Source organism: Sinorhizobium sp. 7-81 (genome assembly GCF_030124405.1).
Lineage (GTDB): Bacteria > Pseudomonadota > Alphaproteobacteria > Rhizobiales > Rhizobiaceae > Sinorhizobium > Sinorhizobium psoraleae.
Genome location: NZ_JASKLT010000003.1, coordinates 279006 through 336676, shown reverse-complemented (window position 1 = coordinate 336676; position 57671 = coordinate 279006). Strand labels below are relative to the sequence as shown.

The window sequence follows — 57671 nt, the reverse complement described above, 5'->3', positions numbered from 1 at the left end:
GACGACCGGTGTCCGCCTGGTTGTCGGTTGCCGCCTCGACCTCACGGACGGCATGTCGATCCTTGTCTACCCCACTGACCGTCCAGCTTACTCGCGCCTGACGCGCCTGTTGTCGCTGGGGAAGAGCAGGGGCGGCAAGGCAAAGTGCATCCTCGATCTCACGGACGTAGAAGCGTATAGCGAAGGGCTAATCGGAGTCCTCGTTCCCGACGAGGCCGACGATGTCTATGCCCAGCAAGTCCGCAAGGTTGGGGCCATCTTCGGCGACAGGGCATACGTCAGCCTGTGCCTGCGCCGCCGGCCGAACGACAGGCTTCGGCTCCACAATCTCTCAAACATCGCCTTCCGGCACAAAGTGAAGACCGTCGTCACGAACGACGTCCTCTTTCACGATCCGAACCGACGACAGCTGCAGGACATCGTGACCTGCATTCGAAACCGGACGACGATCGACGATGTCGGCTATGACCGCGAGCGCCATGCCGACCGCTTCCTCAAGGCTCCCGAGGAGATGCACCGACTTTTTTCGGAATACCCCGAAGCGCTGGCTCGGTCGCGGGAGATCGTCAACCGATGCAAGTTCGACATGTCCGAGCTCCAGTATCAGTATCCGGAAGAAGCCATTGTCCCCGGCTTGGACGCGCAGCAGTCGTTGACCAAATTCACCTGGGAGGGGGCGGCGGATCGCTACCCCGAAGGCATTCCCGATAAGGTGCGCAAAGCTATCCTGCACGAACTCGAGCTAATCCGCATCATGAAATACGCCCCGTATTTCCTGACGGTCTACAGCATCGTCAGGTTCGCGAGGTCGAAGGATATCCTTTGTCAGGGGCGCGGCTCGGCCGCCAACTCGGCGGTGTGTTATTGCCTTGGCATCACCTCCATCAATCCCGAAACAAGCGATCTTCTGTTCGAGCGCTTCGTGTCCATGGAGCGAAATGAACCGCCCGATATCGACGTAGACTTCGAGCATTCCCGCCGCGAGGAAGTCATTCAGTGGATTTACGAGACCTACGGACGCTCGCGGTCGGCTCTCTGTTCCACGGTCACGCGTTATCGAGCCAAGGGCGCGCTCCGCGATGTCGGCAAAGCCCTCGGATTGCCGGAGGACCTCATTAGGCAGTTGTCGTCAGGCATCTGGGGATGGTCTGAGGAAGGCGTGGGCGAGAAGCAGCTCCGCGAAAACAATATGAATGCATCGGACTACCGCCTCCGGCTTGCGCTCGAGCTGGCAGGCCAGCTGATGGGCGCGCCGCGGCATCTTGGACAGCACCCTGGAGGCTTCGTGCTGACACAGGATCGCCTGGACGATCTCGTGCCGATCGAGCCAGCCGCCATGGAAGACCGTCAGGTTGTTGAATGGGACAAGGACGACATCGAAGCCTTGAAATTCATGAAGGTCGACGTTCTCGCCTTGGGCATGCTCTCGTGCATGGCAAGGTCCTTCGAGCTCCTTTCGGACCACAAGGCGCTTCCCATGGGACTGGCTGACATCCCCCAGGAAGACCAGCGCACCTACGCGATGATCCGCCGCGCCGACACTCTCGGGACGTTCCAAATCGAAAGCCGCGCGCAGATGGCCATGTTGCCGCGCCTGAAGCCGAGGACGTTTTATGACCTGGTCGTCCAGGTAGCAATTGTCCGTCCGGGGCCCATCCAGGGCGATATGGTGCATCCATATCTTCGCCGTCGCGAAGGCAAGGAGAAGGTGGAATACCCGACGCCCGAACTTGAAGCGGTCCTCGGCAAGACCCTGGGCGTTCCGCTTTTTCAGGAGAGCGCGATGAAGGTCGCGATGACCTGCGCGGGGTTCACGGCGGGCGAGGCAGACCAGCTCAGACGTGCCATGGCGACCTTCAAATTCACCGGCGGCGTCAGCAAGTTCAAGGACAAGCTCGTCGAAGGAATGGTCGCCAACAGTTACACCCGGGAATTCGCGGAGAAGACGTTCACGCAGCTGGAGGGTTTCGGAAGCTACGGTTTTCCGGAGAGCCATGCGGCATCGTTCGCGCTCATTGCCTACGCAAGCTCGTGGGTTAAGTGCCATCACCCTGACGTCTTCTGCACGGCACTGATCAATAGCCAGCCGATGGGGTTCTACTCGGTTGCCCAGATCGTAACCGATGCCCGCAATCACGGCGTCGAAGTAAGGCCTGTCTGCGTCAACGCCTCGCGGTGGGATTGCACGATGGAGAAAGTCGGAAACACCGACCGTTTCGCCGTCCGGCTTGGCATGCGCGTGGTCAAGGGGCTAGCGCAGAATGACGCCGCACGGATTGTCCTCGCGCGCGCTGATCAGCCGTTTGAAAGCGCGGACGACATGTGGCGACGGTCCGGGGTGTCGACTGCATCACTGGTGAAGCTCGCGGAGGCCGATGCTTTCCTGCGGTCGCTCAATTTGGAACGCCGTCAGGCCCTCTGGGACATCAAAGCGCTACGCGACGAACCGTTGGAACTATGGGCTGCGGCTGCCGAGCGCGAGGCTCGCCCGGTCTCCGAAATGCAGGAACCCGAGGTCGCGCTAAAATCCATGGCGGAGGGCAGGGAGGTTGTCGAAGACTATTCGCATACTGGGCTTACCCTGAGGGCGCATCCGATGTCCTTCCTCCGTCAGGACCTCAAGGCAAAGCGCATAGTCACGTGCGCGGAGGCCATGGGAGAGCGCGATGGTCGATGGCTTTGGACGGCAGGGTTGGTTCTCGTTCGTCAGCGTCCGGGATCGGCCAAAGGTGTCATGTTCCTGACCCTCGAAGATGAGACCGGGATCGTCAATGCAGTAGTCTGGCCTTCACTCTTCGAGCGTCAGCGGCGGGTACTGATGACGGCATCGATGATGGGCATTCACGGGAAGATTCAGCGCGAAGGAGAGGTCGTCCACCTTGTCGCCCAGCGCCTTTTTGACTTCTCCGGTGACTTGGCGAGTTTGGGTGAACGCGACGGCGCGTTCCCGATGCCGCATGGACGTGGCGACCAGGTAAAGCACGGAGGCGGCCCCGACCCGCGCGACAATCCCAAGCCTGCCGTGCAGGCGAGAGATATCTATATCCCAGACCTGCACATCGATACATTGAAAGTGAAATCGCGGAATTTCCATTGAATTCGGCTTGGCTTGCTCGTTCGAGAGCTGAGCGCGGTTGTCAAATTGGTTGGAACGAGATGACGACGAGAGCCACCGAACAATGGTGCCGCAACGCTGAAAAACGGTAAGCGGTGTGGCACTCACACCCTCGACTGAATTTCTATGATCGCTTTCGAGCCGGACGCGGTTGCCATGTGCCCGGCACGGCACTGCGTTTCTCGCCGAAGAAATCAATGAGGGCACGCAGCTTTGGAGCCATCTGCAAACGTGTCGGCAAGTAGAGGTCGAAACCATCGAATGGCGGACACCAGGCTTCCAGCACGCGTATCAGACCGCCGGTGGCGAGGTATTTTTGCACCGCTAAATCGAAGTGCATAATCATCCCTACACCCTGTAATGCTGCACTGAGCATTATTGAATCGCTGTTCGAAACGAGCGAGCCTGCCGGATCGACGGCGAAGTCGTCACCATTCACAGGATCGGTGAACTCCCACGGTGCAATGCCTCCAAGACCGGGTCGAAAGCGAATACAATTGTGACGTTCGAGATCAAACGGGTTTTCCGGAGGCGGATTGGTAGCAAAATAGTCTGGAGTTGCCACGACCGCCATGGAGAGAGGTGGGCTGATCGGTATGGCCACCATTGTGTCACGCACGGCTTCACGAAGCCGAATTCCTGCGTCGCACCCCTCGCTAATGATATCGCTAAACGTGTCCGACAGTACCATCTCAAGTCGAATCTGCGGATATCGGCGACTGAACTCCCCTACATGCGGCGCAAGGAATTGATGCGCTGCAAAGTGTGAGCTGTCGATCCGGACTTCTCCGGCGGGCTGGTCCTGGGGCGCTGCAAGCTTCGTGACGGCATCGGCGATGACTGCCAGCGCAGGTTCGACATTGCGGAGAAGATTGCGGCCTTCCTCGGTAACGGACAGTGAGCGGGTGGAGCGATTGAGCAGTCTTACCGACAACTTGTCCTCAAGCGCCCGGATCGACTGGGACAGGGCCGAGGGCGATATCCCAAGTCGTATAGCCGCGCGAGAAAAGCTGCCCTCGCGGACAACTTCTGCGAAGGCGGAAATGGCGGGAAGCAGGTTTCGATCCATCACACTATGAAGTCCAACTTCAAACTGATTGAAGGATACCCCGATTTGTCATCGCCAGACACAGGTATACCTTCGTTTTATTGAATGATCGGAGGCGACGATGACGAATATTCTCATTCTAGGCGCGAGTGGGCAGATTGCTCGCTGGGTCGTCAAGATGTTCGGCCAAGATACGTCGGTCAATCAGACCCTATTGGTAAGAGACGCGAGTAAGGTTGACGCGCCCGCCAACGCTCGCGTTGTCCAAGGTGATGTCCTCGACAAAAGATTGTTGGAGGACATCATGACCGGTCAGGACGTAATCTACGCCAACCTCGCCGGGGACGTGGACAAACAGGCTGAAGCGATCATCTCAGCAATGCGATCCGCAGGTGTGAACCACCTGATCTTCGTAACCTCGCTCGGCATCTATGACGAGGTTCCGGGCGAATTCGGCGCATGGAATCGTCGCGAAATCGGAAGCTACTTGCCGCCATATCGTCGGGCAGCCGATGCGATTGAAGCGTCCGGTCTCGACTATGCAATCTTGCGGCCTGCCTGGCTGATGGACACGGATGAGGTGAGCTACGAAACCACCGAGCGCCGGGAACCATTCAAAGGCACCGAGGTCTCACGCAAGAGCGTGGCGGCGCTGGTGACAAAGTTGATTGCGGATGGCACTCCCCTCGGCAACCGCAACCTCGGCGTCAGCAAGCCCGGAACCGACGGCAAGAAGCCCTCATTCATATGAAGCGAGATGAAAGCTCCCACAGCAATAGGGCAAAATCCCACAGAACAGGAGAGAGTCATGGAAAGCGTGAAAATCCGCAATTACGACATGTACTGGGATATCGCAGCAGATATTCACTTCCCGCCGAGCTTTGACAAATCGAGCAAGTACCCGGCAATCATCAGCGCCCACCCCATTGGCAGTTGCAAGGAGCAGACTTCCGGCAACGTCTATGCTCCCGCATTGGCAACGGAAGGCTTCGTCGTCATTGCTTTCGACGCCAGCTTCCAAGGAGCAAGTGGTGGCGAGCCGCGCTCCATCGAGGACCCGGTACAGCGCGTCGAGGACTTCCGGCATGTCACCGACTTCCTTGTGACCCTGCCTTACATCGACGAAGACCGGATAGGTGTCCTCGGAATTTGTGGCGGCGGAGGCTACTCCATTAATGCAGCCATGACTGAACGACGTATTAAGGCTGTTGGTACGGTTACGGGCGCTAACTACGGACGATTGATGCGCGGCAACTTCACCAATCTCGACCCGATTGGCGCTCTGGAAAAGATGGCGAAGCAGCGCACAGCCGAAGCGCGTGGTGGAGCGGTACATGTCGATGATTTGCTTGCAGGTTCAGTTGACGAGGCCCGCGCCGCCGGGGTTACAGACCGCGACCCATTGGAAGCGACCGATTACTATCGCACCTCGCGCGGACAGAAACCAAACGGGTTGAACCGTTCCGTGCTATCGCATCAGGCCGCCGCTGTTGGCTGGGATGCCTTCCACCTCGCCGAAGTGCTCTTGACACAACCGCTCTGCATTGTCGTCGGCGATCAGGTGGGGGCATTTGGGGCATACCGCGACGGCTGCGAGATCATCGAGCGTGCCGCCTCGAAGAAGAAGGAACTGATCGTGGCGGAAGGCTGGTCACACTATGACCTCTACGACAAGCCCGAACCCGTCGCCATCGCGCTTGGCAAGCTGATACCGTTCTACAAAGCGAACCTCTAAGAAATACGTTTGGCGTGGGCGCTTATCGCGCCCCGCCGGGCGGTTTAAATGGGGCAAATGATCCACCTCCGGAGAACATATCGGCCGATCAGGGTCGTTGGGCGCACGTCATGCCACCACATGATTCCACGGTAATAGCTCCTCAATCTGGTTCTGCTTGTGGCCTCTAACGATGGCAGTAAGCGTGCTGGCCAGATAAGCGAGCGGTTCGACGGCATTGAGTTTGCAGGTCTCAATCAGCGAGGCGATGGTCGCCCAGTTCTCTGCTCCGGCATCGTGTCCCGCGAAGAGAGCATTCTTGCGGTTCAGCGCGATTGGACGGATGGTTCGCTCGACCGCGTTGTTGTCGATCTCGATACGGCCGTCGGTCAGGAAGCTGCAAAGGCCGTCCCAGTATTTGACGATATAGGCGAGCGCTTCGCCAAGCGGCGACTTAACAGCGACGCGGGCACGATGCTGAGTGAGCCAGGTTCGCATGTCTGCGATCAACGGCGCGGATCGCTGCTGCCTTCCTACAAGCCGAGCTTCGGCGGGAAGGCAGCGCAGCTCCGCCTCGATCCGATAGAGTTCGCCGATCCGCCTCACGCCTTCCTCGGCAATCGGCGCAGACCCAGTGCGGGTGATCTCGACCAGCTTGCGCCGCGCGTGTGCCCAACAATAGGTGAGCCGGATGTCCGGTCCAACGCGATCCGGAGCAATCAGGCGATTATATCCGGCGTAGCCATCCACCTGAAGGATGCCCGTGAATCCTTGCAATATCCGCTCAGCATGTAGTCCGCTGCGGCCGGGAGCATAGGTGAAGGCGACACCTGATGGAGCACCACCGCACCAAGGTCGGTCATCGCGGGCCAGCGCCCAGAAGTATCCGTTTTTGGTTTTGCGGGAGCCGGGATCGAGGACCGGTGCGCGGGTCTCGTCCATGAACAGCTTCGAAGACCGTTTTAGATCGGCAATCAGAGCGGCGAGATCGGACGTAGTTCGAACGCTGCCCGACCGACCCAATCGGCGAGCGTGGAACGGTCAAGATCGATACCCTGTCGGCTCATTATCTGGGCTTGGCGGTAGAGCGGCAGGTGATCGGCGTACTTCGACACAAGCACATGCGCGATAGTCGCTTCGGTCGGCAACCCGGCGTGAATCAGTCGGGCAGGTGCTGGAGCCTGAATTACGCCGTCGGTGCAGGCACGGCAGGCGTATTTGGGACGACGCGTGACGATGACGCGGAACTGCGCTGGAATGACGTCCAATCGCTCGGATACGTCCTCGCCGATGCAATGCAGGCCGCCACCACAGGGCAGATTAAGCTTCCCGGCTCGATGATCTCCTCGATACGAGGAAGGTGGGCGGGAAGAGAGCCGCGATTGGCGGCGCGTGGTTTGGGGTGCGGTTTACCCAAAGGGCCATCGGCATTGTCTTCGGCGTGGACGGCCGCAATGGCCGTTTCCAGGTCTTCCAGCGCAAGATCGAATTGCTCGGGATCAGCCTTCTCGGATTTGCGGCCAAAGGCTGCCTGCTTGAAGGCGGCGACCAGCTTCTCCAGCCATTCGATCCGCTCATCCTTGCGGACTTCACGCGCCTGCGCCGCAATCAGCATCGCCTTCAGGGCAGCAATATCGTCCGGCAGATCGACCGCTTCCAACATGGTGGGAGGTTATCAAATTCCGTCTCGGTTAACCGTCGGAATTTGCCAACCGAGTCATCGTGTCGCACCTATTCGATTGCGGTCGGCGCTCTTGCCTCAACAGGACGAACCCGACGCCAGTCGAGCCCCGCAATCAGTGCCTCGAATTGGGCATGTCCCAAGGTCATCAGGCCGTCCCGGATACTTGGCCAAGTGAACGTGTGGTCCTCCAGCCGCTTGTAGGCCATCACCAGACCGCTGCCATCCCAGTAGATCAGCTTCGGCCGGTCTGCCTTCCGCGACCGGAATACGAAGACTGTCCCTGTAAATGGGTCCTTGTGCAGCTCGTTCTTTACCAGCGCTGCCAATCCATCATGGCCTTTGCGGAAGTCGACAGGCTTGGTCGCCACCATGATCCGCACGCGGTTCGATGGAACGATCATGCCGGAACTGCGCAGGCACGCGCTACAGCGGCGATCCGGGCGACGGACGCGCCTTCTTCCAGACGGATGGTGACAGAGCCGACGATGATCTCAGGACGGCTGGCCTTCTTGATCGGCGGTTCCGAAACTGTTGGATCAACGATCACGGCCGCGAATTCGACCGCATCCTCGGGTGCAGGTAGAACGAGCTTTCCCTGCCGCGCCTTGGTCCGCCAGGTGGAGAGATGGTTCGGCTTCAAGCCGTGGCGCTCTGCGACCTCATTCACCATCGCGCCTGGTCGAAGGCTCTCCGAAACGATCTGTGCCTTGACTTCATCGGGCCAATGCCGATGCGCCTCACGTCCAGACTTTCTGGTCGTGAGAACCTCCCATGTAGTCTCCATGGAGAAACTCCCGTTGCGCGTCCATGGATAGGCGATCACAGATCAGGGCCAAGACCACAACGTGGAGCCGGGACACCGGTTACGAAAAACGTGGTAAGCGCCCACCAAACATCAACAGGAGTACAGAGTGAGCGAACCGACGGTAGCAGAGGCAACAAACCGGATTTATGAGTCCCTCCACGCGGATAATGCCGACATCGACATGCATATCGAAACTCTCAAGGCAGCGTTGGCCCGAGCGGGTTTGAAAGAAGCCGTATTTGACCCGGCTAGGCTCGTGCAGAACAATCGTTCTGGTCGGAAGTTGCTGCAGGCCTACTTTCGGCAGCGCGGGGTGACGGTCAAATTCTCGGCTTCGTAACGCATTTCTCCGTGTCGTAAAGCCGCCCGCAGCAGGTTGGCGGCCTGATCGCCCTCGCTAAGGCAGAGAGTGCCGCGGCTCAACCGGCTGCACAAAGGACGGCAAGCTCTGACCTTTGCGCGACGAAGAACAGGGAAAAAGGAACCAATGTCTAGCTTTCCACCATCCGATCGGCGGCGACACTCTCGCTCTGTCGGCTATCTGCCAATCTTTCCATGATATCCGGTACGATCAGGACGTCGTACACCGCGCCTGTCTCCTTCGCGAAAACATCCAATTCACTATGGATCATGGACTTCGCATCCTGCCCTTCATTCTCGATCAGATACGTTTCCAAAATGGATGGCGGCCCCATGGTGATACGGCGCATCTTCCCGTCTAGCACGTCCCCCAGGATCGGCCTTTCGACGATAGCGGCAACAGTTGATGTCGCCAGTCCGGCGTATGCGGCATACATCACGGCGTCCAAGCGATTCGACTCGATCGCTATTTTTTCGATTTCCATCCGGAGGTTGCGCGGACTCACCAAGATGGCTGCATCGTAGATTGTAGGCAATGCCAGATTGATGTCAGCGAAACTGAACTGAAAGTTCGATAAATCAGCCTGAGCTGCGATGGTTTCCAATCCGATCACTATGTCCTCAAACGGAAGTGACTTGTTGGCTTTGCGGGGAAACATTCCTTGCCATACCAGCGCGCCACGTCGGCGCACCTGTATCTGGATCGATCCCGTCCTCATCCAACGAAGCAGCTTCGCGTGAAGTGCAAAGCGCGAGAGAGTGTCTCGTTGGTTTTCGTCCATCCTGAGAAGTAGCCGTCCGACAGATGGCGAAATGACGATTTCGATGGGCGGATGAGAAAAGCGAATTCTGCCGTCAGTTGGAGGAGCCAGCGGTGGCTTGAAACCATACACGGAACCGCCGACCACGACCGGGGGCTCATTCTTTGGGCCTTTGAGCTTTATCTGACAGGTGTCGATGGGGTCAGGCTTGACAGCTAAATGGCCCTTACCACCAAACTCTGGAATCGGCTCGGGCAAACCAAAGCGGTTGTCGTTGTAAACGAAGCGGTCGACCTGCAGGCCGTTTCCTAGTCCGAGGAAATTGTTGCTGAAATCCTCTACGCTGTTCGCGGTGATGGTAAGTTTGCCAGTGCCGTAACCTCGCTCATATCCTTTCGTCTCGAATTGCTTCTTCTTGGTCTCCGCGTAGTCGAGCCAAGAGGCCCCAAGTCGGGTTTCCATCCACGCGACGACGTCGCCTTCCATCCGATCGGTCGTTCCGAATTCCACCGAAATCGAGTGCTTATGTAGCTGTTTGCCGTCGAGGCGAGCGCGGCGCACCTCTTTCAACGCGCGATAGAGCAGATCGTCGATGATTTCTCGACCAAAGATCACGCCGTCTTTTCTGATAAGGAATATGAACCAAGGGTCCTGCGAATTACAGGCCTTCAGCATATTGCTGAGCTTGACGTTTGATCGTTGGCCCGAACCGGTCGTTGACTTGATTTGTGCAAACGCCTGCCGCCTGGCCGGCGATTTCTCCGAGACAACCGCCTCCGTCCTCTCCGGGAATTCTATGAAGTAGTCCCAGCCGTTTATGTCTTCATCTGGTTGCGACGCGACCGCGTCACCCAAAGAACACCTCGCTGAGAAGAGTTTTTCTGCCCATCGCGGAATCCTAGCCATCGCGCGCGCACTTCATGAAGAGACGCCAGGGGGTTGCGGGATACGAGGGCGGAGCATCTGCGATCGTTGCTGCATGCTGCGTAAAGATTTCGTCCATCGCCAGGTTCACTTGATCCTCCAATTAGAAGCAGGAAAGGTACGGACGCCCCGTGGAGGTGGCAAGTCCTATCCGGAGTTGCTCGCCACTGCCGCTGTAATCGCATTGAGAGGACGTGCGGCCGGAAGTCGAGAGCCGCGTGCCGGCCCAAATCTAAATGTGATCCGACCTCGATGTTCCTTCAATGTTTCGACCCCTTGTTCAAGAAAATTGACGTCAGATGGCAATTCTGACGGCGTTGGAGCGCTGCGCTGAGCTCGCTATGTCTCCTCCGAACGTGACCAGTCCGGTTTGCACGCGACCGACGATTGCTCAGGGCGGTCGTGCTGGCTGTCAAATAGGGAAGAAGGACGAATGGCCTACAACCTCAACATCAATGGTCGCAGCATGACCGTGGAAGCGGACGGCGACACGCCGCTGCTCTGGGCTCTGCGTGACATCCTCGGTTTCAAAGGCACCAAGTTCGGGTGCGGCGTGGGTCTTTGCGGTTGCTGCACCGTGCATATCGATGGTGTCGCGACGCGAGCTTGCCAGACGCCGATCGACAGCGTCGGGACATCCGAGATAGCAACGATCGAAGGACTGGCGACCTCAGACCCCGGACGTCGTATTCAGAAGGCGTGGCTCGATCTCGAGGTCGTCCAATGCGGTTATTGCCAGCCTGGTCAGATGATGTCGGCAGCCGCGCTGCTGACCGAGAACCCCGATCCGACGGATGAAGACATAGACGCAGCGATGTCCGGAAATCTGTGTCGTTGCGGAACCTACAACCGCATTCGCGACGCGATCAAGTATGCCGCTCACCTTGATGCGACGATGGAGAACGCACAATGAAACACGTCTCCGATCGGCCACAGGCCGGACTGTCGCGTCGTTCCTTTCTCCTGGCCGGTGCCGCGGCCGGAGGAGGTCTTCTAATTGGCGTTTCCTTCGATCCGGCTTCTGCTAAGGAGGCTGCTAAACAGACCTTCGTCCCCAATGCGTTCATCAGGATCGAGACGGACGGCACCATTATCCTCACGATGCCGTACGTCGAGATGGGGCAGGGCACGTACACCTCCGTTCCGATGTTGATCGCGGAAGAACTCGAGGTCGATCTGGACGGCATCCAACTGGAGCACGCTCCGGCCAACGACGCGCTGTATGGTCATCCGATTATGGGCGCGCAGGAAACGGACGGATCGCTTTCCATGCGGGCTGCTTGGGAGCCCATGCGTCAGGCGGGTGCGGCAGCTCGCATGATGCTCGTCTCCGCTGCGGCCGTCAGGTGGGGCGTGGAGGCCGCCGATTGTCATGCCGAAAGCGGATTCGTGGTGCATGGCAAGACGAACCGCCGCGTCGGTTATGGCGACATCGCCGCAGACGCCGCAACGATGTCCATCCCCGAGCAGGTCGTCCTCAAAGACCCGTCCTCGTTTAAGTTGATCGGCACTCCGCAGAAGCGGCTCGACGCACCGCAGAAGGTGGCCGGCGCGACGCAATACGGCATCGACGTCCGGCTACCTGGTATGAAGATCGCCGCGGTAGTCGCGTCGCCGGTACTTGGTGGGCAAGTCACGAGCGTCGACGACGGTGCCACGCGAAAGATCGCGGGCGTGCGCGATGTAATCCGCATCCATGACGCCGTTGCCGTCATCGCCGATCACTGGGCCGCGGCAAAGAAGGGGCTGGATGCCCTCGTCGTGACATGGGACGACGGGCCCAATGCCCAATTCTCGACAGCTCAGCACATGATCAATCTCGAAAACGCCGCGCACCGCGATGGTGTCGTCGCTGTGCAGAAGGGCGATGTCGCCGGCGTTTTTTCACGGGCCGAACGTCGCCTGGAGGCGGACTACCGGCTTCCGATTTTGGCCCACGCGCCTATGGAGCCGTTGAACTGCACCGCACACATTCACGATGGCAAGTGCGAGGTCTGGCTCGGAACCCAAGCCGCCTCGAGGGCGCAGAAAGCGGCGGCCGCCGCGGCGGGCCTGCCGTTGGATCGCGTCGAAGTCCATAACCAGTACCTCGGGGGTTCGTTCGGTCGACGGGCCGAGGCCGACAACGTTACACAGGCGGTCCTGATCGCACGGCAGGTGGATTACCCGGTCAAGGTTATCTGGAGCCGCGAAGAGGATACCCAGCACGACTTCTATCGCCCCGCCTACTTCAATAGACTCAAGGCCAGCCTCGACAGCGAGGGGCACATCACGAGCTGGTTCCACCGGGTCGTCGGTCCTTCGCCATTGGCGCGGTGGCTGCCGATCGCCGTGCAGAACGGTCTCGATCCCGACGCGGTCACCAGTGCGACCGGACCGTATGAACTGTCGGACATACACGTGGACTACGTTCGTCACGAGGATCACTCATTCCAATCCGGTTTCTGGCGAGGAGTGGGCACCACCCATAATGTCTTCATCGTCGAGGGCTTCGTCGATGAGCTTGCGGCCCTTTCCGGGAAGGACCCACTCGAGTTCCGGCGGGAGCACGTCAAGAACAATCCTCGCGCACTCGCAGTGCTGGATAAGGCGGTAGAAGAGTCCGGCTGGGGCACGCCGTTGCCGGAAGGCACGGGCCGGGGCATCTCCCTCCTGCAGGACTTTGGCGGCACAATTCTCGTCCACATCGCCGAAGCCACCGTAGACGATGCCGGCGCGGTGAGAGTTTCCAAGGTCACCTCGGTAGTCGACTGCGGAAAGATCATCAATCCCGACACAGTCAAAGCCCAGATACAGGGAGGAGCCATTTTCGGGCTCTCAGCTGCTCTGTACGGGGAGATAACCTTCAACAACGGACGCGTCGACCAGGGCAACTTCGACACCTACGCCGCCGTTAGGATGGACGAGGCCCCGCGTGTGACGGTTCATCTGATCGATAGTGGTGACAAGCCCTTCGGCGTCGGCGAATCCGGCACCTCTGGTATCGGGCCGGCTGTCGCGAACGCGGTCTACGCCGCAACCGGGAAGCGGGTCAGACAGCTTCCGGTCACGCCCGAACTTCTCAAGTCGTAATCAATTCCAAACATCGCCCAGCGCGCCCCATCGAGTGAACAATCGGCGCAGCAAAGGAGGCTACCTTGCATCGCTCTTTCAAAATTGCCCTGGCCACGGTCATGGTCATGTCGATCCACCTGTCTACCGCACTGGCGGAAGGCAGCCTGGAGCAGGGAGAGAAAGTCTTCAAACGTTGCGCTGCATGCCATGCGGCGACGGATCAGAACAAGACGGGGCCGGGACTTGCGGGGATCGTGGGGAGGACTGCCGGGAAAGCCGCCGGATACAACTATTCTCCGGGTTTGGCGTCCTCGTCGCTGGTTTGGGACGAGCAGACACTGGATAGTTTCCTTCAGAGTCCGCGAAAGCTCATACCAGGAACCAAGATGACCGTCAGCGTTCCAAAGCCGGACGACCGTCAGAGCGTCATCGTGTACCTCAAGTCCTTAGCCGCGGGGAACTGACGCGCATCGGCGCGGGCCTTGCATCAGCTTGGAAGCGCCGGCCCCTTTCCAGAGACTGGCGCGCGTAACCGAAGCGTCGACCATGACACTGGCCTTGCCTGCCGCCCGAGGCGAATGGGCCTCTACTGTACTTCCAGTCGGTAGTAGGTAGCAAAAGCCACCAACGGCCGCTTCTGCCCTAAGCGGACGTCGGACTTTGCGGCCGACGTCCCTTGCGGTTATCAGCGCCGTCGCGTGGTCCGCTGCTGTGGATCGCTTTTCGTCGACACGGGCACTGGATGACTCGGAATGCGGTCTCCACCAGGTCGGCTCCACGGAACGCGCAAGCTCTCCCATCATTCAGGGGATCGCTTTCCGGTTCAGAACTGGCACACGTCCGGATGCATCAGTGGACCGCGCTTTATCCAGACCCGGGCACCGGACTTGCCGACGCTTGCATGGAGCGGCACTCGGGCCGGGAGACGTCCCCATGCCTGGCGTTCCAAGAACTCACCGCCCACGACCACTTCGCCGGACAGGACCAGGAACTCGAGCCCGTCGGCATTCTCCACTTTGACGTCCTTGCCGGGCATCCATGTTTCGATGCCGACCTCCTCGTGGCCGTCTTCGAAGAGGATAAGCGCCTCTTTGACGCCTGGATGCGGCGCGCCCGCATCGCCTTCGCCGGGACGGCGGACGATTTGGTTGCGGTCCTCGGCCCGGAACTGCCAGAGGCGCACGAAGATCGTGCATCCGTCGGCCGAGGCCGGGACATGCGAAGTACCGGGCGGGTTGCGGATGTACGAACCCGCCGGGTAATCGCCATGCTCGTCCTGGAATACGCCCTCGAGAACGACGAACTCCTCGCCGCCGCCATGGGTGTGTTGCGGGAAGGCGCTGCCGGGCGCATAGCGCACGATCGACGTCGCCCGAGCCTTCTCGTCGCCGATCCGGAACAGCATCCGGCGGTCTACGCCCACTGCCGGGCTGGGAATCCATTCGAGTCTGCTACCGTGCACGATGACAGGTTTGGAAAGATCGTCGTTGATCAGCATGGTCAAAGCTCCGCCAGTCCGCCATCCATAACAATTTCGGCACCGAGCATAAAGCTGGTGTCGTCGCTTGCGAGGAATGCCACTGCGGCGGCGATCTCCTCTGGTTTGCCCATACGTCCCGCAGGGACGCGCGCGCCCACCTTTTCCGCGTAGGCGCGAAACTGGTCCTCCGTCTGTCCGGGGCTTCGGTGGATCGGCGTCTCGGTCGGGCCGGGGCTCACCGCGTTGACCCTGATGCGCCTGTCGGCCAGTTCCGCGGACATGGTTCTCGCGAACGACCTGACCGCGGCCTTGGATGCCGACAAGGCGGCTCGCCCGGTCGTGCCGACCTGGTTCAGCCAGGAGGTGTTGAGAACGATCGATCCGCCATCCGCCATGATCGGCAGTACGCTCTGCACCGTGAAGAAGACGCCTTTCACGTTGATGTCCATGAGGCGGTCGAAGGTTTCCTCGTCGGTGGTCGCGATCGGTGTGCCATAGGCGACGCCGGCGTTCGCGAACAGGATGTCGAGCTTCCCGAACCTCGCGCCCAATTCCCCAGCCATCGCCTTGAGGTCCGGAAGCGAGCGGACGTCGGCGCGGATCGCGAAGACATCGCCGCTGAGTTCGGCAACGGCCGCTTTGAGCTTGGCCTCGTCAGTTCCGGTTATCGCAACACGAGCGCCGTCGGCGGCGAGACGGCGTGCCGTCGCCAGGCCAATGCCGCTGGACCCACCCGTAATCAGCGCGGACTTTCCCTTCAGCATGCGATTGTCTCCTTTCGCTTTGTGAGATTCCGAATGATGTGCTCCACAGCGATCTCCGCCGCTTCGACGGCTCCTGCAAGATAGCCCGGATTCACCGGACTGGTTTCGCTTCCGGCTAGCGAGACGCGACCGATCCAGTCACCGCTGACCCATGGCTTACGGTCCGGGTGGGGATGTGCGCCGCCCAAGCGATCGTCCGCCGTCGCCGTGGCCGGATCGGTGCTCCAATCCTTCAACAGCACGGCGCGCGGCCGTAGCGCTTCGCCGCCAAACAGGCGTCCCAGCTGCTCGACGCAGGCCTTCTTGAGGACTTCCTCGCCGATACGGCCGCGGTCATCGGCCGCGATGCCAACGAAGCCGAAGAGGGCTGCCGCGCCCGTCGCGGTCGAGGCATCATGGACTTCGGCAAGGGGACCGACCATGCTTTGGGCCGTGCCCGAAAGGCCGGCTTCGCGCCAGAAAGCCTTATCGTAGATCGCGAAGAACTTCGCATGCGGTGCCATCCAGGTCGCCGCCGAACGCCAGCGCGCCGACATGGCTTGGTCCATTTCCGGCTGGAAAGTCACCACCGATTGAAGCAAGCGGGGCGGCAGGGCAAAGATCACATGGTCGAACCGAGCCTCATTGAAGCCGTCTTCCGAGATCACCTTCAGCGTGACTTCGTCGTTCTCCAGGGACGCTGCGACAATGCGATGTGACGTACGAATTCGCTCGGACGGGAGGCCCGAGGCGAGAGCTTTGATGAGAGCGTTGGTGCCGCCTGCGAACCGCATCGAACGGGGTTCGTGGGAGATGCCGGGGTATCTCTGCGGCGGCGCTCCGCGGGTGCGCTCGTAGACCGCCATCCCCTCGTTGGGCTGGGGGAAGGAGCCGACTCCGAGTTCGTCCACCAGCGCCGCGAGTGGCGGCTGCATTTCGGGCCAGTACCATGACGGACCAAGGTCGAAGCCGTCGTCGGAGGCGAGGCCGTCAGGGCCGACGGACAGTATGCGGCCTCCGAGGCGCTCGCGGGCCTCGAACAGCACGAAATGTATATTGGCCGCCTGCAGAAGGCGGGCGGCGTGGAGACCGGCGAGGCCGCCTCCTACTATCGCGACGGCTGTCTTCATGGTCGTTCCCTCGGGTTTGAGAGGGCCGGTCGCCCGGCCCCCGGCTGTCACTTCTGTGGAAGAACCGCCACCGCGTCGAGGACGCGCGCGGAGTATGTCAGGGCGGCACCCGCGTTGAGCGCCACCGCGACGCCAAGCGCTTCCGCGATCTCCTCGCGGGTGGCACCGTGTTCGAGCGCAGCCTTGCTGTGAACCGCGATGCAGCCGTCGCAACGCGTCGTCACCGCGACCGCGAGCGCGATCAGTTCGCGTGTCTTCGCGCCCAGCAGGTTTGCCTTGTCGCCAGCGGTGTCGAGCGCGACCACGCCGCGGATGGTGTCGGGCGACATCTTGCCGAATTCGCCGACGCGGCCGAGCAGTTCGCCACGGTATCCGTTCCAGTCCATCATCGCCGACGTCCTTACTGGCGACCGGCGGTCACGCCGCCGTCGACGGGAAGCACGGTGCCCGTGATCCAGGATGCCTGGTCGGAGGCGAGGAACATGATCGCCTCGGCCACGTCGCTTGGCTGGCCGTTGCGACCCAGCGGATGGAAGGCGTCGAACGTCGGCAGGACTTCCTTGACCTGCTCGTCCGACATGAAGGTGTTGTAGACCGGGGTCTCCACGACGGCCGGAGCCACGGCGTTGATGCGGATTTTGAGCGGGGCGAGTTCGATCGCGAGATTGCGCACCATCGCGTGAACGCCTGCGTTGGCGGCAGAATAGGCCGCCGACGGAGTAGCGCCGATCGCCTGAATCGCCCACATCGAACCCGTCTGGACGATCGCACCGCCGTGGTCCTTCATGGCCTTGGCGGCCGCCTGGGCGGTGAAGAACTTGCCTTTGAGGATCGTATCAAGATACCAGTCGTAATCGCCTTCCGTCAGTTCCAGGAACGGCTTCGGGTTAAAGACGCCCGCATTGTTGACCAGTACGTCGAGCCTGCCGAAGCGGGAAACCGCGGCGTCGACGAGCGCCACGCCGACGGCCGGATTTGCGATGTCACCAGCGGAAACCGCGACCTTCTTGCCTGACGGATCGATCTCGCGCGCGGCGGCTTCTAGCTTCGAAAGGTCCCGCCCATTGATGACGACCGAAGCGCCTTCCTTGACGAACCGGGCCGCCGTCTCTTTGCCTATACCAGAGCCGCCGCCGGTGACCGCTACTACCTTGCCTTCAAAGCGCATTGTATTCTCCTTGTTTATCTATCGGTAGATAGGTTGACTGCTCCTACTTAATCGTTGATAACGGTTTTGGCAACCTCTATCTATCACTAGATAGGTAAAAGGAGATTTTGGATGAGCGACATGGCGAACGCGATCATGGACGCGGCCGAGCGCCGCATCCGCGCAGCGGGCTACAACGGGTTCAGCTTCCGGGAGATCGCTGCCGACGTCGGCGTCAAGAGCGCAAGCGTCCACTACCACTTTCCGACCAAGGAGCGGCTCGCAGCTGCGGTCGCAAGCCGATACACGGACCGTTTCCTGAAGTCCGTAGAAAGCCGCGTCGCCACTGGAGCCGACACACTTGAAGCCTGGAAAGGAGAGTTCCGGCGGGCGCTCGCCGAGGATGGACAGATGTGTCTATGTGGCGCGCTGGGTGCGTCCGCTCGCAACCTGCCAGCGGAAGTCATCACCGAGGTTCGCGCATTCTTCAAGCGCGGTATCGACCTGCTGACGTCGTCTGGAATGTCCGTTGAGAAAGCCATGGGTCTCTTCGCAACGCTTGAGGGAGCGATGCTGATGGCCAATACGTTCGGCGACGCACGCGCCTTTGACCAGGCAACCTCGATCTACGGCTGACGTCTCCTATTGGCGCATCTGTGTCATGGCGGCAGTCGGCCCTAATCGGGCAGACTACGCGAGATTGTATTTGACTGCTCCTTAGGGTTTCATGCGGCAAGCATCCGTTTTCTGCCTGCAGCAAAATTCCGATGTCCCCTGCTGCAACAGCCATCGTATGGGAGGCTAGCCAGTATGAAAGATGTCGTCGCGTTGGTTACGGGGGCAAGCCGCGGTGTCGGCCGCGGGATTGCGCTGTCGCTGCTCGCCGAGGGAGCCACGGTCCACGTTACCGGCAGGACCCGTTCCGAGGCGGAAGCAAGCCTGGGAGGTAAACGCGCGGGATCGCTGGAGGGGCTTGCGCTTGAGGCTGCGGCATTATCCGGACGACTAGTCGTTCATCATTGCGACCACAGCAACGACGCCGAAACCGAGCGCGTGGCTGAAGAGATCAGGGCCGCCAACAGGCTGGACATTCTGGTGAACAATGCATGGCCCGGCTATGAAAACATGGTCGAGGATGGCGATTTTACCTGGCCGCGCCCTTTCTGGGAGCAGCCCGTCTGGCGGTGGGACGCAATGATCGGCACCGCGCTGAGGGCGGCTTTCATGATGTCGCGCGCAGTGGCACCGACGATGATCTCGACGCAGCGCGGTCTGATCGTCAATATTTCATTCTGGGCAGCTCAATTCTACGACGGCAACGCGATCTACGGCATCGCCAAAGCCGCCGCCGACAAGATGGCCACGGACTTCGCACATGAACTGCGTCCACATAAAGTCGCCGCCGTCGCACTCTATCCCGGGCTGGTGCGCACCGAAGCCGTCATGCAGAACGCCGAATATTTCGACTTGTCCAACTCCGAGTCCCCGAGGTTCATCGGCCATGTCATCGCCGGACTTTGGCGGGACCCTGCGCTGATGTCGAAATCCGGGCGTGTCCTGGTCGCGGCAGAGCTGGGTCGGGAGTATGACATTGCCGACGTCGACGGCTACAGACCTGTTCCCCTCAGCGCGGCGGACTTTGTGAAAAGCTGAATTCCTGTCGGTCTTTTCAACGACCCGGTTGGTCGGCTGATCCTTCAAACAGTTCGTGGAAAACCTTGGCGCTCCGCCGAGGCGATCTTGCACGTCAATTTTCTCTTGGCTCCGTCTGCCGCGGCATGGAGCGACGCTCTTTGGTTTGTCCGCTTGTCGGTCGCCGCGCACGACCACCGGCTGGTGGCATTTGCTACATAACTCCGCTTTCAGTTGCCTGACCGCTCCCGTCCAGGCCGCAACATGACAGGAATGCGCGATCTCGCCAGTCGCGTATCATCTGGTTATCAATGGACATGGTCGTGAATGATCGTTCCGGTCGGAGAGACGCCGAAGAAGTCCTTCAACGGCGTCCCGCTTGCCAGAATGACCTTGTCGCCGGCCATGGTCACTCGGCGGACTTCGCACTTGAGGTCGGGGATTGTCTCGCCCCGGGTGAAAGATCAATTGTTCGCGGTTCAGGCGTGAGCCTTCTTCCCCACAAGTGATCCAACGTGGGTGGACACCTCGCGAGCAACACCCCCATGCCTTCCGAGCAGGCTGATTTTGGGCGTCGTAGAACAGCGCGACAAGCTTCTTCGCCCTGTCGGACGGTGGCTGCGACAGAACCCGTTCCGCCTTCAACGATCTCTGATGCCATACAAGACAGACGAGGTCGGCGTCAGGAAATCTCGAAGCTCCTTGTGAAGGAGCAAACCGCCGATGACCAACGACCCAGAAAAGAAACTGCTCACCACCGCCTCCGGAACTCCGGTCGTAGATAACCTCAATATCCAGACCGCGGGTCCGCGGGGACCCGCGCTGCTACAGAACGTCTGGCTGATCGAAAAGCTTGCGCACTTTGACCGCGAGGTAATCCCGGAACGCCGCATGCATGCCAAGGGAGCGGGTGCTTACGGGACGTTCACCGTCACACACGACATCACCAGGTACACCCGCGCGAAGCTCTTCTCGGAAGTCGGCAAGAAGACGCCGATGTTTGTCCGCTTCTCGACCGTCGCCGGAGAGCGCGGTGCTGCAGATGCAGAACGCGACATCCGTGGATTCGCAATGAAGTTTTACACAGAGCAGGGCAATTGGGACCTCGTCGGGAACAACACGCCCGTGTTCTTTTTCCGCGACCCGCTGCGCTTCCCCGACCTAAACCACGCCATTAAGCGCGATCCGCGAACTGGCATGCGCAGCGCGCACAACAACTGGGATTTCTGGTCGTTGCTCCCGGAAGCGCTTCACCAGGTGACCATCGTGATGAGCGACCGCGGTATCCCGCGAAGCTTCAGGCACATGCACGGTTTCGGGAGCCACACTTTCAGCTTCATCAACGCCGAAAATCAGCGGTTCTGGGTAAAATTCACCTTCAAGACGCAGCAGGGCATCGAAAATCTGACGGACGCGGAGGCGGAGGCGGTCGTCGCGAAGGACAGGGAAAGCAACCAGCGAGACCTCTTCTATAGCATCGAAAGCGGCGACTTCCCGCGGTGGACGATGTATGTGCAGATAATGCCGGAGGCCGACTCGGCGAGCTATCGTCTAAACCCATTCGATCTCACCAAGGTTTGGCCTCACGCAGACTACCCGTTGATCGAAGTCGGCGTCATGGAGTTGAACCGGAACCCCGAAAACTTCTTTGCGGAAGTCGAACAGGCAGCGTTCTCTCCAGCGAATGTCGTGCCCGGGATCGGCTTCTCCCCCGACAAGATGTTGCAGGCCCGCCTGTTCTCGTATGCCGACGCCCAGCGCTATCGGCTCGGTGTGAACTTCAACCATATTCCCGTCAACACTGCGCAATGCCCCGTCCATAGCTACCATCGCGATGGCAAGATGAGGGTAGACGGCAACCTTGGCCGAACCCCGTCATATTTTCCGAACAGCGCGGCGGAGTGGCAGGATCAGCCGGACTTTTCGGAACCGCCGCTTGCTGTCGATGGTGCTGCCGCGCATTGGGATCACCGCGTGGACGAGGATTACTACTCTCAGCCGGGCAATCTCTTTCGAATGATGACGCCTTCGCAGAAACAGGTCCTGTTCGAAAACACGGCCCGCGCGATCGACGGAGCGAGCGCCGAGGTCATACGGCGGCACATCGAGAATTGCCGGCGCGCCGATCCGGCGTACGGGGACGGGGTGGCGAAGGCAGTCGGGCTATCCCTCTAGCAGACGGCAGGCCTGGGCCGCCGGCTCACTGCAATCGCTCCAGGCTTCACGTCTCGGCGTGTGCTCCCGACGCAATATTCAATGTTCGCCGCTGCCGCGGGATACTCCCGCGCAAGCGCCCAAAGGAACCAATCCATGACCAACGTAGAAAAGTATGACCTCATCGTCTTCGGAGGCGGCAAGGCGGGTAAAACCCTTGCCATGGACGAAGCCCGCGCAGGAAAGAAAGTGGCAATGATCGAAGCCGGGATGATTGGCGGCTCGTGTATCAACGTCGCCTGTATTCCAAGCAAGACATTTATCCGCAGCGCCGAGGTTGCCCATACGCTCGGGCAGGCGGCGCAGTTCGGCCTCACCGAAGCAACCGCCGAGCCGGATATGGGAATTGTCGCCGCTCGAACCGCGAACGTGGTGGGCGAGATGGTCAAGACAAACCAATCGGGTTTCGATGCCAGCGGTCTCGAGCTGTTGTTGGGATGGGGCGCGTTCGTGGCCCCAAGGATCATTGCGGTGGCGGGGACCGCTGAGCCGCGGCACGTGACCGCCGACAGTATATTCATCAACCTCGGCACGGTCGCCGACATCCCGGACCTCCCCGGACTGAAAGATGCCAACCCCCTCACGCACGTTGAAGCGTTGCGTATTGGAGAACCTGTACGCAAGCTGCTGATCCTCGGCGGTGGTTTCATCGCCCTTGAGCTTGGTCAGGCCTTTAGAAGATTGGGTGCCGAGGTGACGATCATCGAGCGTGGCCAACGCCTCTTGCCGCGAGAGGACGCGGACGTCGCCGAAAACATCCTGGCGGCGATGAAGAACGAGGGCCTGGAAGTCGTACTTGGCTGCGAGGTGGCCTCTGTTACCGGGATGTCGAGCGAGGCCGTTACAGTGACGGCCGCGGATGGGGCAAGCTTTGAAGGAACGCACCTGCTTGTCGCCACCGGCCGTCAGCCGCGAACCAATAACATCGGCCTGGAGGTCGCTGGCGTCACGACCGACCAACGCGGCTTCATTGAGGTCGACGATCATCTCAGAACAACGGCGAGTGGCATTTGGGCGATGGGCGAGGTCGCCGGAACGCCGATGTTTACCCACGCGTCGCTCGATGACTACCGGATCGTCAAAAGTGACCTTAACGGCGGGACCCGACGCACGACCGACAGAACCATACCGTACTGCGTTTTCATTGACCCGGAATATGCCCGTATTGGGTTGAACGAAGAGGACGCTCGTCGCGGAGGCTCGACCTACCGTGTTGCAAAGCTGCCGATGGACGTCATCCCCCGCGCTCGAACGTTATCCCGCCGGGAAGGATTCATGAAAGCGATCGTCGCAGCACACACCGATGAGATACTCGGATTCAGCATGCTCGGCGAAAACGCTGGCGAGGTGATGAGTGTCGTCCAAATGGCGATGCTCGGGAAACTTCCATATACGGCGCTTCGAGACTGCATCTTTGCGCACCCGACGATTTCGGAAGGGCTGAATATGCTTTTCGCGAACGTCCGCACCCCGAGCTGAGAACGTACTTCCACGGTGAATAACGGCGGTGTCTGCGTTTCTCAGACACCGCCGGCAGGTCAACGCTTGAGGGCGACCTCGATAAAATGGACAAGGCAGTCGACTTCTACGGGCTTGGCGAGGAACGCCAAAGCGCCGCCATCCATAGCTGAGGTGCGGGTTTTCTCGTCGCGATACGATGTCATGAAAATGATAGGCGGTTTGGGAGGTTGGTCATTCAGGTGGTCCTGAAGTTCCAGCCCGCTGAGACCCGGCATTTTGACGTCCAGAAGGATGCAGCCGATCGCTTCCCTGTCCCCATGAGCCAAAAAGTCCTCTGCGGATGCAAAGACCTGGCTCGTGTACCCGCAAGACTTCACAAGGCTGTCGAGAGCTTCTCGGATGGCGTCATCGTCGTCAACGATGGCTACAGTCAGGGACGAGGACACGGTGTAGAGCTCTCATGAGTTGGTTCAGGGGGCGACGATACCCCGTAACCGGAAGACGGCGGTATCATACGTCGGTGTGAGGCCGATTGGCTTCCAGCATTTCAAACTTCTTGACGAGGTCGGTGACGGACTTCGCCTCCATCTTCCTCATGCCGTTCCCGCGATGAATCTTCACCGTGATTTCGCTAATGCCGAGGTTGAACGCGATCTGCTTGTTCATGAGCCCTTTGACGACCTCCTGCATTACCTCTCGTTCGCGCTGCGTGAGGCTCCTGTATCTTGCCATCAGCGCGCCAACCGCTTCGGATTGCTGTTGTCGCGTTGAGCTTACTTCGAAGGCCGCGCGGACGGCGTCGAGCACATCCTGGTCTTTGAACGGCTTCGCAAGGAAATCCAGAGCACCCGCTTTCATCGCTCTCACGCTCATCGGAATGTCTCCATAGCCCGTCATGAAGATTACCGGCAGGCGGTTTCCGGTTCGTTCGAGTTCACTTTGAAAGTCGAGGCCATTCACGCCAGGCAGGCGGACGTCCAACAGCAGGCAGCCAAGGCCCCCAGGTCCTGCATAGTTCAGGAATTCCGCTGTGTTCGGGTAGGTTACAACGTCGATATCGGCGGAGCGGAAAAGGTCGATCAGAGATTCCCGGAACGACTCATCGTCCTCGATGATGTGGACGGTTGGCATTGCTTTGGGTGATGCCGGCTGCGGGTTCACTGCGTTGCCCTGAGAGGAACCGTCATTTCGAACACTGCTCCAGTGGTTGCATTCATTCCGGTCAGACTTCCTCCCATCCCCTCCATCGTGGCGCGGCTGATAGAAAGACCGATTCCCATCCCGTCAGGTTTGGTGGTGAAAAAGGGCGCAAAGAGCTTTTCCCTTATGCCGTCGCTCATCCCCGGACCGAAATCTCTCACTTTCAACGACAGCGCTTCATGGCTCTTTCGCGACAGAGACAGCTGGATGAGGCGGTCGCTCTCAGGGATGCCCGCGACCGCGTGGATGCTATTTGAGATCAAATTGATCAGAACCTGTTGCAGCTCGATCCGGACCGCGTGCACGGTCGGCAGGCTGTCCTCGACGTCCAATGTCAACTGGACTGCATCACGCTGCAGCTCATGATCCATGAGGGCACGAGTTTCCTCGACAAGGTCCGGTACCGACACATCCTCGAACTTCCGCCTTTCCTGCTTGATGAAATTGCGGGTGTTCAGGATTATGTCGCTCGCCCTTTGGCTGTCTCGGATCATACGCTCGGCAGAACCTCTCACCGCGACCAAGTCGGGCGGGTCCTTGTCGAGCCATCGCACCAAGGTCTGTGCATTTACCACGAGCGCTCCCAGAGGCTGGTTCAACTCATGAGCAAGCGAGGCCGACATCGCCCCCATGGTGGCAGCACGGGCGGCGTTTGTGAGCTCCGCCTGCGCGTCACGAAGCGCCCGGTGGGTCTTTTCACGGTGTGTGATGTCAAACATGGCGACGGCTACCCGCCTGAAAGCAGCAGGATCGTCCGGGAACCTCAGGCTCAAGAGGACCTCGCGTTCGCTGCCGTCGTACCTCACAATCCTGCATTTGCCCTCGAACCGGTTGCGACCACGGAAGACGCAATCGAGAATCTCGGCCATCGACTCCATGTTGGCCGGGACAAGCGACTGCAGCGAAGCTGGAATCTGTTCTCCGGGAGGGAGACCGATGAGCTCTCTAGCCGCGTCGTTGGCCGCGATCGTTCGAATTCTTGAAACGGCTTCTGCCATGACGTCCGGGTGCGCCGAGGCGTGGGTGCGGAAATCACGAACACCTGCCGCCTTGAGCGAGACGAGGAACTCCCGGACCAATGAGTAGTCACGTTCCCACAGTGCGACCCGGCTTTCTTCAAAGATCGAGCGATAGCGACTCTCGCTCTCCGACAGCGCGCTGTTGGCTTGGATCAGCTGGTTGTGGGCCGTATCGTTGCGGAGGATCAGGGCGCATGTGATAGAAAGCGCCGCCAGCGAAACGACCAGTCGTAATGAACTGGCGAAATCAATGCTGTTGCTATGACCGATGGCAAAGGCGAGAAAAGCCAGCAAGCCACATATACTGGCTGCCGCGATCGTTCCGGCTCGCGACAGAACGGGAGCCGCGAGAAGAAGAGCGACCACGTAGAGCACCGCGATTGCACTTTCAATCGTAGTGAAGGCGTCAATGTAGAAGACAACGCCCGAGAGCGGGAGCGCAAATAACGCAGTGCGGAGTTCCTGAGCTAGTTCTTGGCCCGCGAGTCCATTTTTCATCCATCCACTCGTCGTCACCCGAGCACTCCCGCATTCGACGAAGTCGACGGTTACATTGAGGGCTCTCCGACACACGACAGCGGACTTTGGCAAATCCCGTCGCGCTCTATCGAGCTTCCCATGAATACGGGTCGAAGCTACCACAGGGCATCAGGGGAATAGATTATACTCGAGCATAGTCCCTCTGCGGGACGACGCCTTGTAGTGGAGATTGCTGAAATGGAGGCCGCCCCCGGCGGCGTGGGGGCGGCCTCGGCGGACCAGTTGTCCGCGCTGCCTCGGCGGGAGGGGGAGACCGAAGCAGGCAACGCGCCAAAGCGCGTGGTCCGCTCTGTTAGAGGAGGGGCTCTTTCGCTGCGGACAAGAAAAGAACTACCATCGACAGCTGTGCTTTTAAATTATACTCAGGTTTGATCATGGATACTTTCCTGTGTTCGAAGTGCCATCGGATATTGTCTCCAAGACTTCTCGAATTGAATAATCCAGTTTCACCGCATACATCAGCCTTCTTTCCAAAGACGAAGGAGGTCGATCACCGTGGATCGTTTGAAAACCATGGAGGTTTTTGTGAGGGTGGTAGAGGCTGGCAGCCTTTCCAAAGCAGCCGCAACGCTCGCCGCACCTCGTTCGTCAGTAACAATGGCGATGAACCGCCTTGAAAAGCACCTCGGCGTTCGGTTGCTGCAGCGGACAACGAGAAACCTCAGTCTTACCGCCGACGGCGAAGCATACTACGCGGAATGCCGCCGAATTTTGCACGACATCGACGCCGTCGAGGCTAGCCTTCGAAGGGACCTCAAGTCTCTTGAGGGACGGCTCCGTGTCGATATGCCAGTGTCGATCGCGACGTCCGTTGTCATACCTAAGCTGGACGTCTTCAGACGCCGTCATCCAGGAATTCGGATCGCGATCGGAGCAAACGACCGGCGGCTCGACCTGGTTCAGGAGGGCATCGATTGCGCAATCAGAACCGGCGCATTGGCCGACTCTGCCTTGGTCGGCAAGCGTGTCGGCGGGTTCAACTGGATCACCTGCGCAACTCCGGAATATCTCTCCGCCAATCCTGCGCCGAAAACTCCGGCTGACCTAAAAGCACATAAGCTGGTTGGTTACTTTCACGGCGACGGTACCGGCGAGAAATGGACCTATATGAACGACGGCGGCTCGGAAACCGTCCAGGTCGATAGCGAGGTGTCGGTCAACGAGACGTCCGCTTATCTTTCGTTGGGACTAGGTCATCATGGGGTTGTGAGACTGGCGGACTACATCGTCCAGCCTTATCTCGAAAAAGGCCTGCTGGTGGAGCTACTGCCTGAATACCGACCTCCATCCACGCCTGTCTCGATCTTGTATCCGACATCCAGGCATCTATCACCGCTGGTCCGCGCTTTCGTAGATTGGGCTGCCACCTTGTTCGCACCGGCTCTACCGAACTTGGACGACAAAGTTGCAGCAGGGGAGGCCTGAACGGCGATGGGGCAGGAGGAGTGACCGCTTCGGGCGCTACCCCTTTCAAGCCCGCTCTGTCAGCACATCTTGGTACTGGGCGGCACTGTTGTGTCGGGACATTTGGGATCGGTAGGTTCCCGGCGTCGTTCCGTAAACCCGGGTGAAGATGCGTGTCAGATGCGCCTGGTCGGTAAACCCGCATTCGTACGCGATGCTAGCGATCGCTTCCTTCGTTTCCGAAAGGAGTTGTGCAGCCCTCTCGGCGCGCTTGCTGCGCAACCACTGATGGACCGCAAGGCCCGTTGTCTGCTTGAACGCCTTGCTGAACGTACTAACCGGCATGTTACAGACAGCGGCGATTGATTCGAGCGACTGGTCTCTCGTCAGATCGCCGAGCAGGTACTCTTCGATTTTCTTCATTTGCAATCGCGTGAGGCTGCTGGACCTCACCAACGGCCTGGCACCGCCTCGGTAGTTGTCCAGCAGATAGGCGGCGAAGGCGATACCGACGTGATCGAAGAACAGTCTGCCCGCCGCGGCAGGGTTCTCCAGCGCCGGAAGCAGTGAGCGGCACAGATGCGCAGCGACCGGATCGACTCGCGCTTTGTGCCCTTCAAGACCGTGGAACGCCGGCATGTCTTCTTGTGCGCAGAGTTCCCGCAACACAAGATCGGGAATGTGAAACATCAGGCAGTCATAATCCGTGGGTAGATGCGCCCTCGGTTGCTCCTCCAGGTGGACCATGCTGATCGTATCCTTGGCAAACCCACCGGAGTAGAACAGTCGGTCGAACTTCCAAAGCTCGTGGTGGCGAAGCGTTTTCAGCTGAAAGCTGACCACGGATGCCTTTTCGACGGGTATGTCCGCCGTCATTTCTTTCGATCCTTCGTCAGTCCACAATCTGGTGACCGTCATCTGAGATGATCTGAGCGACGACGTCTTGAGCGTCTGGTAGTCTGATACCCCGAACAGGTGGGCGATTTGAGCGCCCGTAGCGGATCGCGGGCTGTGTCTTTCTCTGTTCATCTGTTCCGTCTCCAGACGCTGGGCGTCATTCCAACGCCCGCGACAAATGCTCTTGAAAGGTGGGCTTGGTCGGCGAACCCGCATCTCGCGGCGATGTCCCTCAGGGCGAGTTCGGTTGTCAGAAGCAGTTCCTGTGCCAGGTCGAGGCGGTAGCGGCGCACCCACTGGTTGGGAGTCATTCCAGTTGCCGCGCGGAAGGCGGCCGTGAAACTGGATAGCGGAATTTCGAATTCACGCGCCAGGTCGACCAATCCGATCTGGTTCCCCTGTTCGGAAACCAACATTTCTTGGGCGGCCCGGATTTGTGCCGGCGACAAGTCTACCTCATCACTCCGGCGCGGTCCGCGGTCCCCGTAACGCGCCGTCAGTTCGTTTAGCATCCCGAAAATAAGCTGATCGACGTAAAGGCCGGACGCCGTATTTGAACCGGCGAGAGCCGGAAGCAGAGCCCGGCCGAGGTTCGCGATTACTTCGTTGATTTCACCTGGCGTCACATCGAAGCCGGTGACATGGCGATCATGATTGTCTTCGGCAAAGGATTTGAGCGCATCCCCCGTCAGGTGGAGTTGAAGACAGTCGAATGGGTCTGGAAGGAGGATACGCGGCTCCTCGGCCAAGTGGACGATATTTATCGAGTTCTGTTCATAGGGCAGGGCATTGGAGAGTTTGCCGCCTTTCCACAGTTCGTGGCGGCCAATGCGCTCGATTTGCAGACTTACGATATAGGTGTCTTCGACGGGAATAGGTGCGGTCATCTCGCTACCAAGTCCACTCGAGATCAGGCGCACGGCCGTGAAGCCTGTTGACTTGGGGTGACCTGCGAGGCGCTGCGATGCTCTCGTGGCACCAACATACCTCTCCATTTGCAGGCCGTGATCGTGCGACATTGTTCTCCTACGCCTCTTTGAAACGCCGACGCAGCAGGACGATACATTACGGTCCCCATCTGAAACTATTGGACCGGAAGTATGGATACCCCCTACGATCGGAGGGGGTATTTGCCAATGGTGTGGGCAAATACTGCTCTTTTCGACGCTCCCGAACTTCGAGTTCGAACGTTCCGCTTAGGCTGCGACGGTCGCCATTGACACGTGCTCCAATTAGAACATAATAGGAACATCGGCGATGCGGCCGCCATCTGAAAACTCAACCGGAAGCGCTCCAGTTCGATCTGGAGAAGGAGCCGTCATGTCCGCAGCGCATCGGCAGCCCGCAAGGGATGGAAATGAACCGGTCGACGAGGTCGTCGCGGCGCTAGCCTGGCACGACGGCGACATGCTGGCGACAATTCGCACGCTGTTGGAGGACTGCAAGCACCTTCGCGGCCAACTAGCATTGGTCGAGGCCACTATGAGCATCGGCTTTGCGCGCGGCTGGCGTCCCTCCGCCGACCGGACGGAGCACGGACAATGAGCGACGAACAGGGGGCGGCAACCACGAGGACAGCCCCGGGGCCTTTCGTTCACTATTGCCAGGAGCCTGGCTGCCGGGAATGGGGCAGCTTCGGCTTTGCACTCGGCAAGGGTAAACCCAAGTGGTACTGCTTGGTGCACCGCCCCGAGGTGTGGCCGCCAGCAAAGCTGGCAGTGGCCTTGGGCCAAACCACTGATTCACAACAGCCCGTAATCGCGTAAGCACGTTCAGTGTCGTCGCGGTGGCTCTCTACTGGCGGTCCGTTAATCCTCCCTACAATATGCGGTTGAAATCGGCCCTGCATGTGCTCTACCTCTATCTTCGATTGAGGGGGCGGGAATGATAGTCACGGGGCGCGCGTTCTTGGCGGCTCTTCTTATGTCGGCGGCGGCAACGCACTCACTTGCAGAAGAGCCTAAGTCATCCGGCACGGGTTTCAGCGTTACAGGTGACGGGTGGCTCATGACCAACGCCCACGTCGTCGAAGGATGCGAGCGTGTCGAGGTCAAGGGTAGGGGGATCGCCACCGATCCGCGGATCGACTCCACCAATGACCTCGCGCTTATCAAGGTGTCATCGGACAAAACATGGACGCCCTTGACGTTTCGCCGCGCACCGACTCGGCTCGGTGAGGACATCGTCGCCATCGGTTATCCCCTGGCTGACCTCCTGTCGGACTCGGTCAAGATAACCACGGGCAACGTGAACGCGCTGGCGGGCTTGAAGAACGACACCCGATACATCCAGATTTCTACGCCGATCCAGCCTGGCAACTCTGGTGGGCCCGTCGTGGATCGTGACGGCTTTCTGCTGGGCATAACAAGCGCCACCTTTTCGAAGAAGGCTGCTGACGAAATCGGTATCACTGCTCAGAACGTGAACTTCGCCATCAGGGCGTCGGTAGCCGACCTGTTCATGCAGTCGCAGAACATCGCCAGCCTTTCGGGCGACAAAGCTACCGGGCAACCCGTCCTAACGACCGCCGACCTGGCAGACAAGATCGCACCCTCGGTTCACCAGGTCCTGTGTTATGGGAAGCTGGAGCCCCAGGCATCTGTACAGCGCCAGGAGACGGTAACGAGCCTGCCGCGCCCGGCGGTACCTGCGACACTCCTGGACGCCGCGGGTTACGACGCCATCGGCTTTGATTATGCGACCCTCAAGGACGTGAGCTATCAAGACTGTCGGAACGCGTGCGACAGCGACGGTCAGTGCAAGGCGATCACGTACAACGCCAAGCACCGCTTCTGCTTCCTGAAGAACGACGTAGTCGCCCTCATAAGAAACCGGGACGCCATGGCCGCATATTCGTCGTCGAAGGCCGGCGATATCATGATGTCCGACTTCACCAGCTACTCGGGCATGGACATTCCCGGCGGCGATTACAAGCGGATCAGGCAGACGAACTACCTGGAATGCTTCGTATCCTGCATCGGCGAGACCGCGTGCAAGGCCTTCGCATACGTCGCGAAGAAAAGAGAATGCTGGCTGAAGGACGCCTTGGGACGGCCGAAAGCAGCGAAGGGCATCGAGCTGGGTGTGAAGTGATCTGCGGCCCGCCGCTCTGGATGGCTCTGCCACTACCTCGCTTACAGGGCTAAGTCTTACTCGAGCCTTCGACATCGAGTTCGCGGGCGAAACGAACGAGATCGGGTAGCGACTGCATATTGAGCTTCTTCATCACTTGGCCCCGGTGCGCTTTGACGGTGGGCTCGCTGATGCCGAGCAGAATGGCCGTTTGCTTGTTTCCATGGCCAGCCACGATGAGTGACATGACGTCCTTTTCCCTTGGCGTGAGACCATCGTAGAGCCTCTGCGAGGCATTCGTCGCGGCGAACCGTGCCCGCCGTTGCGAATCGCTCTCCAAGGCAGCATGGATCGCATCGATCAGGTCTTGCGGCCGTACCGGCTTGGTCAGGAACTCCGCAGCGCCGGCTTTGATGGCATTGACCGCCATAGGGATGTCGCCGTGTCCGCTGATGAAGATGATGGGTATCTCGTTCCCCATCCTATTCAGATGGTTCTGAAGAGCTATCCCGCTTTGTCCCGTCAACCTGACATCCAGTACAAGGCATCCGGGTTTGTCGAGATCGACGCGGGACAGGAACTCCTCCGCAGAACTGAAAGTCGTGACCTGAAAACCAATCGAGTCGAGGAGGGCTTCCAGAGCTATCCGGATATCCTCGTCGTCATCAACGATGTAGACGGACCGCGAATGAGACATGGCGCTACTTTGCAAGGTTCCCATTGGCTAGCGGGAGGCTGAAGCGGAAGGTGGCTCCCGGTTCGAACTGAGGGATATCCGCTTTGATCGTGCCGCCATGAGCTTCGATGATCGAGCGGCATATTGAGAGCCCGAGACCCATGCCCTCTCTCTTCGTCGTGAACATCGCATCGAACACTCGCTCCCCGTCGACCGGTCCGAGACCAGGTCCAGTATCCGAGACGAAAAGTTCGATTTCGCTCTCCTCCGGGCGATGCGATCCGATTGAGATTGTCCTGGTGGATACCGCTGCCGCTGACATTGCCTCGAGGGCATTCATGACGAGGTTCAAAACTACCTGCTGAAGCTGGACGCGGTCCCCCTGAACGAGTGGAGGTACAGGCGTCAGCGACGTTTCCACGCTCGCGCCGTGCCTTTTTATCTCGCCCCGCAGCAGACCGACCACCTCCATCACCACGTCGTTCAGGTTGATCTCCGTGAATTTGTCCGGAGCATTGCCCGCGAGGCTGCGGATACTCCTGACAACCTCGCCAGCCCGGTGGCTATTCTGCGACATCCGCTCGGCGGCGGCCTTTGCCTGCTCGAGATAACGCAGGCAGGTCTCTGCATTCGAAACGATCGCTGTGAGCGGCTGGTTGACTTCATGTGCGATAGAGGCAGCGAGTTCTCCAAGTCTGGTCAGGCGGCCGACAAGCGCGAGGTCCGCCTGTGCCTGGCGCAAAGCGTCGTCCATCTGCTTTCGATGGCCAATGTCGCGGAAGACGAGCACCGCCCCCGAGATTTCGCCGTGGTCGTCGATAATCGGCGCACCACTGTCATCAATGTGGATTTCGGTGCCGTCCTTAGCGATGAGCAGCGTATGGTTGGCGAGCCCGACAATCGTCCCGAGGCGGAGGACCTTGGCCACCGGGTCTTCCACTGTTTGCCGGCTGTCCTCGTTGATGATCCGAAAAATATTAACGACAGGTTGCCCAAGGGCCTCTGCCATCTTCCATTTGGTCAGACCTTCCGCCACTGGGTTCATGAACGTGATCAGGCCGGCGGAATCCGTCGCGATGACGGCGTCGCCAATGCTGGAGAGGGTGGTTGCATAGCGACGCTCGCTCTCATGAAGGCGTTTCTCGGCGGCGTGCTTGTAGAGCGCCATCTCGATGGCCGCTCTCAGCTGGGTTTCTTCAAAAGGCTTGAGAAGATAGCCGAAGGGCTCGGATTCTCCGGCCCTGCGAACAGTTTCATCGTCCGCGTAGGCGGTGAGATAGACGATCGGCACCCGCATCCGCTCGCGGATCGTTGTTGCCGCCTGAATGCCGTCCATATCGCCCTCCAGCCTGATGTCCATAAGGACCAGATCGGGTTTCTGGCTTGCAGCCATGGCGATCGCCTCTTCACCGGATACTCCCGCGCCCGCGACGTCGTACCCGATATTTCGAAGCTGGAGTTGTATGTCGCGGGATACGACACGATCGTCTTCCACGACGAGAATTAACTTGCGGCTCACTCGTTGTCCTCAGGCTTGTGCTATCTTGAAGGTGATAAGAAATCTCGTTCCGACACCTGTCTCGACTGTCATGCTACCGCGCAACTGATCGACAAGGTCCTTTACGAGCTGCAAACCAAGGGTTTCAGCGCTTTCCCAACCCTCTCTGAGTCCCGCACCGTCATCCTCGACGACCAATTCATAATGCGTCGGCTGCCGCACTGACAATGCCACGCTGACCTGACCGCGGGAAACGGCTGGATAGGCATGCTTGAGAGCGTTAGACACCAGCTCGTTGACGATGAGCCCGCATGAGACGGCGCTATCGAGATCGAGATCGACTTCATCGACATCGACGTTCAGGGCGACTGACTTTTCCCGGGTACCGTAGGCCCGAGCGAGATGGGCGCACAGCGTTTTCAGGTGGTTCGCCATCGAGATGCGTGCAAAGTTGCCGGCGCGATAGAGGTTTTCGTGAACCAGGGCCATCGAGCGCACCCTGTTCCGACTATCCTGAAAGAGTTCGGCCATCTTGCTGTCGTTCACCCGAGAAGCCTGAAGGTTCAACAGACTGCTTATGAGCTGCAGGTTGTTCTTTACTCGATGATGTACTTCCCTGAGCAGGGATTCCTTCTCGTCGAGTGATGCGTTTTCAAGCGAGATTGCCGCCTGGGCGGCGATCAGTTTGAGAACGGCAATCCGAGCCGGCGAGAATGCATTTTCGTTGAGTCGGTTTTCGAGAAGGAGGATGCCAACTGACTTACCTCGAGCCACCAAGGGGACGGCGAGCCCGGTTGAAATGCCGTTTTCGTCCATGTTGAGATCGTGCCGAAGCTCGTTGTCGTCCAGAACGACCGGTTCTTGGTGTCGGAAGGCATCACGCAGCTTCCTTGCCGGCGCGTCGCTCTCCCTGAGCGGCTCGCGCCGGAATCTCACGTCGATCTCCTCGCCGTTGGCCACGGCCTCCGCCTCTTTCCAGAAGCTTTGCTGCTTGGGCAATACCAGCAGCGCCCGCTGCGCTCCCGCGTTCTCAAGCGCAACCGTCAGCAGCGTCCTGACCATCTTGGATTGGACGACCTCGCCGGCGACGCTCGCCGACGAGCGCACGACGGACTGTAGGTCCAGCTCTTTGGGAAGAGCCCCGCTCGAGTTGGAGAACGACAGGGCGTAGGTGGTAGGAAGGTGAGGGTACTTGACCTCCAGGTCTCTCAGCTTGCCGCTTGCGCCCCAACGTCGGTAAGCCGCGTAGGCCCTCTCGCGGTGGGCAAGCGCCATCGTCGCCAGACCTATGCTTTGTGCGAAGCTGGCTGCAAACTCATGCGTCAGGGCTTCGATATGAGGAAACTGGCTTTCGTCCGAAGCGGAGATCGCCTCTTCATAGTGCCTCAGGGCGTCGATCGGGCGGGCTTCGAGACGGGCGAGTTCGGCCAACGCGATGGAGGAATACGCTGCGAAGTTGTCCGGATTGTTCGTGCTCCAGGTCTGTAGTCGCTCTGCGTGCTCCCGAATCTCCTGCATCCCTGGCTTGTCGGAAGTTGCAACCGTTCGGGTCAGTGCGAGGCACTTGTAGAACGTATATTCAACCCACTCGAGGTGGCCCGCTGTCGTCCATAGCAGCGGCTCGGCCCTTTTTCCGAGGCTGACCGCCGCCTCAAAGTCCCCGGCGAAGATCGCCGACTGCATTTTTCTGATCCAATGCCAGCAAGCGGCGATTTCGAGACCAGGAGTGCTGTCCAACCGACTCTCGAAGGCGACTTCGTCGAAATCGCCGTCGTCGAACGTCTCCAGCGAAAACGTCAACCCCTGCAGGCTACGGACGAGCATGGCCTGGCTGGTTATGATGTCTGCGATCAGGCCGAAATTGATCTGCTTCGCGAAGTCGAGCGCGGAGCTCGCGCGGCGCTCGATAACTCCAAGCTGATCGCCGGCAAGGAGCATGTTACTGATCGTCGTACAGCTGCAAAACCCGGCATAGGTCAGGTCGCCTGATTCCTGGGAGATTGTCAGCGCCTGACGGTGGAGCTCTCGGCCCGCTCTTATCGGCTCCGAATAGGGAAGCACGTGATACGCAAACGTCATCGAAACTCGGCCGCGGAAGCGGGCGAAGGCCGGGTCCTGAACCATCTGGAGCGCTAGCCTGCCGAACCGGTAGCCAGCTGCATATTCCCCGAACATGGGACCGAGCACCATGCCAAGATAAGCATAGCCGAGTGGAGACGCCGGCGAGTTCCCGTTTGCGCGGCTGACGTTGGCCATCCGGCAGAGGACGAGGCAGACGAGCTTTTGGTCGGTGAAGAAGGCGGGTGGCAGGACGGCCCCGAGAACGTCAAGGATGGGCGCTTCCGTCGACGAGCGAGCTGGCAGCTCCAGTCGGGTCTCGATGGCACTCGCGCGTATCTCCTCCTCGATCTCCCGGTACTCCTCCCTCACCATGTCCCAGGTGGGGTTCGCCGGCCAGTCGATGCCTTCGTGGCGTAGGTAGTCGAGGCAAAGGTCAATCGCCAGGCGAAGCTGCCCCAGCGCCGTATATAGAGTTATCTGCGACCAGGTCACGCGAGCGAGCTTTCCGCGGTCTAGCGTTTGCTGTCGGAGCGCACTGAGCCGCCGCTCCGCGCTTATAGACTGACCTAGAACGAATTCGCAGTCGGCCATTCCGATCTCGAAATCGACCGTCAATTCGGTTGCCTCGTCGCCGAGCTGCCGCGCTATCCGTGCTCCAGCTTCGAAATACGACAGCGCGGATGCAAAGGCGGATGTTTGCTCGGCTTTGCGTCCCGCGGCTAAATTCAACTGGGCGATCCGAACGCGTTCTTCATGCCCGGCAACGAGATCGATCGCCCTGTTATACTGCTCCGCCACCGTGAAGATGCGGTCGTGGATTTCTTCAGGCGACATTGAAGAGATCATGCGTCGCGCGATACTGAGGTGCAGAGTTCTGCGTGTTTCATCTGACGGCGCGAGGTAGGCCGCCTCTTGGACCCGGTCATGAACGAACACCAAGCCTTCTTCGCGCGCGAATATGAGACCGGCCTCGATGGCCTCGTCGACGCATGATTCGTATGTGTCCTGAGGAAGGTCGATCACCAGGCAAAGCAGACGGCGGCACACGATATTGCCGAGCAACGCCATGCTGGAGATCACGTCCCGGGTCGTCGGGGTCAGCTTAGCCAACCTCATCGCGATCAAATCCGAAACGTCCTTGGACGAACTCTGCTCTATCTCCTCGCGCTTCCATGTCCACTGTCGCGCCCGCGTGTCAAAAGCCACCCTGCCGTCTTGCACCAAGGCGGCGAGGAGCTGCGTCGTGAAGAGAGGATTTCCTTCGGCTTGTTCAACAACCATTTCGGCGAGCGGATGCACCTCGCCGTGATGCACCCCAAGACTGTCGGAAACGAGGTGCAGCACTTCAGCCTTGGACAAAGGCGACAGCTCAATCGTCGAAACCGACGTTTCGGGCTGGTTGATTTCGTCAAGCCACTCACGCAAGGGGTGGCCGGGTGGAACCTCGTTTTCACGGAAGGCCCCGATGACGAGTGTGTTCCGTATCGACTGGGTTCGGATCGTCCTTTTAAGGAAATCTAGCGTAGCGTGGTCGATCCACTGGAGGTCATCAAGAAACAGTACCAGGGGATGACCAACCCGCGAGAAAGCGCCGGCGAAACGGGAGAGTACGTATTGGAATCGGTGCTGCGCCTCGTTGGGCGGGAGTTTCGGCACCTCGGATTGCGGGCCGACCAGCGGATCAAGCTCGGGGATGAGCGATGTGATCAGGCGGCCGTTTGGTCCAATCGCCGCCTTGACGAGGTCTCCTATCCCATCCTGCCCGAGACGATAGTGAGGCGGTAGATGAGAGATCAGGCCCCGAAAAGCCTGCACGATCGTGGAGAGCGGAACGTGATGGTTGATCTGGTCAAACTTCCCTTCGGCATAAAGGGCAACCTGGGGATCAAGCCGGCGCTGGAAAGCCCTCACGAGGGCCGATTTGCCGATGCCCGACGAACCCGACACGAGAACCAGCTCGGTCTTTCCTGAGACAGCGATGCGATCCAAAATCTCCGTCAGCCGGAGGATTTCTGCCTCCCGACCATAGAGCTGGTCCGGGATCACCAGTGTTCCGCGAGCGTCCTGAGCGCCGAGTTCGAAAAGTTCGATCCTGCCGTGGCTGGTGAACGCCGACAGACAATGTTCGAGGTCGACCCTGAGCCCTTCGACAGTCTGATATCTCTCCTCGGCCGCCTTCGAAAGAAGTTTGAGGAGGATCGACGCGACGGCGCTGGGAATCTTTGTGGCCCATCTACCCGGAGGCAGAGGAGGCCTTGCGAGGTGGCTGTGAAGCCACTCCGCCGGTGTATGCGCCGCAAAAGGAAGCCTCCCCGTCAGCAACTGATAGAGCGTGACCCCGAGGGAGTACAGGTCGCTCCGGGTGTCGGCCCGGCGGTCAAGCCTACCCGTGAGTTCCGGGGAAATGTAGGGCAGGCGGTCAACGGTCAAGGCATCGCCATCCCGTACCGCCGGAGCGCGGGACGCCGGAAAAGCCCAGCCGAACCCGATGAAGTAGACCTTTCCCGGATCGACGACCATGATGTTGGCCGGCCGGATATCTCCATGGACGAGGCCAATCTCGTGGATACGCGCTACAGCATCGCAAATCGAGACCGAAAGTTGAAGGAACTCCTTGAGGGGGCGTCCGGAAGCCCATGCGCTATCCAGCGAACTCCCACCATGGTCTTCGAGAAGAATCCCTTGGCGACCTCCGACCGCCAACCCGCGCAGCGCCTTTGCTCCGCCCGCACTCGCTACCAGATCGGTCAGACGGAGTTCGGTTTCGAGCTTGATCTGTTGCGCGGGCGCAAGATCGTCTGGCTTTGCCACGAGTACCGCGAGATTGGTTTGACCGCCGGGAAGCGTAAGCCGGACGAGACTGGAAACGCCGTCGGCCCTTAATACCTCCAGGTCGTAACCAGGCTCTAGGTCGAAACTCTTCATAAACAGGACCTTGATGCGTCCGCGACGGCCAAGATGTCGCCCGCGCACATAGATATTCAGTCCGTCCGCCCTTGGCAACGCGTCTGGTCTCGATCAGCCCTTTCGACCGTCAGGCGGACCAACTCCGCAGGCATGGGCAGCCCCGGTTAGCTCCGCTCGAGCGGCATTGACGAGCGCTTGGACCTCGCCGGGCATCTTGCGGCAGTACTCCGCCGCCTCCTGCAAGGTAAACCCGGCAACTTCCACCAACGTGTACGCGAGACGGCGGTCAAAGGGGAGGCGGCTCAAAAGCTGAAACCCTTGCGCGGCATCGTCGTCATCGTTCCATAGCGCACAGCCCCGGATACTTGACGCGTACATGCTTTCGGATACGCCCCTTGCCTGGTCGAGCATACACAAAAGGAAGTTCCGAGGGTTCTTTAGAAGCGCAGGTCCTCGCATTGAAAGGGCGGTCGAGAGAAGCGCGTCCGCTTCCTCGGGCCCGCCCAGCAGTAGCGCGATGATTGCCCTGGCCGAACGAAAGACGTCGACCAACTGCGGAGCTTGGCAATCAAACGCAGGCATGGGAGACCTCGCCAGATTGTCGCGGCGATATGGCGGGTTTCCAGCATGATCGGTACTTATGATTGCGGACCAACATAGAACCCCAGCCTCTTCTCGATATCGCTCGGCTGCTGTAGGCCGAGTTTGACGAATTTCGAAAGCCGGTCCTGCGCGAACGGTTGGCCGACCGACGTAACAAAAGCGTCCCACGCGGGCTGCATCTCGGAGTCGGCTGGTAAGCTGGCATCGTCTACGAACCGCTTCGTGGCGGCGATCGCGTCGCGGTTGAAGGAAGCGATGCGCAGGGCGAATTCGTCCACGAACCTGTCAAGTTCGTCGTCGGGAAGGGCGCGGTTCACGTAGCCGTAGAGCTCTGCCAGGTCGCCGGGGATATCGTCCGCCCCAAGAAGCACCTCCAGAGCGCGACCGCGCCCCATTAGGCGCGGCATTCTTGCCATCGGCCCACCGCCAGGAACAAAGCCTGCTCCGACCTCCCAGTGAGAGAGAACCGCTTTTTCCCGGCTGGCGAACCGGATGTCACATGCGAGCGCTATCTCGCTACCCGAGCCGGTCGCCCTGCCGCGGATCGACGCGATCGACACGACGGGCAGCCGACTAAGCCGTACGAAGGCATCCGGCACGGGATGCATACCAGTAGGTCCCGGAGCCATATTGATGGACTCCGATGGGTCGCGAAGGACATCGTAATGCGCCATGAAGTAGTCGGGGTTGGTGCTGCCGATGACCACGACCTTCAATTCAAGGGCGTTCTCCATCTCGGTCACAAGGTCCGAGAACTCCTGGACCATCTGTGGCCCCATAATGTTCAACGGCGGATTGTCGAGATTGACCCGCCAATAATGCGGGGAACGCCGGATAATCTCGATTTGGCGGCGCTGCACATCAGCTGCCGGTGTGCTGGTTGCGTCCATGTGTCGGTCCTTTCAGAGGGGTGACTGGGGGCAGGACGTGTCGACAATATTTCCGCCATCTCAACGTTCTTGAACCGCGGCTCAATTCGTAGAAGCCGGGCGTCGCGAGGGCAATGCATTATTCCGGGTCGCGCAATGGTGACTTTCGGATGAGATCAATTCCGTCGATCTCCGAAACTCTCTAACTCTTCTGCATCGGAGTGAGGCTTCCGAACGTCAACGACAGGAGACAACAATGACGACTGCCCGCCACACCTTCCCCGCGATCCATCACAGAACGATCGACATCGACGGCCTAGAAATTTTCTACCGCGAGGCAGGCCGTGCCGACGCACCGACCGTGCTCTTGCTTCACGGTTTCCCAACGTCTTCGCACATGTTCCGGAATCTGATCCCGGCGCTCGCGGATCGCTATCATGTAGTCGCCCCGGACTATCCCGGTTTCGGACTTAGTTCCATGCCGGCCAGGGAAGAGTTCGCCTACACCTTTGAGCGCTATGCCGAAATCGTCGACGCGCTGGTCACAAAGCTCGGCATCGGTTCCTACACCATCTACGTCATGGACTACGGCGCTCCGACCGGGTTCCGCCTCGCTCTTCGGCATCCCGAGCGGATCACGGGCATGATCGTACAGAACGGCAACGCCTACGAGGAAGGCCTTTCGCCGTTCTGGGATCAGCTCAAGGCCTACTGGGCGACCAATTCGCAGGAAGCGCGCGACGCTCTGCGTCCGCTGATGTCGCTGGATGTCACGAAGTTCCAGTATCTGGACGGCGTCCGTGATGCGACGCGCATCGACCCAGCGAACTGGCTTTACGACCAGCAATTCCTCGACCGTCCCGGGAACATCGAGATTCAGCTCGATCTCTTCTACGACTACCGCAACAATGTGGCCCTCTATCCGCAATTCCAACAGTTCTTCCGCGACCGCCAACCGCCGACCCTGATCGTCTGGGGCAAGAACGATACGATCTTTCCTGCCCCAGGTGCGGAAGCGTTCAAGCGCGATCTACCCGATGCAGAGTTCCACCTGATCGACAGCGGTCATTTCGCGCTTGAGGATCGGGCCGATGAGATCATCCCGCTGATTCAGGACTTCCTTGGCCGGACACTATCGCATTGAAAGGTGAGGGGACCCCGGCCTTTCTGGGTTCCCGTCATCGGCCAGACTGTGCTGACGTAATAGGGGAGGCGGGTGCATCTTTCCCGCCCCCCCGGTTGAGGTGCGTGCCATTGCGAGATCAAAACCTTTCCTTCAGAGGATGGCCCCTCAAAAAGACATTGCGGGGGCGTCTGCAGCAGTGATCGCTGGGGCATGCAGGTTGGAAACCTATAAGTCGAAGAGGCTCAGTTGCCGCCCTTCGATTTCGGCAATGATGCGCGCCTTCGTTTTAGAACTCCGGAACAACTGATACTGCGCAGCGCTCTTCACATTCGCACACGCATTGGAGACAAGCGTCAAAGCTTCAAGAACAAGCCTTTGCGCATCGTCGCCTGTAGGCAGGGGACGGTCCTTTTGCGTGAGTATCAAACGTGCGGCGTACAGCACAAACCAATGGCCATAAACGAGGTACTGGTGCTCGCCTGTGGGCTCGATAGCATCTCGCTGTTTGGAGAGGTGCGCCTCGCGCATTTCCTCGATAAGCCGATAAACTTCCACGAGGCGGCAGAGGTCCTCGACGACGTAGGACTCGTGGAAAATCGCATTGAAGCGTTCGCCAAAAATCGTGTCAGAATCCGCTTTTGCACGGTCCGGCTCTCCGAGGTGAAAGGAAAGCAGTATCTGCCCGAGTTTCAATGCATCGATTCTCTTCCTTGGATCGCGATCGACATGCATATTGCGCTTGCGCTCGAAGAAATAGCCTTGGTCATGGAATGCGATCTCGAGCTTCTTCAGAATGGGATGGTTGGCCATCAAATCGCGGGCCTGAATGCGAGCTTGGCTATTCGTCGCGACGGCGACCCGTTCAGTAATATCGCTGCGGGCTGTGGCATAGACCCTGACCATCAACACCACGTTTTCGAATGCCTCGGGTGACCGCTTGTACGCCTCCAGCAGGGAATGAGAGGTTTGCGCTCCGTTGACGATCTGAAAGTCTTCGATCCTGATCACCGGGTTAGCGTGACTTTTGTTGTACGCGTATTCCTTGCAGGTGATCGTTATCCCGTTATTTAAATACCAAAAGAGATGGCTGTCGTCCGACACCGCCGTCTGTATGATGTTGCTGTTGTATCCACCGTTTGCACCTAGAAAGATTCGCAAGTTCTCGTCAAAGAGGTGTCGCTTAATCGATCTCTTGTCGGGCGTCTGGATCATCTCAACGAACGACCGCGCGTCTACAGAAGCTATTACGCCCCGGATGTCGCCATCGGTTCTTTCAAACGCCTCTCGGCCTATGACCTGGAGCTTTCCTGTTTCGCGTTCTCGACCGGTCGCCCCGATGTCACGCATCATCTCCGCCGGACCGTACACCTCGTAGTCCACATTGAACATCGACCTGAGCGTACTCTCCAAGATGGTCTTGGCAGACGGTGACAAACCCTTCCCGTTACTGCACAGGATGACCCGGTAACGGCATATTACTCCGTTACGGTGAAGCTGCCATATCCGCGATACGGCCTCGGTCAGTTGCAGGTTGCCCGTCTTGGATAGTCGGTCCTCCTTGTCAAATAGCGCATGCAAGAAAGAACCGATTTTCAAGACCTCGTTGTCGTTGATCGTTCGATCCGTCGAATTCAGCGACGTCCGATGCTTCGACTGGAATATCAGAACTTCCGCCCTGTCTTCGCGCTCCAGAATTTCGATGGCGTCAACGCCAAGATCGTTGCCGCCGTCGACGATCATTTCCGGATAGTCAGACGAGCGGTCGGGAAAATACTGCTCCAACACGAGATACAGGAAGGCAAGCGATAGACCTGATAGCTGATATCGATCCTTCGCCGCGGAAACGCGGGCGTCTATAATATCCCATTCAAGTGCTGAAACGGCGGGCATCCAAGTTCAACCTCGATTGAAGCAAACTTAGGTCTACCCGTTATACTCGTACGGTGCACCGGGCAGGTTAATGTTATTCACTGCGATTTTGGTGACATCGGAGTCCCCAAGCACGTCAGCGCCCATCTGCTCGCCGATCTCTTCTACGGCGTCTAACTCTCGAAGTGGGACTCATCAATTTTGCAAATCCTTGATAGCTCAGCGAACTCCTTTCGCAGTCGGGGCACCGCGAAATCCACGAACGCTCTGACCTTCGGCACAGAGAGCCGACCTTCAGGCGCAACGATATGTACGGGTAGAGGAGGTGGCTCGTCGGCCGCGAGGACAATTCTCAGCTCACCTCTCTTCACGTATTCCGCAATTTGGTAGGAAAACACCCGAGTCACGCCATTTCCCTCGAGCGCCGATGCGACCACGCCTGCCACACCGTTTATCGTCAATCTTGGCTTGATGTGCACCAGCCGTTGGCTTCCACCTCCTTCTCGAGGGGGAAAACTCCAACTCTCATGACCGAACTGAGCCAGCGCAATACACGTGTGGTGGGCAAGATCGGATGGACTCTCGATCGCGTCGGCGTTGTCCAGATAGGATGGGGCAGCACACAAAACCCGGCGTACTTCCCCGACCCGAATTCCGATCATGGTCGAGTCGGTGAGGTGCGCGATGCGAAGCCCTACGTCTATTCCTTCGTCGATCAGGCTGACAGTGCGGTCCAGCAGCAGAAGTTTCGCGTTCACCTCCGGGTGTTCGCGAAGGTACGCATCAAGGATTGGACGTAAGATCGAAACGCCGCTTACAAGTGGCGCGGTGACGGTCAGGGTTCCCCTGGGCGCTTTTGTTTCGCCGGCGGCCAGGAGGTCCGCTTCTTCGAGATCGGTCAGCACTCGGCGGCAGGCGGACGCGTATCGCTCGCCTGCCTCACTTAGCCTGATGGTTCTTGTGGTCCGGTGGAGCAGCTGTACGCCCACGTGACTTTCGAGGAAGCTGATGGCCCTCGTCACCGCAGCCGGAGAGCGGTTCAGCTTCCGGCCGGCGGCCGCTAGGCTTCCTTCGTCCAGAGCGCAGACGAAAACCTTCATCGCATCTATGCGGTCCATATTCTTCCTCTTCGCGGAATAGTGAGTTGCTGCCGGCGAGCATTCCGACGCCGCGAGGAAGCTACTAGATGTTTCACAGGCAAGGCAACGCTGCCCTGCCGGTAAAACTTCAACAACGATCGCTGCGGACTAGGGATGGGCCGGAATTGCCCATGCGCTCCCGTGTGCCCGCGCGCAACGGAAAGAGTGGAAAATGAGCCAGGAAACGAAAGTAGCTGTCGTCACCGGCGCGTCACAGGGCATTGGTGCCGCCATAGTAAGCGCCTACCGGGCCCGCGGGTACGCTGTCGTCGCCAACTCCCGCAACATCGCTGAGTCCGGCGACCGCGGCATCGTGGCGGTGGGTGGTGATATCGGTGAGCGGGCCGTCGCCGAAAAAGTGGTAGCAACTGCAGTAGAACGCTTCGGCCGCATCGACACGTTGGTCAACAACGCCGGCATATTTATCGCGAAGGACTTCACCGAATACACCGAGGAAGACTTCCGCAACGTCTTGAACGTCAACGTCGCGGGCTTCTTCTATGTGAGCCAGCTTGCTGCGAAGCAGATGCTAAAGCGCGGTGACGGGCACATCGTCCAGATCACCACGTCCCTCGTCAACCAGCCGATGGCCGGCGTTCCGTCCGTCCTCGCCTCGCTGTCGAAGGGGGGCCTGGACGCCGCCACCCGCTCGCTGGCCATCGAGTACGCGCCCAAGGGTATCCGCGTGAACGCCGTGTCGCCTGGTATCATCAAGACCCCGATGCATCCCCAGGAGAACCACGCGTTTCTCGCCGATCTGCACCCCGTGCGCCGTATGGGCGAAGTCAGCGAGATCGCCGAAGCCGTCTTGTATCTCGAGGACGCCAAGTTCGTCACCGGCGAGACCCTGCATGTCGACGGCGGGCAGCACGCCGGACGCTGGTGAGTTCCCAACGACCATCTTTTAGGAGGCTGATATGCCGTACGTAAATATCCGGGTCACACGAGAGGGAACCTCGCCAGGAGCGGTGAAGACCACCGCTGAACAAAAAGCCAGGTTGATTCAGGGCGTCAGCGACCTTCTGTTTGAAGTGCTCGGGAAACCGCAGTCGGCAACCTTTGTGGTCATCGAGGAAGTGGAGATGGAAAACTGGGGTGTCGGTGGCCTACCGGTCGCCGAGTATCGGAACCAACTGACTGAAAAGGCAAAATGAGACGATGGAGCCACTACGGATTCTGATGGTGGCTACGTCGCACGATGAACTCGGAGCCACAGGCCGCAAAACCGGTCTGTGGCTCGAGGGGTTCGCAGCGCCGTACTATGTCTTCATGGAAGCGGGGGCGATCGTGACGGTGGCATCGGTAGAAGGCGGAATGCCGCCGATCGACCCTGCCAGCCTCGGCGAGGAGATCGGCCCCGCAACCCACCGCTTCCGCACCGATCCGGCGGCGCAGACCATTTTGAACCACACCATGGAGATTTCTCACGCCCGGGCGGAGGAATTCCACGGTGTCTTCTATCCCGGCGGTCATGGCCCGATGTGGGACCTCGCCACCGACAGGTCTTCTTCGTATCTCCTGAGTGCCTTCGCGGAACAGGGAAAGTGCATCGGTGCGGTTTGCCACGCTCCGGCTGCGCTTCTTCACGTTCGCGTCCACGGCATATCCTTCCTAGAAGGGCGGACGGTGACCGCGTTCTCCAATGAGGAGGAGAAAGCCCTCGGGCTGATGGAGGAAATGCCCTTTCTGCTCGAGGATGTACTCAGGGATTCCGGCGCTGTATACCGGAAAGGCCGAGCTTTTGAGCCGTTCGTCGCTGTCGACCGCAGGCTCGTAACTGGGCAAAATCCAGCTTCCTCAAAACCTGCTGCTTTGGCATTCCTCGAGAGTACACAAAAGAGAGCCGTGTTTGACTGATGGTCGGCATAGAAGGTGGGCAAGGCCTCGCTCGGGGCGAAAATGGGGCGCATACGGAACTATGTAGCAAATGCCGGTAGCCGGCGGTCCTGCGCGCGACCGCTTTGCGCCCTAAGCGGCCCTCACACCTTCGCGTGCGCCAATCTATTCAATAAATATTGCCCTGAAATCGTTGACATTCGTCCCGGTTGGCCCGGGAACGAAGAGCGCGTCAGCGGCCTCGAATGCGGTCCAGGCGTCGTTGCCTTCAAGCAATGCTTGAGCCGTTCTTCCAGCGCCGTTCATCTGAGCAACCGATTTACCGTCCGCGAAGGCCCCCGCGTTGTCCTCGCTTCCATCAATGCCATCGGTGTCTGCCGCGAGTGCGGTGACGCCATCGAGTCCTTCAATTCCGATGGCGAATGCCAGAAGGAACTCGGTGTTCCGTCCGCCTTTGCCTTTGCCACGCAACGTCACGGTCGTCTCACCTCCCGATAGGATCACCACTGGCTTTCGGAACGGACGGTTCCGCAATGCGACTTCCCGCGCGATCGAGGCATGGACCCCGCCCACCAGGCTTGCTTCGCCCTCGATGGAGTCCGAAAGGATCGCGGCTTCCACACTCTGGGCGCGCGCGTGTTCAGCTGCGGCTTCCAGTGACTTGCCCGCCGACGCGACGACATGCGCGATGTTGCCGCTGAACCTCGGGTCATTGGGGTCCGGCGCGGCTGTAGCAGTCTCAAGTTGTCGTATCATGTGGTCCGGCAGTTCGATCCGATATCTTGCGATCGCGTCGGCGGCGTCCTGCCGCGTGGTCGCGTCGGGGATCGTCGGACCCGATGAAACGAGGGAGGCGACATCGCCCGGTATGTCGGAGACCACGAGCGACACGACCTTCGCCGGATGGGCCGCCAAAGCCAACCGTCCGCCCTTGATCTTCGAGAACTGCTTGCGGATCGCGTTCATCGCTGCGATCGGCGCACCGGATTTGAGAAGCTCCTTGTTCAGCGCGATCTCGTCTTCCAGCGTGAGGCCGTCGGCGGGCGCGGGAAGAAGAGCGGAGCCCCCGCCACAGATCAAGCTGATTACCAAGTCATCTTCGGTCAGGCCGGCGACGCGCTCGAACACCCGTTCCGACGCCTTCAGGCCTGCCTCGTCCGGCACGGGATGCGATGCTTCCAAGACTTCGATGCGTTCGCAAGCAACCGCATACCCGTATCTCGTGACGACGGTGCCCTCCAAGGGGCCCTCCCACGCCCGTTCCAGCGCCCGCGCGAGTTGGGCGACGCCCTTGCCTGCGCCGACGACGATCGTGCGCCCCCTGGGACATTCAGGCAGGTAGTTCCTTAGCGCGTGGTCGGCGTCGGCTGCTTCGACGGCCGCATTGAAGAGTGACACCAGGAACTCTCTCGGGTTTTCCATTTCAGCCTTCACTGTGTTGTCGAACACTCTCGGGCGCGAAGCCCGCGTAGGGTTTGAGGGGAATGATGTCGAATTCGATCATGCCAGCTTGCGCCATCGGAAGCGTCGACAGATGGGAGCGTGCCTCCTCCAAGGTATCGGCCTCGACGATCTGGCACGCTCCCGGCTGATCGCCGCGGTGCCAAATCTGCCGCGTGAACCCTATGCTGTAGAGATATCTCGCCCGCGCTCCTTCCAACGGAACGATCGGCTCGAAGTCGGATTTGCTGAACTTGTCAGTGAGCCGTCTGGAGATCACCAGGAACTGCATCGAATGCCTCAGGCGTTCAGCTTGCGGGGAGCAGTGCTGGCCCTCACGATCAGTCTCAACGACAGTTCGCGCTGCCGCATGTGCTGGCGTTGCAGCGGGGTCGCCATCAGATACTCTGCGGCAATTGCCCCCATGTCCCGTGCCGGGACCTCGATCGTCGTCAGTTCGGGATGGGTGAGTTCGGCGATCTCGAGATTGTCGAACCCGAACACCGAGACGTCCTCCGGGACCCGGATGCCTTCGGCGTGACAGTATTTGATCGCGCCAGCCGCGATGATGTCGCTGCCGCAGAACACCGCGGACGGCGGGTTCGGCCCTGTCATCAGTTTCCTCATGGCGTCGCGGCCGCCTTCGATCTTGTAGGCCGACTCGGTGATGGCGATGTTGTCCCGACCGATACCCTGCCGCTCCAGCTCCGTGAGGAACCCGTCTCGGCGGGCGGACGCGCGATCATTGTTCTCCGTAATGCCGGCGATCATCGCCAAGCGAGTATGGCCAAGGTCGACGAGATAGCGCGCCGCCATGCCTCCGGCCTTCGCGTTGTCGAACCCGACCGCAGCGCCGACGTCGGTTATCATGGAGGTGTAGGTGAACACATAGGCGATGTTCCTCTGCTCCAGCATCGCCAGGGTTTCGGCGCGGTGGGTCGAACCGACGAGAACGACCGACTCGACGCCGCGCTCGACAAGAAGCTTCGCCTGCTCGAATTCAATGTCGATGTCGTACATGGACGTGTTGATGATGACCGAGATGTCCTTCTCGGCAAGGCGCGCCTGGAGGCTGTGGACCATCGACGCATAGATCGCGTGGTCGAGTGTAGGGATGATCACTCCGACCGTGCGGCTTTTCGTCGAGCGCAATGCCCGTGCCGAGCCATTGCGCACATAGCCCAATTGCGTCGCGGCCCTCATGACGCGGTCGCGGACATCCGGGGCGACTTTGGGGTTGTTGTTCAACACCCGGGAAACGGTGGCAGGAGAGCAGCCCGCCAGCCTTGCGACATCGACGATCTTGGTGTCTGCGCGATCATTGTCCAGCACCATGGATTGCTCTCCTCGTGAAATCCTGTGAAATCGATTTATTGCACGATGCGCCGCAAAACACAATTGATTTTCCGAACACTGGAAGGGGTGTTGACATGGTCAAGAAAGTGTGTGAAATCGATTTCTCGAAAACGACAGCTGGAGGAAACGGTGCTGTTAGGAGGAATAAAGGTCGTCAGCTTCTGCCATTTTCTGCAGGGGCCGGCCGCGGACCAATATCTCGCAGACATGGGTGCCGACGTGATCAAGGTCGAGCCTCTGACGGGCGCATACGAACGTCATTGGTCCGGCGCTGGCGTCTATATCGAAGGCGTGAGCGGCTTCTATCTTTGTGCCAATCGTAACAAGCGTTCGATCGGCATCGACCTCAAGAGCCCTGAAGGCAAGGAAGTGGCTCGCCGCTTGATCGCCAGGGCCGATGTCGTCCTCGAAAATTTCCGGCCGGGTGTCTTCTCCCGGCTCGGCTTCGATCAGGCGGAACTCGATCGCCTCAACCCAACGCTGATCTTCGCCTCGGCGAGCGGTTTCGGATCGAGCGGCCCCATGGTCGACAAGCCGGGCCAGGACATCCTGGTGCAGGCGCGCTCGGGACTGATCAGCGTCACAGGGACGCCGGCAGTCGGCCCGACACCCGTAGGTGCGGCAGTCGTCGATCAGCATGGCGGCGCTCTGCTCGCCATGGGCATCCTGGGAGCGATCGTCCGGAAGCTCCGCGAGGGCAAGGGGACGCGCGTGGAAGGAAGCCTTCTGAACGCCGGGATCGATCTCCAGAGCGAGCCGCTTCTGAATTGGTTCGCGGGCGGCATGAAGCGCGAAGTCCTCAAGCGCGAGAAGAACCTCGCGACCTGGTTCCATGAAGCGCCATATGGCGTCTACCCGGCAAGGGACGGCCACGTCGTGGTGTCGCTCTGCAAGGTGCCCGATCTTGCCGAGGCGGTCGAAAGCGACGACATCCGCGCTCTGCTGTCGAAGGACCGCTACGAGGATCGCGACGAGTTCGCGAGGGCCTTGGCGGTGGCGACGGCGAAGTTCAGCGTCGAGGAACTCGGACAGCGCTTCGACAGTCACAATGTCTGGTGGGCTCCGATCCGCTATTACGATGAGCTTCTGACCGATCCCCAGCTGGTACATTCCGAGGTGTTCCGCAAGGTCGAGGTCAAGGGGCGCACCATCCATCTGGTGAACCACCCGAATCGCTACGACGGCAAGGTTCCCGACCTCCGCGTCCTGGCGCTGGAGATTGGCGAGCACACCCGCGAAATCCTGTCGGAGCACGGTTACTCGTCCTCCGAGGTCGAACATCTCCTGTCCGCGAACGCCGTCGTGGCGTCCCGAGACGAAGCATCGGAAAGAGGGGCTGCGTGATGAAAGCGGATATCCAAACCAGCAATCGGGGAGATCGGCGCGCAGTCGACAATGCCCCCGTCGATCGCGGTGTCGCCATCGTGACGGGCGGCCGTCGCGGCATCGGACAGGCGATCTGCGTAGAGTTGGCTTCGGCGGGCTTCGACATCGCCGTGGTCGACCTTCGGGACGACGATACGGCGCGCGAGACCGTCAGGCTGGTCGAGGGGCAGAGGCAACGCGCGTCGCTGTTCCGCCTCGATATCTCGAAGACCTCGGACTACGTCGCCTTTCTCGACAGTGTCGAGGCGGGGCTCGGTCCGGTGAACTGCCTCGTCAACAATGCTGGCATTCAAGTCTCCGAGCGCGGCGATCTCCTCGATGTCTCGGAAGAGAGCTTCGACCGCCTTATCGACGTCAACCTCCGCGGCACGTTCTTCCTGACGCAGGCTGTCGCCAAGCGGATGGTCGCGAGAGCCGAGGCTCCTGAAGACCGCTCGATCGTGTTCATCACCTCTGCGAACGCGCATCTGGTGTCGCCGGAGAAGGGACCGTACTGCATATCCAAGGCAGGTCTGTCCATGGCCTCCCAGCAGTATGCTCTGCGCCTGGCGGAGCATGGTATCGGCGTCTACGAAATCCGCCCCGGTCTGATCATGACCGACATGACCGCCGACGTGCTCGAGCGCTACACGCCCCAGATCGAGAACGGTGCCGTCTGCGCAATGAGGCGCTGGGGCCAGCCACAGGACATCGCTCGCGGCGTCGCAACGCTGGTGACCGGAGGCATGCCGTTCAGCACGGGCGATGTCTACAACATCGGCGGCGGCATGCAGATTCCCCGGCTCTGAATTTTTTGGTTGGTCGTGAAATCGATTTCACGGACTGGAGACCTCGATATGGCATCTCCCATTCTTGAGATGAAAGGCATCCACAAGCGGTTCCCCGGCGTCTATGCGCTGAAGGATGTCAGCTTCGCGGTCGCCAAGGGAACGGTCCACGGGCTCGTGGGTGAAAACGGAGCCGGCAAGAGCACGCTTATGCGAATTCTGTCGGGCGCGTATCTCGCCACAGAAGGCCAGGTCGCTATCGACGGGAACGTGGTCGAAGCTCCGACACCCGACAAGATGCTGCAACTCGGCGTCGCCGTCATCTATCAGGAACTCGCGCAGGCCCCGCATCTGACCGTCGCCGAGAACATCTTTCTCGGCCGCCTTCCCAAGACCGCCATCGGAACCATCGACTGGCGCAAGGCCAAGCGGGATGCCGCGGCGATACTGAAGAAGCTGAACTTCGCCGTCGATCCGTCGGCCAGGATCGATCGCCTGAGTGTCGCGCAGCGCCAGATGGTCGAGATCGCCAAGGCGATCTCGCGCGACGCCCGGATCGTCGTCCTTGACGAGCCGTCCGCCGTGCTCGGCGACAGCGAACTCGAAAACCTGTTCGAGCTGATCCGCACGTTGAGCCGGGCTCAGGGCGTGTCGTTCGTCTACATTTCCCACCGTCTGAAGGAACTTTACGAGATTTGCGACGACGTCACCGTCCTTCGGGACGGACAGGTGATTTCGAGCGAGCCGATCGCGCAGACTACGTCGGCCGACCTGATCCGCAAGATGGTCGGACGCGAGATGAACGACATCTTCCCCGGCCGCGTCGCGCCGAAGGACGACATCCGGCTTTCGGTGAAAGGTCTCAACCGCAAGGGCAAGCTCAAGGACATCAGCTTCGACGTCCGCCGCGGCGAAATCTTCGGCATCTGCGGTCTTGCGGGTTCCGGAAGGACTGAAATCCTAAGGGCGATCGCGGGTGCCGACCCCGTCGACAGCGGCGAGGTCGCGATTGACGGTAGCCAGCTGACGCTTGGCAAGCCACGCGTGGCCCTGGCAAAAGGCGTCGGCCTTCTGCCGGAGGATCGGAAGACCGAGGGCTTGTTCCTCGACCAGTCCGTCGCGTTCAACGTCACGATCTCCTCCCTCGGCGAGCTTGCGACGAGCGGACTTCTCAGCGGGACCAAGGAGAAGGGCATCGTCTCCAACTACATCAGCCAGATGCGGATCAAGACGCCGTCCGGCGCGACCCGTGTCAGGACGCTGTCGGGCGGAAACCAGCAAAAATGTGGGATCGCCCGCCAGCTGAGCGCGGGTACGAGCATCCTCCTCGTCGACGAACCGACCCGCGGTGTCGACGTCGCGGCGAAGCGCGAAATCTACGACCTGCTCGTCCAGGTCACCGCCAATATGGGCGCGAGCGTCGTGATGGTGTCCTCCGAACTCCCAGAAATCCTCGGCCTCTGCGACCGCATCCTCGTCATGCGCCAGGGCGAAGTCGCCGCCATCCTCGAAGGTAAGGGCGCTACCGAGGAAAGCATCATGTCCAACGCAGTCTGGAATTGAGGAAAGCACGATGACAGTCCGTTCCTACACACACTTCATCAACGGTCGCTTCGACGCGGCTCCGACCGACTTCGTCGAGCGCAACGCTCCGGCGACGGGCGAGACGGTGGCGACGTTTGCTTCCGGCACGCCCGAGGATATGGATCGCGCGGTCCGTTCGGCTCGCGAAGCGTTCGACAAGGGACCGTGGCCGCAGATGAGCGGCATGGAGCGTGCGGAAATCCTCAACCGCTTTGCTGAGCTCGTCAAAGCCAACTACGACAAGCTCGTACAGATCGAAGTCGAGGAAGTCGGCAAGCCAATCCGTTTCGCCAGGGGCGACATCTCCGGCGTGGTCGGGCTCATCCGCTACGCCGCATCGCTTGCGATGCAGATGGTCGGGTCGACCTATACGAACCTCGGGGCCAACAAGACCGCGCTCCTGATGCGGGAGCCGATCGGCGTGGTCGCCCTCGTGACACCGTGGAACTTCCCGGCGCTGATTCTGGCGCAGAAGGTGCCGTTCGCGCTGGCGGCCGGCTGCACGGCGGTGGTCAAGCCCTCCGAGTTCACTTCCGGAAGCGCGCTGGAACTGGCGGCGCTCGCAGTCGAAGCCGGGGTTCCGGCAGGCGTCTTCAATGTGGTCAGCGGCAAAGGTTCGGTCATCGGCAAGACCCTGACGGAACATCCGGGCATCGACTTCATCAGCTTCACCGGATCGACGGGTGTCGGCCAGCAGGTCATCGAGGCGTCCGCCAAGAACGTCGTGAAGACCTCGCTCGAACTCGGAGGCAAGTCCGCCAACATGGTGTTCGCGGATGCCGATCTGGACGCCGCCGTCGACGGCGCGCTCATGGGCGTCTTCTTCAACAACGGCGAATGCTGCGTCTCGGGATCGCGCCTGTTCGTCCAGAATTCGATCGCCGACGACTTCACCGCCCGTGTGACCGAGCGCACCAAGAAGCTCAAGGTCGGCAATCCCTTCGACGAAGACACCGACATCGGTGCGATGATCGATCCCAAGCACCACGGCAAGGTCCTCGAATACATCGACTCGGGCGTCGCCGAAGGCGCGAAGCTGCTCGTGGGCGGCGGAGCGGCGGGCGGGGCCGGCCACTTCGTCCAGGCCACCATTTTCGACCACGTCCAGCCGACCATGAAAATCTTCCAGGAAGAGATTTTCGGCCCGGTCCTTTCGGTCACCCGGTTCGAGACTGTGGACGAGGTGATCGAACTCGCCAACGACAGCCCCTTCGGCCTGTCGAACTACGTCTGGAGCAAAAACATCGACACGGTGATGACCGTCGCCAAGCGCCTCAAGAGCGGCTGGGTGCAGGCGAACACCATTATCGACGGCGCGCCCCAGCTTCCGCTCACGGGCGTCAAGGGGTCGGGCTTCGGCTACGAGATGGGTCAGGCCGGGTTCGAGGAATTCACCCAGCTCAAGACCCTCTTCATCCACACGGGTGCGCGCACTCCGGTCTTCGGGAGCTGATCCATGTTCCCCGCCCGGCTCCTGGTCACCGACGTCGACCGTACAATCCTGACCCACGGCTACGAGCTCCCGGCGTCCGTCGTCGGCGCATTCCGGGCGCTGCGCGACAGCGGCGTTCGGATCGTGCTCGCCACCGCCCGGTCGCCGGAGGCGGTGAGGCCCTATGCCGAGCGGTTGGAACTGTCGGACCTCGTCATCTGCTTCAATGGTGGATGGGTCGGCGATGTCGTCTCTTCTGCTGCCCGGCGCTCGACTTCGATCGAACGCACATCGGCGCTGAAGGTGGTCGAGTTCGCCTTGGAGAGGGGATTGGCGACGCTATGGTATGCGAACGGCAATGCCTACACCGTCGGTCGGAACCCGGTAGCCGAGCGCGAAGTCGAAATCACGGGCGAGACAATCGCGATCGTCGACACGGTCGCAGACCTTCCGGCCGAGCCGGGGAAGATCATGTGTGTCCGCACCGATCCGTCCGACGAATGCTTCGACGCCCTGAAGGACGCGTTCTCCGGCAACCTGATGGTCGCTGGATCGCATTGGCGGCTTCTGGAAGTCGGTCCGCTGGACGTGTCCAAAAGGACCGCGATCGAAGCGCTGGCGGGCGAGCTGGGGATCGGGGCTGAGGACTGCGTGGCCGCCGGCGACGCCGAAAACGATCTCGGCATGCTGCGCTGGGCGGGCACGGCCGTGACCGTCGCCAACGCCATCGATGAAATCAAAGCATTCGCGGAGTTCGTCGGGCCCTCGTGCGACGAGGGCGGCATGGCGGATGTCGCAGACTGGCTCAGGACCCGGCGCGACGCCGAGGCAAACGCCGTCTCCCAGGGAGGAAAGTGAAATGGTTGAAGTGACAACCCAACAGCATGCCGCGAACGAGGGCTCGATGCTCTCGCGGTTCGGTTCGGTGGCTCAAAGCCTCGGCCTCTTCTGGGTCCTCGTGATCCTTTGCGCGATCGCGATCTACCTGTCGCCCAGCTTCATCCAGGTCGGTAACCTGATGAATGTCGGCCGTCAGGTGGCTCTGTTCGGCATCGTCAGCGTCGGCATGACCTTTGTCATTCTCACGCGGGGCATTGACCTCTCGGTCGGCTCGATCGTTGGCGTGGTCGCAGTCACCACGGCGATGCTGCTGTCCAGCGGCATGTCCATTCCCTTGGTCATGGCGATCGCCCTTGTTCTCGGGATCGTTTTCGGCGCTGTCAACGGCATCGGCATCGTGGCTTTTGGCATGCCGCCATTCATCATGACCCTCGGCACGCTGGTGATGGGCCGCGGCATCGCGATGACCATCGCGAACGGCGAGCCGCAGAATCTCGGCGACGCGACCGACGCCTTCTATTTCCTCGGCGGCGGGTTCCTCTTCGGTGTCCCGGTTCCGATCTGGATTTTCGCAGGCGTGGCGATCATCGCCTTCATCCTGCTGCGGTCGACGGCATACGGACGGCAAGTCTACGCCGTCGGTTCGAACGCCGAGGCGGCCCGTCTGGCAGGCATCAACGTCAACGCCGTGCTCATGTCGGTCTACGTGATCTCGGGTTTTCTCGCGGCGCTCACGGCACTGATCACCGTGTCCCGTCTGACCGTCGGCGAGCCGACCGCAGGCACCAACCTCGAACTCGAAGCCATCGCGATCGTCGTCATCGGCGGCACCAGCCTCTTCGGCGGCGAGGGGACGATCGTCGGAACCGTCATCGGCGCGGCCATCATCGCGGTCATCGCAAACATCCTCAATCTGCTCGGCATCTCGCCCTTTACCCAGCAGATCGTGAAGGGCGCGATCATCATCGCGGCAGTGATGTTCGAGGTCTATCGCCACAGGCAGCGGCGCTAACATTTTCCTGACCGGGGTCGGCAGCGGAATCACGGAAGTCTCAACAGGAGGAGTGACTATGAATACCAATCGCAGACAGTTTCTGAAGCTCACCGCGGCACTGACGACGGCAGCGGCGCTGGCCGGCTCGGCCCGCGGAGCCTTCGCCGCCGACAAGATCAAGGTCGGCTTCAGCCAGGGCACCATGAACCATCCCTGGCGCATCGCCATGGTCGAGGTGAACAAGAAGTTCGCCGCCGAGAACTATCCCGAGATCGAACTGATCGTCACGGACGGGAACAACGACGCGTCCAAGCAGGTCGCCGACGTCGAAAGCCTTGTCGCGCAGGGCATCAACGTCCTCGTGATCTCTCCGCTTACGGCCCAGGCGCTAACGCCCGTCGTCAAGGACGCCATGGCGAACGGCATCCCGGTGCTTACCCTCGACCGCAAGGTGAACACAGAAGTCACGTGCCACATGGGCGGTGCCAACCTGCCTCTCGGCGAGGGCGCTGCCAAGTTCCTGATCAACGCGCTTCCCGACGGCGCGAAGATCATCGAACTCCAGGGCACGGCTGGCGCTTCGGCGACGCTCGACCGCCACAAGGGCTTTGCCGACGTCATCGCGAGCAACAGCAAGTACGAAGTGATCGCCGACCAGAACTGCGACTACACCCGTGAAAAGGCGGTCAAGTTCATGGAAGACATGGTCCAGCGCTTCAAGGCAGGTGAAATCCAGGCCGTCTACGCCCACAACGACGAGATGGCGCTTGGCGCGGTCCAAGTCCTCGAAGCCGCCGGCCGGCTCGACGGGGTCAAGGTAATCGGCATGGATGGCCAGAACAACGCGTTCGACGCCATCAAGGCCGGAAAGATGTCGGCCTGCTTCATCTACCCCTACTGCGCTCCGGAAGGCATCCAGGCCGCTTACAAGATCGCCAAGGGCGAAGCCATCGAAAAGGAAATCGTCCTTCCCACCGTCGAAGTCACGGCGGCGAATGTCGACCAGTACGTCGGCAAGGGCATCTGAGAACCCCGAAACCGGGCCGCGTTTCCGGACGCGGCCCACCAACCATTAGAAGGATAATTGCGATGGCATCCGTTCGCCACTACGACAAACCCCATGGGGTTATTCCCGCGGTTCTCATGCCCTTCACCGCCGACATGGAAGTGAACGAGAAGGCCTATCGCAAGCATCTCGGCGATGTCAGCGGCGTCGAAGGCATCACCGCGATCACGATCAACGGCCACGCCGCCGAAGTCGCCTCGCTGACGGTCGAGGAACAGTTCCGAGCGATCACGGTGACCAAGGAAGAACTACAGGAGCGGGTTCCGACGATCGTCGCGGTCTACACGAACTCCAGCCTCGAAGCGGCTCGGATCGCCCGCAGGGCGCAGGATGAGGGTGCGAACGGCCTGTTGGTCTTCCCGCCTGAAGTCATGGTTCTTGGCGGTCATATGCGCCCCGAGATGATTCAGGAGCATTACAAGCGGATCACGGATGCTTCCGACCTCCCGATTATTCACTATCAGTTCCCGGTCAATTCGAACCTCGCGATCCCGTTGCCGACTCTGCTGGAACTCTGCACCAAATTCCCTTCGATCAAGGCCATCAAGGACAATTGCGGCGACGGCAATCTGCATGAACGCCAGATTCGCGAACTAAAGGCGCTGGACCGTCCCGTCAACACCGTAACGACCCACAGTTCATGGCTGCTCGGCTCCCTGTCGCTTGGTTGCGACGGCCTGCTTTCCGGCGCGGGTTCGGTGATCGCCAATCTTCAAGTGGCGCTCTTCCGCGCGGTTCAGGCTGGCGACCTCAACGCCGCCAAGGCCATCAACGAGAAAATCTATCCGACCGTGAGGGCGTTCTACGACCATCCACTG

Annotated in this window: 50 protein-coding genes and 1 pseudogene (2 of these 51 cut by a window edge); 27 read left to right on the top strand and 24 right to left on the bottom strand. The window is 60.0% G+C overall.

Going from position 1 to position 57671, the window contains the following annotated elements:
- Positions 1–3097 carry the 3' portion of an error-prone DNA polymerase gene (locus QN224_RS14210; protein ID WP_283977229.1) on the top strand. It extends 164 nt beyond the left edge of the window, so only the last 3097 of its 3261 coding nucleotides appear in the window; its start codon lies beyond the left edge, outside the window; its stop codon occupies positions 3095–3097.
- 142 nt (positions 3098–3239) lie between these two features.
- On the opposite strand, the gene QN224_RS14205 is transcribed toward QN224_RS14210, so the two are convergent.
- A complete protein-coding gene (locus tag QN224_RS14205; protein WP_283977228.1) occupies positions 3240–4184 on the bottom strand; it encodes a LysR family transcriptional regulator in 945 nt (314 codons plus the stop codon).
- A 100-nt stretch (positions 4185–4284) separates the two neighbouring features.
- Between QN224_RS14205 and QN224_RS14200 the strand changes: the two genes are divergently transcribed.
- Both QN224_RS14200 and QN224_RS14195 read left to right on the top strand, forming a co-directional pair.
- Positions 4285–4914 carry an SDR family oxidoreductase gene (locus QN224_RS14200; protein ID WP_283977227.1) on the top strand — a complete coding sequence of 210 codons (630 nt, stop codon included), beginning with the start codon at positions 4285–4287 and terminating at the stop codon, positions 4912–4914.
- Positions 4915–4971: 57 nt separating this feature from the next.
- A complete protein-coding gene (locus QN224_RS14195) occupies positions 4972–5898 on the top strand; it encodes an alpha/beta hydrolase (protein ID WP_283977226.1) in 927 nt (308 codons plus the stop codon).
- 108 nt (positions 5899–6006) lie between these two features.
- Here QN224_RS14195 and QN224_RS14190 read toward each other — a convergent pair.
- The 3 genes and pseudogenes from QN224_RS14190 to QN224_RS14180 all read right to left on the bottom strand — a co-directional run bounded on the left by QN224_RS14190 (position 6007) and on the right by QN224_RS14180 (position 8345).
- Positions 6007–7540, bottom strand: a pseudogene (locus QN224_RS14190) (IS66 family transposase).
- A 68-nt stretch (positions 7541–7608) separates the two neighbouring features.
- Entirely contained in the window at positions 7609–7962 is a 354-nt protein-coding gene (gene tnpB / locus QN224_RS14185; RefSeq protein ID WP_283977225.1) for an IS66 family insertion sequence element accessory protein TnpB, read from the bottom strand.
- Positions 7959–8345 carry a transposase gene (locus QN224_RS14180; protein WP_283977224.1) on the bottom strand — a complete coding sequence of 129 codons (387 nt, stop codon included), beginning with the start codon at positions 8343–8345 and terminating at the stop codon, positions 7959–7961. The genes tnpB and QN224_RS14180 overlap by 4 nt, the downstream gene beginning before the upstream one ends.
- Positions 8346–8472: 127 nt before the next feature.
- Between QN224_RS14180 and QN224_RS14175 the strand changes: the two genes are divergently transcribed.
- Positions 8473–8706, top strand: a complete 234-nt coding sequence (locus QN224_RS14175; RefSeq protein WP_283977223.1) for a hypothetical protein — start codon at positions 8473–8475, stop codon at positions 8704–8706.
- A 151-nt stretch (positions 8707–8857) separates the two neighbouring features.
- Here the strand turns inward: QN224_RS14175 and QN224_RS14170 are convergent, their stop codons facing one another.
- Positions 8858–10342 carry a hypothetical protein gene (locus QN224_RS14170; RefSeq protein ID WP_283977222.1) on the bottom strand — a complete coding sequence of 495 codons (1485 nt, stop codon included), beginning with the start codon at positions 10340–10342 and terminating at the stop codon, positions 8858–8860.
- Positions 10343–10844: 502 nt separating this feature from the next.
- Here QN224_RS14170 and QN224_RS14165 point away from each other — a divergent pair.
- The 3 genes from QN224_RS14165 (at position 10845) to QN224_RS14155 (ending at position 13929) form a co-directional block, all read left to right on the top strand.
- Entirely contained in the window at positions 10845–11324 is a 480-nt protein-coding gene (locus QN224_RS14165; RefSeq protein WP_283977221.1) for a (2Fe-2S)-binding protein, read from the top strand.
- Positions 11321–13483, top strand: coding sequence for a xanthine dehydrogenase family protein molybdopterin-binding subunit (locus QN224_RS14160; RefSeq protein WP_283977220.1), 2163 nt, complete (start codon positions 11321–11323; stop codon positions 13481–13483). The genes QN224_RS14165 and QN224_RS14160 overlap by 4 nt, the downstream gene beginning before the upstream one ends.
- Positions 13484–13548: 65 nt before the next feature.
- Positions 13549–13929 carry a cytochrome c family protein gene (locus tag QN224_RS14155; protein ID WP_283977219.1) on the top strand — a complete coding sequence of 127 codons (381 nt, stop codon included), beginning with the start codon at positions 13549–13551 and terminating at the stop codon, positions 13927–13929.
- Between the two features lie 359 nt (positions 13930–14288).
- Here QN224_RS14155 and QN224_RS14150 read toward each other — a convergent pair whose 3' ends face one another.
- The 5 genes from QN224_RS14150 to QN224_RS14130 are packed head-to-tail and all read right to left on the bottom strand — an operon-like array spanning position 14289 to position 17986.
- Positions 14289–14963, bottom strand: a complete 675-nt coding sequence (locus QN224_RS14150; protein WP_283977218.1) for a cupin domain-containing protein — start codon at positions 14961–14963, stop codon at positions 14289–14291.
- Positions 14964–14965: 2 nt separating this feature from the next.
- Positions 14966–15709, bottom strand: coding sequence for an SDR family oxidoreductase (locus tag QN224_RS14145; RefSeq protein WP_283977217.1), 744 nt, complete (start codon positions 15707–15709; stop codon positions 14966–14968).
- Positions 15703–16818, bottom strand: a complete 1116-nt coding sequence (locus tag QN224_RS14140; RefSeq protein ID WP_283977216.1) for an FAD-dependent oxidoreductase — start codon at positions 16816–16818, stop codon at positions 15703–15705. Before QN224_RS14140 ends, QN224_RS14145 begins: the two co-directional genes overlap by 7 nt.
- Before the next feature lie 47 nt (positions 16819–16865).
- Positions 16866–17207, bottom strand: a complete 342-nt coding sequence (locus tag QN224_RS14135) for a carboxymuconolactone decarboxylase family protein (protein ID WP_283977215.1) — start codon at positions 17205–17207, stop codon at positions 16866–16868.
- A gap of 11 nt (positions 17208–17218) precedes the next feature.
- A complete protein-coding gene (locus QN224_RS14130) occupies positions 17219–17986 on the bottom strand; it encodes an SDR family NAD(P)-dependent oxidoreductase (RefSeq protein ID WP_283977214.1) in 768 nt (255 codons plus the stop codon).
- A 111-nt stretch (positions 17987–18097) separates the two neighbouring features.
- Here QN224_RS14130 and QN224_RS14125 point away from each other — a divergent pair, with 111 nt between their 5' ends.
- From QN224_RS14125 to QN224_RS14110, 4 genes are all read left to right on the top strand, one after another.
- Positions 18098–18601 (top strand): helix-turn-helix domain-containing protein, encoded by a 504-nt coding sequence (locus QN224_RS14125; protein ID WP_283977213.1) that lies wholly within the window; start codon positions 18098–18100, stop codon positions 18599–18601.
- A gap of 174 nt (positions 18602–18775) precedes the next feature.
- Positions 18776–19618, top strand: coding sequence for an SDR family NAD(P)-dependent oxidoreductase (locus QN224_RS14120; protein WP_283977212.1), 843 nt, complete (start codon positions 18776–18778; stop codon positions 19616–19618).
- Between the two features lie 702 nt (positions 19619–20320).
- Positions 20321–21772 carry a catalase gene (locus QN224_RS14115; protein WP_283977211.1) on the top strand — a complete coding sequence of 484 codons (1452 nt, stop codon included), beginning with the start codon at positions 20321–20323 and terminating at the stop codon, positions 21770–21772.
- 135 nt (positions 21773–21907) lie between these two features.
- Positions 21908–23290 (top strand): FAD-dependent oxidoreductase, encoded by a 1383-nt coding sequence (locus QN224_RS14110; RefSeq protein ID WP_283977210.1) that lies wholly within the window; start codon positions 21908–21910, stop codon positions 23288–23290.
- A 59-nt stretch (positions 23291–23349) separates the two neighbouring features.
- Here the strand turns inward: QN224_RS14110 and QN224_RS14105 are convergent, their stop codons facing one another.
- The 3 genes from QN224_RS14105 to QN224_RS14095 form a co-directional block, all read right to left on the bottom strand.
- Positions 23350–23718, bottom strand: coding sequence for a response regulator (locus QN224_RS14105; RefSeq protein WP_283977209.1), 369 nt, complete (start codon positions 23716–23718; stop codon positions 23350–23352).
- Between the two features lie 64 nt (positions 23719–23782).
- The gene (locus QN224_RS14100) at positions 23783–24403 is read right to left on the bottom strand and encodes a response regulator transcription factor (protein WP_283977208.1); all 621 of its coding nucleotides are present in this window, start codon (positions 24401–24403) and stop codon (positions 23783–23785) included.
- A gap of 26 nt (positions 24404–24429) precedes the next feature.
- The gene (locus QN224_RS14095) at positions 24430–25989 is read right to left on the bottom strand and encodes an ATP-binding protein (RefSeq protein ID WP_283977207.1); all 1560 of its coding nucleotides are present in this window, start codon (positions 25987–25989) and stop codon (positions 24430–24432) included.
- Between the two features lie 537 nt (positions 25990–26526).
- Between QN224_RS14095 and QN224_RS14090 the strand changes: the two genes are divergently transcribed.
- On the top strand, positions 26527–27456 hold the full coding sequence (locus tag QN224_RS14090; protein ID WP_283977206.1) for a LysR family transcriptional regulator: 930 nt from the start codon (positions 26527–26529) through the stop codon (positions 27454–27456).
- A gap of 45 nt (positions 27457–27501) precedes the next feature.
- On the opposite strand, the gene QN224_RS14085 is transcribed toward QN224_RS14090, so the two are convergent.
- Complete coding sequence (locus tag QN224_RS14085; protein WP_283977205.1) at positions 27502–28464, bottom strand: AraC family transcriptional regulator; 963 nt, start codon at positions 28462–28464, stop codon at positions 27502–27504.
- Entirely contained in the window at positions 28461–29351 is an 891-nt protein-coding gene (locus QN224_RS14080; RefSeq protein WP_283977204.1) for an AraC family transcriptional regulator, read from the bottom strand. Before QN224_RS14080 ends, QN224_RS14085 begins: the two co-directional genes overlap by 4 nt.
- Positions 29352–29652: 301 nt before the next feature.
- On the opposite strand from QN224_RS14080, the gene QN224_RS14075 reads away from it, so the two are divergent.
- From QN224_RS14075 to QN224_RS14065, 3 genes are all read left to right on the top strand, one after another.
- Complete coding sequence (locus QN224_RS14075) at positions 29653–29877, top strand: hypothetical protein (RefSeq protein WP_283977203.1); 225 nt, start codon at positions 29653–29655, stop codon at positions 29875–29877.
- Positions 29874–30098, top strand: a complete 225-nt coding sequence (locus QN224_RS14070) for a hypothetical protein (protein ID WP_283977202.1) — start codon at positions 29874–29876, stop codon at positions 30096–30098. The genes QN224_RS14075 and QN224_RS14070 overlap by 4 nt, the downstream gene beginning before the upstream one ends.
- 118 nt (positions 30099–30216) lie before the next feature.
- Entirely contained in the window at positions 30217–31425 is a 1209-nt protein-coding gene (locus QN224_RS14065) for a trypsin-like peptidase domain-containing protein (protein ID WP_283977201.1), read from the top strand.
- A 49-nt stretch (positions 31426–31474) separates the two neighbouring features.
- On the opposite strand, the gene QN224_RS14060 is transcribed toward QN224_RS14065, so the two are convergent.
- The 4 genes from QN224_RS14060 to QN224_RS14045 form a co-directional block, all read right to left on the bottom strand.
- Positions 31475–32125: a response regulator transcription factor gene (locus QN224_RS14060; RefSeq protein ID WP_283977200.1), complete on the bottom strand. Its 651-nt coding sequence runs from the start codon at positions 32123–32125 to the stop codon at positions 31475–31477.
- The gene (locus QN224_RS33890; RefSeq protein ID WP_283977199.1) at positions 32106–33599 is read right to left on the bottom strand and encodes a response regulator; all 1494 of its coding nucleotides are present in this window, start codon (positions 33597–33599) and stop codon (positions 32106–32108) included. The genes QN224_RS14060 and QN224_RS33890 overlap by 20 nt, the downstream gene beginning before the upstream one ends.
- A gap of 9 nt (positions 33600–33608) precedes the next feature.
- The gene (locus QN224_RS14050; RefSeq protein WP_283977198.1) at positions 33609–38564 is read right to left on the bottom strand and encodes an AAA family ATPase; all 4956 of its coding nucleotides are present in this window, start codon (positions 38562–38564) and stop codon (positions 33609–33611) included.
- Positions 38565–39184: 620 nt separating this feature from the next.
- Positions 39185–40039 carry an enoyl-CoA hydratase/isomerase family protein gene (locus QN224_RS14045; protein ID WP_283977197.1) on the bottom strand — a complete coding sequence of 285 codons (855 nt, stop codon included), beginning with the start codon at positions 40037–40039 and terminating at the stop codon, positions 39185–39187.
- A 235-nt stretch (positions 40040–40274) separates the two neighbouring features.
- Here QN224_RS14045 and QN224_RS14040 point away from each other — a divergent pair, with 235 nt between their 5' ends.
- Entirely contained in the window at positions 40275–41162 is an 888-nt protein-coding gene (locus QN224_RS14040; protein ID WP_283977196.1) for an alpha/beta hydrolase, read from the top strand.
- Between the two features lie 207 nt (positions 41163–41369).
- On the opposite strand, the gene QN224_RS14035 is transcribed toward QN224_RS14040, so the two are convergent.
- Together QN224_RS14035 and QN224_RS14030 are read right to left on the bottom strand one after the other, a co-directional pair.
- A complete protein-coding gene (locus QN224_RS14035) occupies positions 41370–43034 on the bottom strand; it encodes an AIPR family protein (protein WP_283977195.1) in 1665 nt (554 codons plus the stop codon).
- Between the two features lie 152 nt (positions 43035–43186).
- Positions 43187–44131, bottom strand: coding sequence for a LysR family transcriptional regulator (locus tag QN224_RS14030; protein WP_283977194.1), 945 nt, complete (start codon positions 44129–44131; stop codon positions 43187–43189).
- 193 nt (positions 44132–44324) lie between these two features.
- Here QN224_RS14030 and QN224_RS14025 point away from each other — a divergent pair, with 193 nt between their 5' ends.
- Genes QN224_RS14025 through QN224_RS14015 form a run of 3 tightly spaced genes read left to right on the top strand, consistent with a single transcriptional unit; the run spans position 44325 to position 46009 of the window.
- Complete coding sequence (locus tag QN224_RS14025) at positions 44325–45038, top strand: SDR family oxidoreductase (RefSeq protein ID WP_283977193.1); 714 nt, start codon at positions 44325–44327, stop codon at positions 45036–45038.
- A gap of 31 nt (positions 45039–45069) precedes the next feature.
- Complete coding sequence (locus QN224_RS14020) at positions 45070–45306, top strand: 4-oxalocrotonate tautomerase family protein (RefSeq protein ID WP_283977192.1); 237 nt, start codon at positions 45070–45072, stop codon at positions 45304–45306.
- A 4-nt stretch (positions 45307–45310) separates the two neighbouring features.
- A complete protein-coding gene (locus QN224_RS14015; protein WP_283977191.1) occupies positions 45311–46009 on the top strand; it encodes a type 1 glutamine amidotransferase domain-containing protein in 699 nt (232 codons plus the stop codon).
- 144 nt (positions 46010–46153) lie between these two features.
- Here the strand turns inward: QN224_RS14015 and QN224_RS14010 are convergent, their stop codons facing one another.
- The 3 genes from QN224_RS14010 to QN224_RS14000 are packed head-to-tail and all read right to left on the bottom strand — an operon-like array spanning position 46154 to position 48763.
- Positions 46154–47410, bottom strand: a complete 1257-nt coding sequence (locus QN224_RS14010) for a glycerate kinase (RefSeq protein ID WP_283977190.1) — start codon at positions 47408–47410, stop codon at positions 46154–46156.
- A gap of 1 nt (position 47411) precedes the next feature.
- A complete protein-coding gene (locus QN224_RS14005; protein ID WP_283977189.1) occupies positions 47412–47720 on the bottom strand; it encodes a hypothetical protein in 309 nt (102 codons plus the stop codon).
- Between the two features lie 8 nt (positions 47721–47728).
- On the bottom strand, positions 47729–48763 hold the full coding sequence (locus tag QN224_RS14000; RefSeq protein WP_283977188.1) for a LacI family DNA-binding transcriptional regulator: 1035 nt from the start codon (positions 48761–48763) through the stop codon (positions 47729–47731).
- Between the two features lie 150 nt (positions 48764–48913).
- Here QN224_RS14000 and QN224_RS13995 point away from each other — a divergent pair, with 150 nt between their 5' ends.
- The 8 genes from QN224_RS13995 to QN224_RS13960 all read left to right on the top strand — a co-directional run.
- Positions 48914–50128: a CaiB/BaiF CoA-transferase family protein gene (locus QN224_RS13995; protein ID WP_283977187.1), complete on the top strand. Its 1215-nt coding sequence runs from the start codon at positions 48914–48916 to the stop codon at positions 50126–50128.
- A complete protein-coding gene (locus QN224_RS13990) occupies positions 50128–50958 on the top strand; it encodes a 3-ketoacyl-ACP reductase (RefSeq protein WP_283977186.1) in 831 nt (276 codons plus the stop codon). Before QN224_RS13995 ends, QN224_RS13990 begins: the two co-directional genes overlap by 1 nt.
- A gap of 48 nt (positions 50959–51006) precedes the next feature.
- Positions 51007–52500, top strand: coding sequence for a sugar ABC transporter ATP-binding protein (locus QN224_RS13985; protein ID WP_283977185.1), 1494 nt, complete (start codon positions 51007–51009; stop codon positions 52498–52500).
- A 10-nt stretch (positions 52501–52510) separates the two neighbouring features.
- Positions 52511–53974 (top strand): aldehyde dehydrogenase family protein, encoded by a 1464-nt coding sequence (locus QN224_RS13980; RefSeq protein ID WP_283977184.1) that lies wholly within the window; start codon positions 52511–52513, stop codon positions 53972–53974.
- A gap of 3 nt (positions 53975–53977) precedes the next feature.
- On the top strand, positions 53978–54811 hold the full coding sequence (locus QN224_RS13975) for an HAD family hydrolase (protein WP_283977183.1): 834 nt from the start codon (positions 53978–53980) through the stop codon (positions 54809–54811).
- A gap of 1 nt (position 54812) precedes the next feature.
- Positions 54813–55805 carry an ABC transporter permease gene (locus QN224_RS13970; RefSeq protein ID WP_283977182.1) on the top strand — a complete coding sequence of 331 codons (993 nt, stop codon included), beginning with the start codon at positions 54813–54815 and terminating at the stop codon, positions 55803–55805.
- Positions 55806–55863: 58 nt separating this feature from the next.
- Positions 55864–56814 carry a substrate-binding domain-containing protein gene (locus QN224_RS13965; protein WP_283977181.1) on the top strand — a complete coding sequence of 317 codons (951 nt, stop codon included), beginning with the start codon at positions 55864–55866 and terminating at the stop codon, positions 56812–56814.
- A 62-nt stretch (positions 56815–56876) separates the two neighbouring features.
- Positions 56877–57671 carry the 5' portion of a dihydrodipicolinate synthase family protein gene (locus tag QN224_RS13960; protein WP_283977180.1) on the top strand. Its footprint extends 171 nt past the window's final position, so only the first 795 of its 966 coding nucleotides appear in the window; it begins with the start codon at positions 56877–56879; its stop codon lies beyond the right edge, outside the window.

Excerpts from the sequence above, each read along its gene's own strand:
- QN224_RS14205 (WP_283977228.1), bottom strand. The coding sequence starts at position 4,184 with ATGGATCGAAACCTGCTTCCCGCCATTTCCGCCTTCGCAGAAGTTGTC.
- QN224_RS14200 (WP_283977227.1), top strand. The coding sequence starts at position 4,285 with ATGACGAATATTCTCATTCTAGGCGCGAGTGGGCAGATTGCTCGCTGG.
- QN224_RS14195 (WP_283977226.1), top strand. The coding sequence starts at position 4,972 with ATGGAAAGCGTGAAAATCCGCAATTACGACATGTACTGGGATATCGCA.
- tnpB (WP_283977225.1), bottom strand. The coding sequence starts at position 7,962 with ATGATCGTTCCATCGAACCGCGTGCGGATCATGGTGGCGACCAAGCCT.
- QN224_RS14180 (WP_283977224.1), bottom strand. The coding sequence starts at position 8,345 with ATGGAGACTACATGGGAGGTTCTCACGACCAGAAAGTCTGGACGTGAG.
- QN224_RS14165 (WP_283977221.1), top strand. The coding sequence starts at position 10,845 with ATGGCCTACAACCTCAACATCAATGGTCGCAGCATGACCGTGGAAGCG.
- QN224_RS14160 (WP_283977220.1), top strand. The coding sequence starts at position 11,321 with ATGAAACACGTCTCCGATCGGCCACAGGCCGGACTGTCGCGTCGTTCC.
- QN224_RS14150 (WP_283977218.1), bottom strand. The coding sequence starts at position 14,963 with ATGCTGATCAACGACGATCTTTCCAAACCTGTCATCGTGCACGGTAGC.
- QN224_RS14145 (WP_283977217.1), bottom strand. The coding sequence starts at position 15,709 with ATGCTGAAGGGAAAGTCCGCGCTGATTACGGGTGGGTCCAGCGGCATT.
- QN224_RS14140 (WP_283977216.1), bottom strand. The coding sequence starts at position 16,818 with ATGAAGACAGCCGTCGCGATAGTAGGAGGCGGCCTCGCCGGTCTCCAC.
- QN224_RS14135 (WP_283977215.1), bottom strand. The coding sequence starts at position 17,207 with ATGATGGACTGGAACGGATACCGTGGCGAACTGCTCGGCCGCGTCGGC.
- QN224_RS14130 (WP_283977214.1), bottom strand. The coding sequence starts at position 17,986 with ATGCGCTTTGAAGGCAAGGTAGTAGCGGTCACCGGCGGCGGCTCTGGT.
- QN224_RS14125 (WP_283977213.1), top strand. The coding sequence starts at position 18,098 with ATGAGCGACATGGCGAACGCGATCATGGACGCGGCCGAGCGCCGCATC.
- QN224_RS14120 (WP_283977212.1), top strand. The coding sequence starts at position 18,776 with ATGAAAGATGTCGTCGCGTTGGTTACGGGGGCAAGCCGCGGTGTCGGC.
- QN224_RS14115 (WP_283977211.1), top strand. The coding sequence starts at position 20,321 with ATGACCAACGACCCAGAAAAGAAACTGCTCACCACCGCCTCCGGAACT.
- QN224_RS14110 (WP_283977210.1), top strand. The coding sequence starts at position 21,908 with ATGACCAACGTAGAAAAGTATGACCTCATCGTCTTCGGAGGCGGCAAG.
- QN224_RS14100 (WP_283977208.1), bottom strand. The coding sequence starts at position 24,403 with ATGCCAACCGTCCACATCATCGAGGACGATGAGTCGTTCCGGGAATCT.
- QN224_RS14095 (WP_283977207.1), bottom strand. The coding sequence starts at position 25,989 with ATGAAAAATGGACTCGCGGGCCAAGAACTAGCTCAGGAACTCCGCACT.
- QN224_RS14085 (WP_283977205.1), bottom strand. The coding sequence starts at position 28,464 with ATGAACAGAGAAAGACACAGCCCGCGATCCGCTACGGGCGCTCAAATC.
- QN224_RS14080 (WP_283977204.1), bottom strand. The coding sequence starts at position 29,351 with ATGTCGCACGATCACGGCCTGCAAATGGAGAGGTATGTTGGTGCCACG.
- QN224_RS14075 (WP_283977203.1), top strand. The coding sequence starts at position 29,653 with ATGTCCGCAGCGCATCGGCAGCCCGCAAGGGATGGAAATGAACCGGTC.
- QN224_RS14070 (WP_283977202.1), top strand. The coding sequence starts at position 29,874 with ATGAGCGACGAACAGGGGGCGGCAACCACGAGGACAGCCCCGGGGCCT.
- QN224_RS14065 (WP_283977201.1), top strand. The coding sequence starts at position 30,217 with ATGATAGTCACGGGGCGCGCGTTCTTGGCGGCTCTTCTTATGTCGGCG.
- QN224_RS14060 (WP_283977200.1), bottom strand. The coding sequence starts at position 32,125 with ATGGGAACCTTGCAAAGTAGCGCCATGTCTCATTCGCGGTCCGTCTAC.
- QN224_RS14050 (WP_283977198.1), bottom strand. The coding sequence starts at position 38,564 with ATGAAGAGTTTCGACCTAGAGCCTGGTTACGACCTGGAGGTATTAAGG.
- QN224_RS14045 (WP_283977197.1), bottom strand. The coding sequence starts at position 40,039 with ATGGACGCAACCAGCACACCGGCAGCTGATGTGCAGCGCCGCCAAATC.
- QN224_RS14040 (WP_283977196.1), top strand. The coding sequence starts at position 40,275 with ATGACGACTGCCCGCCACACCTTCCCCGCGATCCATCACAGAACGATC.
- QN224_RS14035 (WP_283977195.1), bottom strand. The coding sequence starts at position 43,034 with ATGCCCGCCGTTTCAGCACTTGAATGGGATATTATAGACGCCCGCGTT.
- QN224_RS14030 (WP_283977194.1), bottom strand. The coding sequence starts at position 44,131 with ATGGACCGCATAGATGCGATGAAGGTTTTCGTCTGCGCTCTGGACGAA.
- QN224_RS14025 (WP_283977193.1), top strand. The coding sequence starts at position 44,325 with ATGAGCCAGGAAACGAAAGTAGCTGTCGTCACCGGCGCGTCACAGGGC.
- QN224_RS14020 (WP_283977192.1), top strand. The coding sequence starts at position 45,070 with ATGCCGTACGTAAATATCCGGGTCACACGAGAGGGAACCTCGCCAGGA.
- QN224_RS14015 (WP_283977191.1), top strand. The coding sequence starts at position 45,311 with ATGGAGCCACTACGGATTCTGATGGTGGCTACGTCGCACGATGAACTC.
- QN224_RS14010 (WP_283977190.1), bottom strand. The coding sequence starts at position 47,410 with ATGGAAAACCCGAGAGAGTTCCTGGTGTCACTCTTCAATGCGGCCGTC.
- QN224_RS14005 (WP_283977189.1), bottom strand. The coding sequence starts at position 47,720 with ATGCAGTTCCTGGTGATCTCCAGACGGCTCACTGACAAGTTCAGCAAA.
- QN224_RS14000 (WP_283977188.1), bottom strand. The coding sequence starts at position 48,763 with ATGGTGCTGGACAATGATCGCGCAGACACCAAGATCGTCGATGTCGCA.
- QN224_RS13990 (WP_283977186.1), top strand. The coding sequence starts at position 50,128 with ATGAAAGCGGATATCCAAACCAGCAATCGGGGAGATCGGCGCGCAGTC.
- QN224_RS13985 (WP_283977185.1), top strand. The coding sequence starts at position 51,007 with ATGGCATCTCCCATTCTTGAGATGAAAGGCATCCACAAGCGGTTCCCC.
- QN224_RS13980 (WP_283977184.1), top strand. The coding sequence starts at position 52,511 with ATGACAGTCCGTTCCTACACACACTTCATCAACGGTCGCTTCGACGCG.
- QN224_RS13975 (WP_283977183.1), top strand. The coding sequence starts at position 53,978 with ATGTTCCCCGCCCGGCTCCTGGTCACCGACGTCGACCGTACAATCCTG.
- QN224_RS13970 (WP_283977182.1), top strand. The coding sequence starts at position 54,813 with ATGGTTGAAGTGACAACCCAACAGCATGCCGCGAACGAGGGCTCGATG.
- QN224_RS13965 (WP_283977181.1), top strand. The coding sequence starts at position 55,864 with ATGAATACCAATCGCAGACAGTTTCTGAAGCTCACCGCGGCACTGACG.